The 53,629-nt window shown below is 68.5% G+C and carries 58 protein-coding genes and 1 tRNA gene (2 of these 59 only partly in view); 27 read left to right on the forward strand and 32 right to left on the reverse strand.

Features of this window, described 5'->3' with window-relative positions:
• From ubiB to FBZ90_RS13755, 3 genes are all read left to right on the forward strand, one after another.
• A protein-coding gene (ubiB, locus tag FBZ90_RS13745) for a 2-polyprenylphenol 6-hydroxylase (RefSeq protein ID WP_145732928.1) crosses the window boundary here: on the forward strand, window positions 1–768 show its 3' end. Its footprint begins 771 nt before the window's first position; the window shows 768 of its 1,539 coding nt (coding positions 772–1,539); its start codon lies off the left edge, out of view; it ends in the stop codon at window positions 766–768.
• Between the two features lie 272 nt (window positions 769–1,040).
• Complete coding sequence (locus FBZ90_RS13750) at window positions 1,041–2,045, forward strand: aspartate-semialdehyde dehydrogenase (RefSeq protein WP_145732930.1); 1,005 nt, start codon at window positions 1,041–1,043, stop codon at window positions 2,043–2,045.
• Between the two features lie 214 nt (window positions 2,046–2,259).
• Window positions 2,260–2,565, forward strand: coding sequence for a hypothetical protein (locus tag FBZ90_RS13755; RefSeq protein WP_145732932.1), 306 nt, complete (start codon window positions 2,260–2,262; stop codon window positions 2,563–2,565).
• 201 nt (window positions 2,566–2,766) lie between these two features.
• On the opposite strand, the gene FBZ90_RS13760 is transcribed toward FBZ90_RS13755, so the two are convergent.
• The 4 genes from FBZ90_RS13760 to FBZ90_RS27825 form a co-directional block, all read right to left on the reverse strand.
• Window positions 2,767–3,720, reverse strand: a complete 954-nt coding sequence (locus tag FBZ90_RS13760; protein ID WP_145732934.1) for an acetyl-CoA carboxylase carboxyltransferase subunit alpha — start codon at window positions 3,718–3,720, stop codon at window positions 2,767–2,769.
• Window positions 3,721–3,849: 129 nt separating this feature from the next.
• Window positions 3,850–4,893 carry a site-specific tyrosine recombinase XerD gene (locus FBZ90_RS13765; RefSeq protein WP_145732935.1) on the reverse strand — a complete coding sequence of 348 codons (1,044 nt, stop codon included), beginning with the start codon at window positions 4,891–4,893 and terminating at the stop codon, window positions 3,850–3,852.
• Between the two features lie 5 nt (window positions 4,894–4,898).
• Window positions 4,899–6,758, reverse strand: coding sequence for a hypothetical protein (locus FBZ90_RS13770; protein WP_145732937.1), 1,860 nt, complete (start codon window positions 6,756–6,758; stop codon window positions 4,899–4,901).
• A gap of 7 nt (window positions 6,759–6,765) precedes the next feature.
• Window positions 6,766–6,906, reverse strand: coding sequence for a hypothetical protein (locus tag FBZ90_RS27825; protein WP_186455801.1), 141 nt, complete (start codon window positions 6,904–6,906; stop codon window positions 6,766–6,768).
• Between the two features lie 453 nt (window positions 6,907–7,359).
• On the opposite strand from FBZ90_RS27825, the gene FBZ90_RS13775 reads away from it, so the two are divergent.
• From FBZ90_RS13775 to FBZ90_RS13785, 3 genes are read left to right on the forward strand one after another with little or no spacing between them, the layout of a single operon-like run.
• Window positions 7,360–7,956 (forward strand): shikimate kinase, encoded by a 597-nt coding sequence (locus tag FBZ90_RS13775; protein ID WP_145732939.1) that lies wholly within the window; start codon window positions 7,360–7,362, stop codon window positions 7,954–7,956.
• The gene (aroB, locus tag FBZ90_RS13780) at window positions 7,953–9,095 is read left to right on the forward strand and encodes a 3-dehydroquinate synthase (RefSeq protein WP_145732941.1); all 1,143 of its coding nucleotides are present in this window, start codon (window positions 7,953–7,955) and stop codon (window positions 9,093–9,095) included. The genes FBZ90_RS13775 and aroB overlap by 4 nt, the downstream gene beginning before the upstream one ends.
• A gap of 9 nt (window positions 9,096–9,104) precedes the next feature.
• A complete protein-coding gene (locus FBZ90_RS13785) occupies window positions 9,105–9,683 on the forward strand; it encodes a DUF2889 domain-containing protein (RefSeq protein WP_145732943.1) in 579 nt (192 codons plus the stop codon).
• Here FBZ90_RS13785 and FBZ90_RS13790 read toward each other — a convergent pair.
• Window positions 9,680–9,958, reverse strand: a complete 279-nt coding sequence (locus FBZ90_RS13790; protein WP_145733225.1) for a BolA family protein — start codon at window positions 9,956–9,958, stop codon at window positions 9,680–9,682. The genes FBZ90_RS13785 and FBZ90_RS13790 overlap by 4 nt on opposite strands.
• 181 nt (window positions 9,959–10,139) lie before the next feature.
• Between FBZ90_RS13790 and FBZ90_RS13795 the strand changes: the two genes are divergently transcribed.
• The 3 genes from FBZ90_RS13795 (at window position 10,140) to cobT (ending at window position 13,695) form a co-directional block, all read left to right on the forward strand.
• Complete coding sequence (locus FBZ90_RS13795; RefSeq protein ID WP_145732945.1) at window positions 10,140–10,715, forward strand: J domain-containing protein; 576 nt, start codon at window positions 10,140–10,142, stop codon at window positions 10,713–10,715.
• 69 nt (window positions 10,716–10,784) lie between these two features.
• A complete protein-coding gene (cobS, locus tag FBZ90_RS13800; protein WP_145732947.1) occupies window positions 10,785–11,777 on the forward strand; it encodes a cobaltochelatase subunit CobS in 993 nt (330 codons plus the stop codon).
• 31 nt (window positions 11,778–11,808) lie between these two features.
• On the forward strand, window positions 11,809–13,695 hold the full coding sequence (cobT, locus tag FBZ90_RS13805; RefSeq protein ID WP_145732950.1) for a cobaltochelatase subunit CobT: 1,887 nt from the start codon (window positions 11,809–11,811) through the stop codon (window positions 13,693–13,695).
• Window positions 13,696–13,758: 63 nt separating this feature from the next.
• Here the strand turns inward: cobT and FBZ90_RS13810 are convergent, their stop codons facing one another.
• Complete coding sequence (locus FBZ90_RS13810; protein ID WP_145732952.1) at window positions 13,759–14,322, reverse strand: hypothetical protein; 564 nt, start codon at window positions 14,320–14,322, stop codon at window positions 13,759–13,761.
• A 209-nt stretch (window positions 14,323–14,531) separates the two neighbouring features.
• Here FBZ90_RS13810 and murI point away from each other — a divergent pair, with 209 nt between their 5' ends.
• Complete coding sequence (murI, locus tag FBZ90_RS13815; RefSeq protein WP_145732954.1) at window positions 14,532–15,416, forward strand: glutamate racemase; 885 nt, start codon at window positions 14,532–14,534, stop codon at window positions 15,414–15,416.
• Between the two features lie 9 nt (window positions 15,417–15,425).
• Here the strand turns inward: murI and nadC are convergent, their stop codons facing one another.
• From nadC to FBZ90_RS13840, 5 genes are all read right to left on the reverse strand, one after another.
• Window positions 15,426–16,283, reverse strand: a complete 858-nt coding sequence (gene nadC, locus FBZ90_RS13820) for a carboxylating nicotinate-nucleotide diphosphorylase (RefSeq protein WP_145732955.1) — start codon at window positions 16,281–16,283, stop codon at window positions 15,426–15,428.
• Window positions 16,280–17,935 (reverse strand): L-aspartate oxidase, encoded by a 1,656-nt coding sequence (locus tag FBZ90_RS13825; protein WP_145732957.1) that lies wholly within the window; start codon window positions 17,933–17,935, stop codon window positions 16,280–16,282. Before FBZ90_RS13825 ends, nadC begins: the two co-directional genes overlap by 4 nt.
• Window positions 17,936–18,008: 73 nt before the next feature.
• Window positions 18,009–19,019, reverse strand: coding sequence for a quinolinate synthase NadA (nadA, locus tag FBZ90_RS13830; protein ID WP_145732959.1), 1,011 nt, complete (start codon window positions 19,017–19,019; stop codon window positions 18,009–18,011).
• 348 nt (window positions 19,020–19,367) lie between these two features.
• Window positions 19,368–20,558 carry a class I SAM-dependent rRNA methyltransferase gene (locus tag FBZ90_RS13835; RefSeq protein WP_145732961.1) on the reverse strand — a complete coding sequence of 397 codons (1,191 nt, stop codon included), beginning with the start codon at window positions 20,556–20,558 and terminating at the stop codon, window positions 19,368–19,370.
• A gap of 85 nt (window positions 20,559–20,643) precedes the next feature.
• Window positions 20,644–21,111 carry a hypothetical protein gene (locus tag FBZ90_RS13840; RefSeq protein ID WP_145732963.1) on the reverse strand — a complete coding sequence of 156 codons (468 nt, stop codon included), beginning with the start codon at window positions 21,109–21,111 and terminating at the stop codon, window positions 20,644–20,646.
• Window positions 21,112–21,360: 249 nt separating this feature from the next.
• On the opposite strand from FBZ90_RS13840, the gene FBZ90_RS13845 reads away from it, so the two are divergent.
• Window positions 21,361–22,122, forward strand: a complete 762-nt coding sequence (locus tag FBZ90_RS13845) for a Crp/Fnr family transcriptional regulator (protein ID WP_420872599.1) — start codon at window positions 21,361–21,363, stop codon at window positions 22,120–22,122.
• A 213-nt stretch (window positions 22,123–22,335) separates the two neighbouring features.
• A complete protein-coding gene (locus FBZ90_RS13850; protein WP_145732965.1) occupies window positions 22,336–24,384 on the forward strand; it encodes a methyl-accepting chemotaxis protein in 2,049 nt (682 codons plus the stop codon).
• 61 nt (window positions 24,385–24,445) lie between these two features.
• Here the strand turns inward: FBZ90_RS13850 and FBZ90_RS13855 are convergent, their stop codons facing one another.
• Window positions 24,446–25,252: an alpha/beta fold hydrolase gene (locus FBZ90_RS13855; RefSeq protein ID WP_246130401.1), complete on the reverse strand. Its 807-nt coding sequence runs from the start codon at window positions 25,250–25,252 to the stop codon at window positions 24,446–24,448.
• Between the two features lie 133 nt (window positions 25,253–25,385).
• On the opposite strand from FBZ90_RS13855, the gene rlmN reads away from it, so the two are divergent.
• The 3 genes from rlmN (at window position 25,386) to FBZ90_RS13870 (ending at window position 27,353) form a co-directional block, all read left to right on the forward strand.
• Complete coding sequence (gene rlmN, locus FBZ90_RS13860; RefSeq protein WP_145732969.1) at window positions 25,386–26,600, forward strand: dual-specificity RNA methyltransferase RlmN; 1,215 nt, start codon at window positions 25,386–25,388, stop codon at window positions 26,598–26,600.
• 249 nt (window positions 26,601–26,849) lie between these two features.
• Window positions 26,850–27,122: a hypothetical protein gene (locus tag FBZ90_RS13865; RefSeq protein WP_145732971.1), complete on the forward strand. Its 273-nt coding sequence runs from the start codon at window positions 26,850–26,852 to the stop codon at window positions 27,120–27,122.
• Window positions 27,123–27,128: 6 nt separating this feature from the next.
• Window positions 27,129–27,353: a hypothetical protein gene (locus tag FBZ90_RS13870; protein WP_145732973.1), complete on the forward strand. Its 225-nt coding sequence runs from the start codon at window positions 27,129–27,131 to the stop codon at window positions 27,351–27,353.
• A gap of 1 nt (window position 27,354) precedes the next feature.
• Here the strand turns inward: FBZ90_RS13870 and FBZ90_RS13875 are convergent, their stop codons facing one another.
• The gene (locus FBZ90_RS13875) at window positions 27,355–28,692 is read right to left on the reverse strand and encodes a HipA domain-containing protein (RefSeq protein WP_145732975.1); all 1,338 of its coding nucleotides are present in this window, start codon (window positions 28,690–28,692) and stop codon (window positions 27,355–27,357) included.
• Complete coding sequence (locus FBZ90_RS13880; protein WP_145732977.1) at window positions 28,689–28,991, reverse strand: helix-turn-helix domain-containing protein; 303 nt, start codon at window positions 28,989–28,991, stop codon at window positions 28,689–28,691. Before FBZ90_RS13880 ends, FBZ90_RS13875 begins: the two co-directional genes overlap by 4 nt.
• A 222-nt stretch (window positions 28,992–29,213) precedes the next feature.
• Here FBZ90_RS13880 and FBZ90_RS13885 point away from each other — a divergent pair, with 222 nt between their 5' ends.
• On the forward strand, window positions 29,214–30,425 hold the full coding sequence (locus tag FBZ90_RS13885) for an argininosuccinate synthase (RefSeq protein WP_145732979.1): 1,212 nt from the start codon (window positions 29,214–29,216) through the stop codon (window positions 30,423–30,425).
• A gap of 68 nt (window positions 30,426–30,493) precedes the next feature.
• On the opposite strand, the gene FBZ90_RS13890 is transcribed toward FBZ90_RS13885, so the two are convergent.
• From FBZ90_RS13890 to FBZ90_RS13900, 3 genes are all read right to left on the reverse strand, one after another.
• Window positions 30,494–30,709, reverse strand: a complete 216-nt coding sequence (locus FBZ90_RS13890; protein WP_145732980.1) for a hypothetical protein — start codon at window positions 30,707–30,709, stop codon at window positions 30,494–30,496.
• Between the two features lie 85 nt (window positions 30,710–30,794).
• Window positions 30,795–31,118 carry a DUF167 domain-containing protein gene (locus FBZ90_RS13895; RefSeq protein WP_246130403.1) on the reverse strand — a complete coding sequence of 108 codons (324 nt, stop codon included), beginning with the start codon at window positions 31,116–31,118 and terminating at the stop codon, window positions 30,795–30,797.
• Window positions 31,119–31,122: 4 nt separating this feature from the next.
• On the reverse strand, window positions 31,123–31,431 hold the full coding sequence (locus FBZ90_RS13900; RefSeq protein WP_211102020.1) for a YggT family protein: 309 nt from the start codon (window positions 31,429–31,431) through the stop codon (window positions 31,123–31,125).
• 275 nt (window positions 31,432–31,706) lie between these two features.
• Here FBZ90_RS13900 and FBZ90_RS13905 point away from each other — a divergent pair.
• Window positions 31,707–31,782: transfer RNA gene (locus FBZ90_RS13905), tRNA-Ala, on the forward strand.
• Window positions 31,783–31,934: 152 nt separating this feature from the next.
• Here FBZ90_RS13905 and FBZ90_RS13910 read toward each other — a convergent pair.
• The 5 genes from FBZ90_RS13910 to FBZ90_RS13930 all read right to left on the reverse strand — a co-directional run bounded on the left by FBZ90_RS13910 (window position 31,935) and on the right by FBZ90_RS13930 (window position 36,108).
• Window positions 31,935–32,564, reverse strand: a complete 630-nt coding sequence (locus FBZ90_RS13910) for an acyloxyacyl hydrolase (protein WP_145732982.1) — start codon at window positions 32,562–32,564, stop codon at window positions 31,935–31,937.
• Window positions 32,565–32,665: 101 nt separating this feature from the next.
• Window positions 32,666–33,355 (reverse strand): ABC transporter permease, encoded by a 690-nt coding sequence (locus tag FBZ90_RS13915; protein ID WP_145732984.1) that lies wholly within the window; start codon window positions 33,353–33,355, stop codon window positions 32,666–32,668.
• Entirely contained in the window at window positions 33,352–34,062 is a 711-nt protein-coding gene (locus FBZ90_RS13920) for an ABC transporter permease (protein ID WP_145732985.1), read from the reverse strand. Before FBZ90_RS13920 ends, FBZ90_RS13915 begins: the two co-directional genes overlap by 4 nt.
• A 271-nt stretch (window positions 34,063–34,333) precedes the next feature.
• Window positions 34,334–35,221, reverse strand: coding sequence for a transporter substrate-binding domain-containing protein (locus FBZ90_RS13925; protein WP_145732986.1), 888 nt, complete (start codon window positions 35,219–35,221; stop codon window positions 34,334–34,336).
• An 86-nt stretch (window positions 35,222–35,307) separates the two neighbouring features.
• Window positions 35,308–36,108: an ABC transporter ATP-binding protein gene (locus tag FBZ90_RS13930; RefSeq protein ID WP_145732987.1), complete on the reverse strand. Its 801-nt coding sequence runs from the start codon at window positions 36,106–36,108 to the stop codon at window positions 35,308–35,310.
• 306 nt (window positions 36,109–36,414) lie between these two features.
• Here FBZ90_RS13930 and FBZ90_RS13935 point away from each other — a divergent pair, with 306 nt between their 5' ends.
• Window positions 36,415–37,386 (forward strand): hypothetical protein, encoded by a 972-nt coding sequence (locus tag FBZ90_RS13935; RefSeq protein WP_145732989.1) that lies wholly within the window; start codon window positions 36,415–36,417, stop codon window positions 37,384–37,386.
• A gap of 271 nt (window positions 37,387–37,657) precedes the next feature.
• On the opposite strand, the gene FBZ90_RS27830 is transcribed toward FBZ90_RS13935, so the two are convergent.
• The 4 genes from FBZ90_RS27830 to mtgA form a co-directional block, all read right to left on the reverse strand.
• Window positions 37,658–37,810: a hypothetical protein gene (locus FBZ90_RS27830; RefSeq protein ID WP_186455802.1), complete on the reverse strand. Its 153-nt coding sequence runs from the start codon at window positions 37,808–37,810 to the stop codon at window positions 37,658–37,660.
• A 10-nt stretch (window positions 37,811–37,820) separates the two neighbouring features.
• On the reverse strand, window positions 37,821–39,728 hold the full coding sequence (feoB, locus tag FBZ90_RS13940; protein WP_145732990.1) for a ferrous iron transport protein B: 1,908 nt from the start codon (window positions 39,726–39,728) through the stop codon (window positions 37,821–37,823).
• Window positions 39,725–40,090 (reverse strand): FeoA family protein, encoded by a 366-nt coding sequence (locus FBZ90_RS13945; protein WP_145732992.1) that lies wholly within the window; start codon window positions 40,088–40,090, stop codon window positions 39,725–39,727. The genes feoB and FBZ90_RS13945 overlap by 4 nt, the downstream gene beginning before the upstream one ends.
• A gap of 168 nt (window positions 40,091–40,258) precedes the next feature.
• Window positions 40,259–40,981, reverse strand: coding sequence for a monofunctional biosynthetic peptidoglycan transglycosylase (mtgA, locus tag FBZ90_RS13950; protein ID WP_145732994.1), 723 nt, complete (start codon window positions 40,979–40,981; stop codon window positions 40,259–40,261).
• Between the two features lie 31 nt (window positions 40,982–41,012).
• Between mtgA and FBZ90_RS27835 the strand changes: the two genes are divergently transcribed.
• Window positions 41,013–41,162 carry a hypothetical protein gene (locus FBZ90_RS27835; RefSeq protein ID WP_186455803.1) on the forward strand — a complete coding sequence of 50 codons (150 nt, stop codon included), beginning with the start codon at window positions 41,013–41,015 and terminating at the stop codon, window positions 41,160–41,162.
• Window positions 41,163–41,341: 179 nt separating this feature from the next.
• Here FBZ90_RS27835 and FBZ90_RS13955 read toward each other — a convergent pair whose 3' ends face one another.
• From FBZ90_RS13955 to FBZ90_RS13970, 5 genes are all read right to left on the reverse strand, one after another.
• Window positions 41,342–41,572 (reverse strand): hypothetical protein, encoded by a 231-nt coding sequence (locus FBZ90_RS13955; protein WP_145732996.1) that lies wholly within the window; start codon window positions 41,570–41,572, stop codon window positions 41,342–41,344.
• A gap of 140 nt (window positions 41,573–41,712) precedes the next feature.
• Window positions 41,713–41,847: a hypothetical protein gene (locus FBZ90_RS28660; RefSeq protein WP_276509096.1), complete on the reverse strand. Its 135-nt coding sequence runs from the start codon at window positions 41,845–41,847 to the stop codon at window positions 41,713–41,715.
• Window positions 41,848–41,903: 56 nt separating this feature from the next.
• A complete protein-coding gene (locus tag FBZ90_RS13960) occupies window positions 41,904–42,296 on the reverse strand; it encodes a hypothetical protein (RefSeq protein ID WP_145732998.1) in 393 nt (130 codons plus the stop codon).
• 29 nt (window positions 42,297–42,325) lie between these two features.
• Window positions 42,326–43,573, reverse strand: coding sequence for a hypothetical protein (locus FBZ90_RS28115; protein ID WP_211102022.1), 1,248 nt, complete (start codon window positions 43,571–43,573; stop codon window positions 42,326–42,328).
• A 272-nt stretch (window positions 43,574–43,845) separates the two neighbouring features.
• Window positions 43,846–44,148 carry a hypothetical protein gene (locus FBZ90_RS13970; RefSeq protein ID WP_145733000.1) on the reverse strand — a complete coding sequence of 101 codons (303 nt, stop codon included), beginning with the start codon at window positions 44,146–44,148 and terminating at the stop codon, window positions 43,846–43,848.
• 222 nt (window positions 44,149–44,370) lie between these two features.
• Here FBZ90_RS13970 and FBZ90_RS13975 point away from each other — a divergent pair, with 222 nt between their 5' ends.
• Entirely contained in the window at window positions 44,371–47,385 is a 3,015-nt protein-coding gene (locus tag FBZ90_RS13975) for an ATP-dependent DNA helicase (RefSeq protein ID WP_246130404.1), read from the forward strand.
• Window positions 47,386–47,435: 50 nt separating this feature from the next.
• Here FBZ90_RS13975 and FBZ90_RS13980 read toward each other — a convergent pair whose 3' ends face one another.
• Window positions 47,436–47,642 carry a hypothetical protein gene (locus FBZ90_RS13980; protein ID WP_145733001.1) on the reverse strand — a complete coding sequence of 69 codons (207 nt, stop codon included), beginning with the start codon at window positions 47,640–47,642 and terminating at the stop codon, window positions 47,436–47,438.
• A gap of 340 nt (window positions 47,643–47,982) precedes the next feature.
• Here FBZ90_RS13980 and FBZ90_RS13985 point away from each other — a divergent pair, with 340 nt between their 5' ends.
• The 7 genes from FBZ90_RS13985 to FBZ90_RS14015 form a co-directional block, all read left to right on the forward strand.
• Window positions 47,983–48,354 carry a DUF952 domain-containing protein gene (locus tag FBZ90_RS13985; RefSeq protein ID WP_145733002.1) on the forward strand — a complete coding sequence of 124 codons (372 nt, stop codon included), beginning with the start codon at window positions 47,983–47,985 and terminating at the stop codon, window positions 48,352–48,354.
• Window positions 48,354–49,436 (forward strand): quinone-dependent dihydroorotate dehydrogenase, encoded by a 1,083-nt coding sequence (locus FBZ90_RS13990; protein ID WP_145733003.1) that lies wholly within the window; start codon window positions 48,354–48,356, stop codon window positions 49,434–49,436. Before FBZ90_RS13985 ends, FBZ90_RS13990 begins: the two co-directional genes overlap by 1 nt.
• Before the next feature lie 40 nt (window positions 49,437–49,476).
• Window positions 49,477–49,824, forward strand: a complete 348-nt coding sequence (locus FBZ90_RS13995; protein ID WP_145733004.1) for a hypothetical protein — start codon at window positions 49,477–49,479, stop codon at window positions 49,822–49,824.
• Window positions 49,821–51,068 (forward strand): EAL domain-containing protein, encoded by a 1,248-nt coding sequence (locus tag FBZ90_RS14000; RefSeq protein WP_145733006.1) that lies wholly within the window; start codon window positions 49,821–49,823, stop codon window positions 51,066–51,068. Before FBZ90_RS13995 ends, FBZ90_RS14000 begins: the two co-directional genes overlap by 4 nt.
• 14 nt (window positions 51,069–51,082) lie before the next feature.
• Window positions 51,083–51,967, forward strand: a complete 885-nt coding sequence (locus FBZ90_RS14005) for a TIGR01459 family HAD-type hydrolase (RefSeq protein WP_145733008.1) — start codon at window positions 51,083–51,085, stop codon at window positions 51,965–51,967.
• 169 nt (window positions 51,968–52,136) lie between these two features.
• Complete coding sequence (locus tag FBZ90_RS14010; RefSeq protein ID WP_145733009.1) at window positions 52,137–53,276, forward strand: hypothetical protein; 1,140 nt, start codon at window positions 52,137–52,139, stop codon at window positions 53,274–53,276.
• Between the two features lie 198 nt (window positions 53,277–53,474).
• On the forward strand, window positions 53,475–53,629 hold the 5' portion of the coding sequence (locus tag FBZ90_RS14015; RefSeq protein ID WP_145733010.1) for a sensor histidine kinase. Its footprint extends 1,606 nt past the window's final position; only the first 155 of its 1,761 coding nucleotides appear in the window; its start codon is at window positions 53,475–53,477; its stop codon lies off the right edge, out of view.

The raw sequence follows: 53,629 nt of genomic DNA on the forward strand, positions 1-53,629 counted from the left end.
GGCTTCGACCCCGACGACGTGCTGCGCCAGGCGGCCAATTCCTTCTTCAACCAGGTGTTCCGCGACGGCTTCTTCCACGCCGACCTGCACCCGGGGAACATGTTCGTGAACATGTCCGGCCATCTGGCGCCGGTGGATTTCGGCATCATGGGCCGGCTGGACCGGCAGACGCGGCTGTACCTGGCCGACATGCTGCTGGGCTTCCTGAACCGCGACTACCGCTTGGTGGCCGACGTGCATTTCGACGCCGGCTACGTCCCCGCGCACCAGTCGCGCGAGCTGTTCATGCAGGCCGCCCGTGCCATCGGCGAGCAGGTGCATAACAAGCCGCTGCATGACATCTCCGTCGGCCGGCTGCTGGCCCAGCTGTTCGCGGTGACCGAGCAGTTCGAGATGGAGACCCAGCCTCAGCTGCTGCTGCTGCAGAAAAGCATGCTGACGGCGGAAGGCGTAGGCCGCGCCCTGAACCCCAAGCTGAACATGTGGGAAGTGGCCCGCCCCCTGATCGAGCAGTGGATGCGGGAGAACCGGGGGCCGGAGGCGCGCCTGGCCGAGGCCGTGCGCAACCTGAACGCCACCGCCCACAAACTGCCGCTGCTGCTGCGCCACGCCGACCGCCTGGCGGAGCACCTGGACAGGGGCGGCCTGCCCATCGACCCGCGCAGCATCGACGACCTGGCCACCCGCCTTGGGCGGGGCCGGGGCGGCTGGCAATGGGTCGCCATCATCGCGCTGACCGTGGCCGTCACCGTCCTCGCGCTGCGTTAAGTGGTCCATCAAGCGCCGGGCGGCCACATCCGTGGCCTTGGCTTGTCCTCGCGTTTCAGTCCGCTTCGCTCCCCAAAACGCTGCGGCGACCGCAGTCGCGGTCTATTTCAGAATTGCCGCGCGCTTGAGCCCCCCTAACCAAAACTTGCGCGGCACGGCCATGGCCACAAGGCAGCCCTGCGAGTCGTCCGCTTGACGCGGGTACGAAACGAACAAGAGGATGGCGCCTCTCGTTCCATATGTTTCACCCTTCGTCTTTGAGGAATTAGGTCATGGCCTTGCCCGTCGTTGCCATCGTCGGTGCCACCGGTGCCGTTGGCGTCGAGCTGCTCGAGTGCCTGGAGCAGCGTGATTTCCCCCTGTCCGAGCTGCGCCTGCTGGCGTCGCCCCGGTCGGCCGGCAAGACCATGACCTTCAAGGGCAAAGAGATCACCGTCCAGGCCCTGGACGAGAACAGCTTCGACGGCGTCAACATCGCCCTGTTCTCCGCCGGCGGCTCCATCTCCAAGGTCTACGGCCCCATCGCGGTGAAGGCCGGCGCCGTGGTGGTGGACAATTCGAGCGCCTTCCGCCAGGACCCCAACGTCCCCCTGGTGGTGCCGGAGGTGAACCCGGAAGCCGTGAAGCAGCACCAGGGCATCATCGCCAACCCCAACTGCTCCACCATCATCGCGTTGGTGCCGCTGTGGCCGCTGCACGCCAAGAACCGCATCACGCGCTTCATCGCCGCCACCTACCAGGCGGCATCGGGCGCCGGTGCCGCCGCCATGGAAGAACTGCGCGAAGGCACGCGGGCCTATCTGGAGGGCAAGCCCTTCACCCCCACCGTGCTGCCCCACCCCTACGCCTTCAACCTCTTCAGCCACAACGCCAAGGTCGACCCGGCCAACGGCTATAACGAGGAAGAGATGAAGATGGTGAAGGAGACGTGGAAGATCTTCGGCGACGCCGATATCCGCATCTCCGCCACCTGCGTGCGCGTGCCCGTGCTGCGCGCCCATTCCGAGGCGCTGACCGTGGAGTTCGAGCGGCCCATCACCCCGGCGGAGGTGAAGGACATCCTGGCCACCGCCCCGGGCGTGCGCATCGTCGATGATTGGGAGAAGAACTACTTCCCCATGCCGGTGGACGCCTCCGGCCAGGGCGACATCCTGGTGGGCCGCATCCGCCAGGACATCAGCGATCCCAGCGGCCGGTCCATCCAGCTGTTCGTCGCCGGCGACCAGCTGCTGAAGGGCGCCGCCCTGAACGCCGTGCAGATCGCCGAGCTGCTGTAAGGACACGGGGCTCGTCCGTGACGGGGCCGCCGGTAGGAATGCCGGCGGCCTCATCCTTTTGGGGTAAGGAGGACCTGCTGAGGCCGCCGCCGCCCCACCCTCATGGGAAAATCGGCCGCAGGCCCAACTTTACGGTCGCGGAAAAGCCTCAATTGGTCGCAATATCCTGGTTGCCCGGGGTCGTTCCCGGGCGAACCCCAACCAGGGACCTCGCATGCATCCGCATGAGGCGACCGGAGCCCCCAATCCGGAACCCGGCATGGCCGCCGCCGTGATGGCCGCCACCCCCAGCGCCTTCGACATTCCGCCGCCCCAGTCCCGTTCCTCCGCCGCCCCCGCCCGCCAAATCCTGGACGCGGTCACGCGCTTCCGGAAGATGGGGTGCCGCAACGTCAGCCTGACCCTGACCCGCTCCACGGACACCATCCTGGACGTGCAGGCCACGCTGAGCCTGGCGGGCCTGGCCAGCGACGTGCAGCCGGCCGGCGGTGGCTGCTCCCGCCTGGTGCTGCGCAGCTAGCTGGGGCTTTCCCCCTAGCCCCCCCTTTCGATCCGCCGGCCTCTTCTACGGCCCGCGCCCATATCCCCAGCGACAGCACCGGGGATAAGCCTCGGCTATTGGCCGCAGATGGGCGGCGGACACCGCGCATAGAAAAAGGGCGCCTCCCCTTCGGGAAGCGCCCTTTTTGGTCGCGTCTCAGCCCAGGCCCTTCTGGGTGTCTTATCCCAGGCCCTTCTGGCCCATGGCCAAGTACTTCTCGCGGCGGCGGGCGATCAGGGTGCCGCCGTCCTGGCCGCGCATCGATTCCAGGCTGTCGTCGATGGCGTTGCCCAGGGCCAGGATGGTTTCCTCGCGCCGGCGGTGCGCGCCGCCGATGGGTTCCATGACGATGCGGTCGATGACGCCCAGTTCCTTCAGGTCCTGGGCGGTCAGGCGCAGGGCCGCGGCCGCGTCGGCGGCGTTGGTGTTGCTGCGCCACAGGATGCCCGAGCAGCCTTCCGGCGAGATGACGGAGTAGATCGAGTGTTCCAGCATCAGCACACGGTCGGCCGTGGCGATGGCGATGGCACCACCCGACCCGCCCTCGCCGATGACGGCGGAGACGATGGGAACGCGGGCGCGCAGGCAGGTCTCGATGGACTTGGCGATGGCTTCCGCCTGGCCGCGCTCTTCCGCACCCACGCCGGGATAGGCGCCGGCCGTATCCACCAGGGTGATGACCGGCAGGTTGAAGCGGCTGGCCAGGGCCAGCAGGCGCTGCGCCTTGCGGTAGCCTTCCGGCTTGGCCGAGCCGAAGTTGTGACGGATGCGGGTATCGGTGTCGTGGCCCTTTTCCTGGCCGATGACCACCACCGACCGGCCGCGGAACCGGCCCAGGCCGCCGACGATGGCGCGATCCTCACCGAACACGCGATCGCCCGCCAGCGGCGTGAAATCCGTGATCAGGGCATTGATGTAGTCCAGGCAATGCGGCCGGTTGGGATGGCGCGCCACCTGGACCTTCTGGGCCGGGGACAGCTTGGCATAGGTCGAGCGCAGCAGCTTGTCGACCTTGTCCTCAAGCTTGCGGACCTCGTCGGCGATGTTGATCCCGCCGCCATCGGACAGATGGCGGAGTTCATCGATCTTGCCTTCGAGTTCGGCGATCGGCTTTTCAAATTCAAGGAAATGCATGGGGCGGCTTACAACTGCTTGTAAGGAGGCGCGGCCGCCGGGACGGCGATCCGCACAAAGGTCGAAGCCGGCTGATTACCATGAGCGCGGGCCAGGGGCCAGTGCTATCGACTTTAGGGATGCGCGGCCCTACCCCTTGCGGGGGCGGCCACCCGCGTTGCCCTTGGCCAGGGGGTGGTGGTCCTCCACCGCGCGGCGAAGGCGCTCCCCCACGACATGGGTGTAAATCTGGGTGGTGCCGATGTCGGCATGGCCCAGCATCTTCTGGACGGAGCGCAGGTCGGCGCCATGGTCCAGCAGATGGGTGGCGAAGGCATGGCGCAGGACATGGGGGCTGACCTTGGCCGGGTCCAGGCCCGCCGCCAGCGCCAAATCCTTCAGCAACTGGCCAAAGCGCTGACGCGTGAGCATGCCGCCGGAACTGCGCGAGGGGAACAGGTGGCCGGCCTGCTTGGCCTCCCGGCCCGGGGAGAAGAAGGCGGCGCGGTGCGGCAGATAGGCCGCCAGCGCATCGCGGGCCGGCGGGGACAGAGGCACCATGCGCTCCTTCCCGCCCTTGCCCTTGACCACCAGCACCCGGCCGTCGCGACTGAAGGCCGAGAGCGGCAGGCCCACCAGTTCGGACACGCGCAAGCCCGTGGCGTAGAGCAGTTCCAGCAGCGCCGCCAACCGCAGCCCCTCCGCCCCGCCCTGGGCGGCGGCGGTGTCCAACATGCGGGCCACGTCATCCTCGGACAGGATCTTGGGTAGGGGGCGGCCCAGGCGCGGGCCGTCCAGCACGGCGGCCGGGTCGATCTCGCGCCGGCCTTCTGACACCAGGAACTTGTAATACTGGCGCAGGGCCGACAGGCGGCGGGCCACGGTACGGACGGCGGCGTTGGTGCCGTCGCGCCCCAGATGGTCCAGGTAGGCGCGCAGGTCGTCCGTGCCCGCCTGGTCCAGCGCCGGGCCCTTGTCCCCCTGCTGGGCGGCGATGAAACGGGCCGCGTCCACCAGGTCGCGGCGATAGGCGTCGCGGGTGTTGGCCGCCGCCCCCCGTTCCGCCACCAGCATGTCGAGGAAGGCGTCCACCCCGGGCGGCAGGGCCAGGGTGGCGCCGCGCGGCCGACCGGGGGACCGCTTCCTGGAAGCGGCCTCCCCGGCGGCGGGGGCCTTTGGGACGCGCGGCGCCATGGCCCTCAGGGCCCGGCCAGGGCGGCGACGGCCTCCAGCGCCAAACGCCGGGCGTCGTCCTTCAGGCCGATGGCGGCCAGGGCCGACAGGGCATGAACCGTCACCGTGGGCGCGGTGCTGGCCGGGCCGGCGTCCGCCAGTTCCGCCAGAGCCAGCAGCGCCACCTCGCCCCGCCGGGGCACCGTCACCGACTGGTCCAGGCGCAGCCAGGAGGCGGCGTCGGGGATCACCCCCGGCGCCTCCGCCACGGCGGCGGTGCGGGCCAGCAGCAGCGGGTCGATCTTCTCCCCCGCCGCCGTGAGCAATGCCAGGATGGACCCGGCGCGCAGGCGCGACGGCGCATCGGCGTCGGCCTTCACCGCGTCTAGCCATTGGGCCCAGTTGGCGCCGTCGCTGGGCAGCAGGCCGCCCAGCAACGCCAGGGGCACCAGGCGCAGGTAGGCCTGCAAGGGCTTGCCGTCGGCTTTCCCGCCGTTGGACGCCTCTTGCGCCGACTGGCGGGCCAGTTCGAACCACGGCTGGGCCAGGTCGCGCCGGTTCTGCAGCAGGGCTAGGCGGGTGGCGGCCGGGGCCAGGTCCTTCAGCGCCGGCCCGGGGGCCAGCCCTTCCAGTTCCTGAACCAGCAGGTCGCCCCAGGCCCCGGCCAACAAGCTGGGGTCGCTGACATCCACCGCCTTGGCCAGGATGGCGCCCTTCAGCGAGGGTATCGTTTCCCCGGTCAGGGCCTGGTACAGGATGGCGCGCTGGTCGGCGCCCTGGCGCTTCTCCGCCACGCCCACGGCGTTCTTCAGATCGCTGGGGCTGACCTTGGCCGCCTTGTAGACGGGGGCCAGGGCCGCCGCCGGCAGGGTGCCGTAGGCGGCGGCGCGGTCGCCCGCCACCAGCTTCAGCGCCGCCGGTGTGTCGGGCAGGTCGGCGACGGCGGCGGCCGCCGCCGGGTTGAGGGTCAGGATCTGGGCCGCCGGCACTTCCGCCGGCAGGCCACGGCCCATGGCGCGGGCCAGGGCCACCGCCTCGGCCGACAGGGTGGAGAAGCCCTTCAGCGCGCCCTTCTGCCCGCTGGCCGCCACCTCCGCCAGGCGGGAGAAGCCGTCATCCTTCACCCCCTGTTCCCGCATGATGTCCAGCGACAGCATGACATTGTCGGTGGACCCGCCGCGCACCTGGCAAACGACGCCCAGCATCTGGATTTCGCCGTCGTTGAAGCGCTTCTGCAGGTCCGCCATCTGGTTGCAGGCCGACCCGTCGCCGGTCAGCAGCGACAGGCGGGCCCAGGCCTCCGCCGCGCCGGCGTCGTCCAGGGCGGTGGGCAGCGCGGCCATGGCGTCGGCGTTCTTGCCGTCGCCCAGAAGGGCCAGACGTTCCAGGCGGGCGCCCAGGAAGTTACGCGTGTCCTTGTTCGCCTGGGGGGCCGTGCCGGAGGACATCAGCACACGCCCCAGCAAGGCGCGCACCGCCGGCGAGGGGCTGGAGGGCGGCAGGGACATCAGCGCCCGGTCGACCAGGCCGCGCGGACTGTCCGCCCACAGCGCCTGGCCCAGGCCCCCCTGCCCCGCGTCCAGCAGGCCGCCGCCATCCGGCGTCACCGCCGCCAGGGTCTTGACCTCGAAGGAGGATGAGCGGGGGGCGGGGGGCGTGTAGAGCGGGGCGCCCAGGGGGGTGGGACCTTGGGTCGCGCCGCCATCGGTGCCGGTTGGGGCGCCACCGGACGGCACGCCGGCGGCCGGCGTACTGGTGGACGGCGTCGCCGGCCCCTGCGGCCACAAGGGGGTGGGCGCACCCGAGGTCTGGGCCCCCGATTGCGCCAGCGCCACCGGGGCCGTCATCAGGCCGGCGGCCAGCGCCAGGCCCAGTCGGAGCGCCAAGCGGAGCTTACTGCGGGAAGCGGTCATTGGGGATCACCCGTTCGGTGGGCGCGGAGGGCGCCGGGGAGGTGGTGGCGGCCACGACCAGGGCGGCGCCGGCACCGCCAAGGACAACCAGGGCGATCAGGATCAGAAGAAGCTTTTTCATCGGGGGATCGGCATCAATCGCTGAAAGGGAAAGGACGGATTCGGAAAGAAAATTGCGAGACCATCGCGGCGCAAGCAAGGCGGCAGTGCGCAGCACCCCGGTGGAGTTGAGGGACAGGCGGGGTCGACTGTGTTATGCAGTCCCCCCTAACCGTTTCCATCCGGCGCCGTCCACCAGATCGTCCCACCAGATCATCGGGGGCAGGCTGTCACGGAAAAGCGGGGCCGGACAGATCGCCGAAGGCCGCAGGGCCAAAGGCGGACAACCGGTGTTAAGGGTTAAGAACAACCCCCGGAACGGGGCACGGCTTTAGGTCTCGGCTGTTATGGATGATACGGCAAACATGGTGTTAGCGCTTGGCACTGTAGCGTCCGGCCCCCGGGCGCGCAACGCCACCCCGATCCGCCGGGCACCGGCCGGCCAGGCCGCCATCCGTTTGGGGGGGGTGCGCTGATGCGCCCCACCCTGCGCCAACGCCCGCCGCGCACCCTGGTCCTGGTCGGCCTGATGGGTGCCGGCAAGACCAGCATCGGCCGCCGCTTGGCCGCGCGCCTGGGCCTGCCCTTCGTCGACGCCGACCATGAGATCGAGCGCGCCGCCGGCTGCAGCATACCCGAATTCTTCGACCGCTATGGCGAACCCGCCTTTCGCGAGGGGGAACGCCGGGTGATCGCTCGCCTGCTGGACCAGCCGCTGCAGGTGCTGTCCACCGGCGGCGGCGCCTTCATGGACGCCGAGACCCGCGCCCTGGTGCGCCAGCGCGCCCATTCCATCTGGCTGCGGGCGGAGTTGGACCTGCTGGTGCAGCGGACGGCGCGGCGGGGCAATCGGCCCCTGTTGAAGGATGCCGACCCGCACGAGACGCTGCGCAAGCTGATGGACCTGCGCCATCCCTATTACGCCCAGGCCGACATCACCGTGGACAGCGGCGACCGCCCGGCGGAGGACACGGTGGACCGGGTGGTGGAGGCGCTACAGGCCTATCTGGACACTGACGCCGATAGCCAACCCCCGGAGACGCGGCCTCAGCCGGCCGCGGTGGAATCATGAGCCAAACCGTTTCCGCCCACACCGGCCTCGCCCGTACCGTTCCCGTCCATTTGGGCGACCGTTCCTATGACGTGCGGGTGGGCACCGGCCTGATTGAGAACGCCGGCGCCCTGGTGGCCCCCATCGCCGGCCGCCGCCCCCTGGTCATCCTGAGCGACGAGACGGTGGCGCCCCTGTACCTGGGCCCCCTGACCCGCTCGCTGGAAGCGGCCGGCGCCCGCGTCCTGGACCCCATCGTCGTGCCGGCGGGCGAGGCGACCAAGAGCTTCCACCATCTGGAGGCGGTGCTGGAAATCCTGCTGTCGCGCGGGATCGAGCGCGGCGCCATGCTGGTGGCGCTGGGCGGCGGCGTCATCGGCGACCTGGGTGGCTTCGCCGCCGCCATCGCCCTGCGCGGCATCGACTTCATCCAGGTGCCCACGACGCTGCTGTCCCAGGTGGACAGCAGCGTGGGCGGCAAGACCGGCATCAACAGCCGCCAGGGCAAGAACCTGATCGGCGCCTTCCACCAGCCTCGCCTGGTGCTGGCCGACATCGGCGCGCTGGACAGCCTGCCCCGGCGCGAGGTGCTGGCGGGTTATGCCGAGGTGGTGAAGTACGGCCTGATCGACCGGCCCGACTTTTTCACCTGGCTGGAGGAAAACGGCCCCGCCCTGGTGGCCGGCGACACCGCCCTGCGCACGGACGCGGTGACCGAAAGCGTGGCCGCCAAGGCCGCCATTGTCGCCCAGGATGAACGCGAGGGCGGGGTGCGCGCCCTTTTGAACCTGGGGCACACCTTCGGCCACGCGCTGGAGGCGGAAGTGGGCTATGGCGGTGAACTGCTGCATGGCGAGGCCGTGGGCATCGGCATGGTCATGGCCTTCGACCTGTCGGTGCGCCTGGGCTTGTGCCCGCCCGCCGACCTGGACCGCATGCGCCGCCACCTGGCGACCGTGGGCCTGCCCACCGGCGCCGCCCACCTGGCCAAGGGCCGCTGGACGGTGGACGCCCTGATGGCCCACATGGCCAAAGACAAGAAGGTGAAGGATGGGGGCATCACCTTCATCCTGGCGCGCGGCATCGGCCAGGCCTTCACCGCCCGGGGCATCGATCCCGAGCCGGTGCGCGCCGTGGTGGCCGCGGCGCTGGAGGCGTGACCCGCCCCCATGCCCCTGCCCCCCGCCGCCCCGCGCAAGCCGCTACACACCCGCCGCGTCACCTGCCAGGGCTATGAACGCGCGGACGGCCTTTGGGATATCGAAGGCCACATCACGGATGAGAAGCATTACGCCTTCGACAATGAATGGCGCGGCACCATCCAGCCGGGGCAGTTCCTGCATGAGATGTGGGTGCGCCTGACGGTGGACGACACGCTGACGGTGCGCGCGGTGGAGGTCGCCACCGACAACGCCCCCTTCGCCCACTGCCCCGCCATCCTGCCCAACTTCCAACGCCTGGTGGGCCTGCGCATCGCCGCCGGCTGGACCAGCGCGGTCAAGCAGCGCCTGGGGCGCACGGAGGGCTGCACCCATCTGGTCGAGCTGTTGGGCCCTGTGGCCACCACCGCCTTCCAGACCCTGGCCCCGGTTCTGAGCGCCCGCCGCCGGGGCGGCGCCGGCGGCCCGCCCCCGGTGCTGAACACCTGCCACGTCATGGCCAGCGATGGACCCGTGGTGCAGCGCTGGTACCCGGAGCACTACACCGGGCCGAGTGAGGAAAAGCCGGAGGATGACGGGCTGGCTTAACCTTGGGCCACTTCTTCCGGCGTCAGCGTCTTGAGCGACAGGGCATGGACCCGCTCGGCCAGTTCGTCCTTCAGGATGTCGTAGACCAGGCGCTGGCGTGCCACCCGCGACTTGCCGGCGAAGGCGGTCGACACCACCGTCACCTCGAAATGGGTTTCGCCGCCGGGCGCGGCGCCGCCGTGGCCGGCGTGGGCCGCCGACTGGTCGTCGACGATCAGCGTGACGGGCGCCAGCGCCTGGGTCAGCTTGGTGTGGATTCGGTCGGCATAGCGCATGGAAGGGGCCCGCGGCGGAAGGTTCATCCTACCCCCTCAGGTGCGATGCCGGGGCGACGCTGTCAATGGCGGCAAGGCGATTCGCGGCGGTCGGGACAGCAGCCCAGCTTTGCCCCGGCAATGGTGCCGTGGGCGACCCGCCGCGCTTGTCACGGCCCGGACGTGCCCCCATACTTTCGCGATGCAGAAACAGCGCCCCGGATACTCCTTCTCGTTCGACGACCCGCCGCAGGTCCAGGTCAGGGCCTGCGACCACCCGGGCTGTGCCGAGGTGGGGGAGTATCGCGCGCCCAAGAACCGCAGCCAGCTGAACGACTATTTCTGGTTCTGCCTGGACCATGTCCGCGCCTACAACAAGGCCTGGGACTATTACCAGGGCATGAGCACGGAAGAGATCGAGCGCGCAATGCGCTACGACACCACCTGGCAACGGCCCACCTGGCCCATGGGGGATTGGCGCACCCGGGAACGGAACCTGCGCGACAAGATGAGCCGCGGCCACACCTTCGGCGCCGATTGGGAAGGGACGGCCAACCGCCCGCCGCCGCCCTCGCCCCGCACGCCGGAGGACGAGGCGCTGGACGTGCTGGGCCTGAAGGCGCCGGTGGAGTTCGGTGAGATCAAGCAGCGCTACCGCGAGCTGGCCAAGCAGAACCATCCCGACACGCATGGTGGCGACAAGGACGCGGAGGAGCGCCTGAAGCGCATCAACCAGGCCTACAACGTGCTGAAGGCCGCCTACGCCGACCAGGGCTGAGCCCCCGACACCGAACCAAAACCAAGAACCAACCGTTCTGTCCGATATCGCAGGAAAGCCGACCGTCTCATGTCCCAGGAAAAGACCCCGATGAACGCCGCCTCGCTGCCCGATACCACGATCTCCGTCCGCAAGGCCTTCGGGATCGACAGCGACATGCAGGTGCCGGCCTTCAGCGCGCCCACGGAACATGTGCCGGAGATCGACAGCACCTATCGTTTCGATCGCGAAACGACCATGGCCATCCTTGCCGGCTTCGCCTACAACCGCCGCGTCATGGTCCAGGGCTATCACGGCACGGGCAAGTCCACCCATATCGAGCAGGTGGCCGCGCGCCTGAACTGGCCCTGCCTGCGCATCAACCTGGACAGCCACATCAGCCGCATCGACCTGATCGGCAAGGACGCCATCGTCCTGCGCGAGGGCGTGCAGGTGACGGAGTACCGCGAGGGCATCCTGCCGTGGGCGCTGCAGCACCCCTGCGCCATCGTGTTCGACGAGTACGACGCCGGCCGCCCGGACGTGATGTTCGTCATCCAGCGCGTGCTGGAGGTCGAGGGCAAGCTGACCCTGCTGGACCAGAACAAGGTCATCCGCCCCCACCCGGCCTTCCGCCTGTTCGCCACGGCCAACACCATCGGCCTGGGCGACACCACCGGCCTGTATCACGGCACCCAGCAGATCAACCAGGGCCAGATGGACCGGTGGAACATCGTCACCACCCTGAACTACCTGCCCCATGACGCCGAGGTGAAGATCGTCCTGGCCAAGGTGCCGTCCTACGACACGGAGGAGCGCCGGGTGCTGGTCAACGCCATGGTGCGCCTGGCCGACCTGACGCGCGCCGGGTTCATCGCCGGCGACATCTCCACCGTCATGAGCCCGCGCACGGTCATCACCTGGGCCCAGAATGCCGACATCTTCGGCGACGTCGGCTTCGCCTTCCGCGTCACCTTCCTGAACAAGTGCGACGAGATCGAGCGCGCAGCGGTGGCCGAGTATTACCAGCGCTGCTTCGGCAGCGAACTGCCCGAGAGCGGCGTGCGCGCCACCCTCGCCTGAGGCGGGGCCGACGCCGAGAAGGAACGAGCCCATGTCTTCCGACCGCGAATCGCCGCTGGAGGCGTTCAAGCGGGCCACCGGCGCCGCCGTCCGCGCCATCGCGGAGCGCGGCGACCTGACGGTGGGGTTCTCCGCCGAGCCGCCGGGCTTCTCCGGCACGCGGGTTCGGGTGCCCCTGCCCACGCGTGACCTGAACGCCCGCGACGTGGCGCCGGTGCGGGGGGCGGCCGACGCCGCCGCCCTGCGCCTGCGCCATCACGACGCCGCCACGCATGCCCGCCTGCTGCCCACCGGCGACACCGCCCGCCTGGCCTTCGACGCGCTGGAGCAAGCGCGGTGTGAGGCGCTGGGCGCCACGGCCATGGCCGGCGTCGCCGACAACCTCACAGCGGCGCTGGAAGAGCGGTTTCGCCGCCAGGGCCTGGACAGGGCCACGGCGCGCGACCAGGTGCCCCTGGCCGACGCCCTGCGCCTGATCGCGCGTGAGGCCCTGACCGGCGCCCCCGTCGCCCCCGCCACCCAGGCGGCGCTGGACCTGTGGCGTCCCTTCATCGAGGACAAGGCCGGCGCGGACCTGGCGCAGCTGAAGGCCGCCATGGCCGACCAGCAGGCCTATGCCCGCGAAGCCCGCCGCATCCTGACCGACCTGGACCTGGAGGTGGGCGGCGAGCCGGACAAGTCGGAAGAGGAGGAGACGGCCGAATCGGGCGACGCCCAGAGCCCTGAGGGCGCCGACAATGACGACGCCGGCGGCGGCCAGTCCGACGATGCCGATCCCGAAGCGACGGGTGAGCAGCAGCAGTCCGGCGGCCAGACGGAGGAAACCGCCGGCGCCGCCGAGAGCAGCGAGGGCGAGGAACAAGAGATGGAGGGGGCTGGGGCCGAGCAGTCGGGCGAGCCCGGTGAGCCGTCCCGCCCCGATTTCGGCCGCAACAGCCCGGACGCGGGCGGTTATCGTGCCTTCACCACCGAGTTCGACGAGGTGGTGGGCGCCGCCGACCTGTGCGACCCGGATGAACTGGCCCGCCTGCGCATGATGCTGGACCAGCAGTTGCAGCACCTGCAGGGCGTCATTGCCAAGCTGGCCAACCGCCTGCAGCGCCGGCTGATGGCCAAGCAGACCCGCGCCTGGGTTTTCGACCTGGAGGAAGGCATCCTGGACGCGGCCCGCCTGGCCCGCGTGGTGGCCAACCCGGTGCTGCCGCTGTCGTTCAAGCAGGAGAACGACACCGATTTCCGCGACACCGTCGTCACCCTGCTGATCGACAATTCCGGGTCCATGCGCGGCCGGCCCATCACCATCGCCGCCATGAGCGCCGACATCCTGGCGCGCACGCTGGAACGCTGCGGCGTGAAGGTGGAAATCCTGGGCTTCACCACCCGGGCGTGGAAGGGTGGGCAAAGCCGCGAGCGCTGGCTGGCCAGTGGCAAGCCGCCGGCCCCCGGCCGCCTGAACGACCTGCGCCACATCGTCTATAAGGAGGCCGACGCCCCCTGGCGCCGGGCCCGGCGCAACCTGGGCCTGATGCTGCGCGAAGGCATCCTGAAGGAGAATATCGACGGCGAGGCCCTGCTGTGGGCCCACACCCGCCTGATCGCCCGGCCGGAACAGCGGCGCATCCTGATGGTGATCAGCGACGGCGCGCCGGTGGACGACAGCACCCTGTCTGTCAACAGCGGCAGTTATCTGGAAAAGCATCTGCGCAGCGCCATCGAGTATATCGAGACCCGCAGCCCGGTGGAGCTGATCGCCATCGGCATCGGCCACGACGTCACGCGCTATTACCGCCGCGCCGTCACCATCGTCGACGTGGAGCAGTTGGGCGGCACCGTCATGGAAAAGCTGGCCGAGCTGTTCGACGAGGATGACCGCCGTCCGGGACGGGCCCGGCGGCAGGCGCGCGGCGGACGCCGGTAGGGCGGGACGCTCACAAGAAAAGGGCCGCCGGGCGGGTGCCAGGCGGCCCAAATCTTTTCAGGCTTACTTGCCGGCGGGCTTGGTCGCCGGGGCCGGAGCGGCGGGCGCCGGTGCGCCGCCGGTGCGCGCCTTGTACACATGCAGTTGCTGGTTAAAGCGGGCCGCCAGGATTTCCATGTCGCTGACCACGGCGTCCTGCACCCTGGTCAGCTGCAGGAACTTCGCCACCGTCACCTTGTCCGGATGCTGGGCCACCAGCTGATCGACACAGGCGATGAAGCCCTGGCCGCTGTTCACGTAGGCCTGCATCTCCTCATGCGCCTTGCGCATGTCCGCCTCGGGCGCGGTCTTGCCGTCCGGGATCGTGGGCACCTTCTTGGGGAAGGGGCAGGTCCAGCCGTCATCCTCCTCACCGGCCTTGGTTCCGGCCGCCGGAGCGGCCGCGGCGGGGGCGGTCGGCTTGGTCGCCGACGGCAGGATGGGCGCGGAACCGGTCGACGGGGTCGTGGCCGCCGGCTTCGCCGCCTGGGCCCAGGCGGGCGCGGCGCCGACAAACGCGAGGGTTGTCGCCGAGGCGAGAACGGGCAGGGTCATCAAGGAGCGGCGGACGGCGACACGCAGGCTCACGGGCAAGGTTCCTCAAAGACGGAATGGCAAAGGGCGCCATCATAATGGACCGGCGCACTAAGGCATAGCCGACATGCAATGGCAAGCAGGGGGCAAGACGGGGCGGCAACCGGCCGCAAGGGCGTTGCCGCCGCCCCGGCGGATCGTGCTAAACCGATGGGGACGGGGCCCGGACGCGCCCCGGGCGGTGAACGGTGCGGTTGCGAGCGATGATCGGCGTTTTCGATTCAGGCCACGGCGGGTTGACGGTGTTGCGCGCCCTGGCCAACCAGATGCCGGACCGGCGGTTCGTCTATCTGGGCGACCATGCCAACGCCCCCTATGGCAACCGCACGCCGGAGGAAATCTACCGCTATACCGTGGCCGGGGTGGAACGGCTGTTCGGCTTGGGCTGCCCCCTGGTCATCCTGGCGTGCAACACCGCCTCGGCCCAGGCGCTACGCCGCCTGCAGCAGACCTGGCTGCCCACCGCCTATCCCGACCGGCGGGTGCTGGGCGTGCTGGTGCCCATGGTGGAGGCCATCACTGGCGTGCCGTGGATGGCCGACGTGGCCGCCGGATCGCGAGCCGGCGAGCCGCGCACCGTGGCCATCTTCGCCACCCAGCACACGGTCAGCAGCGGCGCCTACCCTACGGAGATCGCCAAGCGCGCCCCGGAGGTGCGGGTGGTGCAGCAGGCCTGCCCCGACTTGGTGCGCCTGATCGAGGCCGACGCCCCGGTCGACACCGTCCGTGCCGCCATCGAGGACTATGCCGGGCGGTTGATGACCCAATTGGACGGCGTGCCGCCGGACGCGGTGGTGTTGGGCTGCACCCACTATCCCCTGGTGGCCGACCTGTTCGCCCAGGCCCTGCCGGCCGGCGTGGAAATCCTGGACCAGCCCAACCTGACGGTCAGCAGCCTGCGCGCCTATCTGGAGCGCCACCCGGAATTCGAGCTGCCCAGCCGGGCGCGGGAGCAGGGCGGGGTCGAGGCCTTCCACACCACCGGCCCGGCCGAGCCCATCACCCGCCTGGCCAGCCGCTTCTTCGGTGGCGAGGCGCGCTTCCACAGCGTTGGACCTGACCCCGTCCCTGAGAGCTTGAAGGGCTGAAGGCCCCGCTCACAGGCTCTCGAAATCCAGCCCGATGTCGAAGTTGGTGACGGAGTGGGTCAGCCAGCCCAGGGAGATCAGGGTGACGCCGGTTTCCGCCACGGCGCGCACCGTCTGGGGCGTGATGCCGCCCGAGGCCTCGGTGATCAGACGGCCGGCCACCCTGTCCACGGCTTGGCGCAGGGTGGCCGGGTCCATGTTGTCCAGCAGCACGGCATCCACCGGCAGGGTCAGCAACTCCTCCAACTGGGCCAGGGTGTCGACCTCGACCTCGATCTTCACCATGTGACCGACATGGGCGCGGGCGCGTTCCACGGCGGCGCGCAGGCCACCGGCCGCCACCAAATGGTTGTCCTTGATCAGGACGGCGTCATCCAGGCCGAAGCGGTGGTTGCTGCCCCCGCCCACGCGCACGGCGTATTTCTCCAGCGCGCGCAGGCCGGGCGTGGTCTTGCGGGTGCAGACGATGTGGGCGCCGGTGCCCTCGATGGCCTGAACCAGCTCCGCCGTCTTGCTGGCGATGCCGCAGAGGCGGCCCAGCAGGTTCAGCGCCGTGCGCTCCCCCGACAAGATCGGGCGGGCCGCCCCCTCCACCACCGCCACCGCCTGACCCGGGGCCACGCGGGCGCCATCGGCCACCAGGGTCCGCACCGATAGGCTGGGATCGAGCAGGGAGAAGGCCGACAGCGCCGGGGCCAGACCGGCGATGACGCCGGCGTGGCGGGCCTGGAACAGCGCGCGGGCCTGGGTGTCCACCGGAATGCAGGCATCGGCGGTGACGTCGCCCGCCCGGCCCAGATCCTCCAGCAGCGCGGCGCGGACCAGGCCTTCATACATCACGGGGTAGAGGGGTGCAGGCGTGCTCATGGGCGGTTTTCCCGGGTAAGGGCAGGCTCGGCCTCGGCGCCGCGGCCCAGGTCGGAATAGGTCAGGATCTGGTGATGGCGCCAGGCGTCACGGGTTTCGGGATGGTCGGCACGGGTATGGGCGCCCCGGCTTTCCTCCCGCCGCTTGGCCGCCTCCACCACCAGTCGCGACAGGACCAGACGGTTGCGCAGTTCCAGGCCGGCACGGATGCCGGCGTAGTCGTCGGCTGGCGCCAGACGCTCGGCGGCGGCGCTGAGCGCCGACAGGCGCAGGGCGGCCTCGGCCAGACCCGCGCCGTCGCGCACCAGGCCCACCTTCTCCGCCATCAACGTCTGGGCCTGGGCCGCGAGGTTCGCGGCGGCGGGACCGCCGGGCACCGTCGGCGCCACGGGAACGGCCACCGGCTGGGACGCGGCCGACTCGGCGACCAGGGCCGCCGCCACCCGGCCGGCGAACACCACCGCCTCCAGCAGGGAGTTGCTGGCCAGGCGGTTGGCGCCATGGACATGGGTGCAGGCGACCTCACCCGCCGCCCACAGGCCAGGGATGGAGGTGCGGCCGTCGGCGTCCGTCAGCACACCGCCCATGTGATAATGCGCGGCGGGCGCCACCGGCACGGGGGCGGCCGCCGGGTCCAGCCCGACCTCGGCGCAGATACCGGCCACGGTGGGGAATTTCTTGGCGCCACCGGCCGCCCACAGCGGGCGCAGGTCCAGGAACACCGCCTCCCCACGGGCCACGCGGCGGCCGATGGCGCGGGCCACCACGTCGCGGGGCGCCAGTTCGGCGTCGGGATGCTCATCCGCCATGAAGGCGTGGCCGCTGGCGTCCAGCACCTTGGCCCCGGCACCGCGCAAAGCCTCCGTCAACAGCGGCCGGCGGCCGGGCGGACCGGCGACGGCCAGGGCGGTGGGATGGAACTGCACGAATTCCAGGTCGGCCAGGTGGGCGCCGGCGCGGGCGGCCAGTGCCATGCCGTCGCCGGTGGCCTCCGGCGGGTTGGTGGTCACGGCCCACAGCTGGCCGGTGCCGCCGGTGGCCAGCACGACATGCGGGGCGACGTGCAGCACCCAGCCGACACCGTCCTCATAGGCCAGGACGCCCTGGGCCCGGCGGCCACGCCCAAGGTCACGCACCACCAGGTCGGCGGCCATGGCGCGGGTGTGCACGGCGATGCCCGGGGTGGCGCGCACGCGGGCGGCCAGGAAGGTAACCAAGGTGCGGCCGGTGGCGTCGCCGCCGGCATGCAGGATGCGATGGCGGCCGTGCGCCGCCTCGCGCCCCAGCAGGGGCTTGCCGTCGGCCCCCCGATCGGCGGGCAGGCCGGCCTCCAGCAAGGCCGACATCTCAGCGATGCCGGCCTCAGCCAGCAGGCGCGCCATGCCGGGGTCGGTCAATCCCGCGCCGGCGGCCACCGTGTCGGCGGCATGGTCGGCGGCGCTGTCGCCGGCGCCCAGCGCCACGGCCACGCCGCCTTGGGCCCACAGGCTGGATCCGCCGGGCAGGTCATCGGTCTTGGTCAGCAGGGCAACCCGCCGCCCGGCACCGGTCAGGGCCAGCGCGGTGGCCATGCCGGCCGTGCCGGACCCGACCACCACCACATCGCTGTGGACGACTTTCACAGGCGACACCGGATAAGACGCACCATCCATGGCATCACGCTCCGTCACCAGGGGAACGGGGGGCCGGCCGCACATCCGGCCGGCCTTGGGGAAAGCGGTGGGATCAGCGGCCCACGGCCAGCATGCGCTCCACCGCCAGGCGGGCACGGTCGGCCACCGCGGGGTCGATCTCCACCTTCGGCTCCAGCGTCCGCAGCGACTCCAGGATGTTGGAGAGGCTGACCCGCTTCATGTGCGGGCACAGGTTGCAGGGGCGGATGAATTCCACGTCCGGATACTCGGTGGCAACGTTGTCGCTCATGGAGCATTCGGTGACCATCAGCACCCGGTTCGGCCGCGCCTCGCCCACATATTCCACCATGCGGGCGGTGCTGCCCACGAAGTCGGCCTCGGCCAGCACCTCGGGCGGGCACTCGGGATGGGCGATGATGGTCAGATCCTTAAAGCGGGTGCGGTAGTCGCGCAGTTCCGCCCCGGTGAAGCGCTCATGCACCTCACAATGGCCCTTCCACTTGATGATCTTCTTCTTGGTCTGGGTAGCGACCCAGCTGGCCAGATATTCGTCGGGCAGGAACAGCACGCTGTCGCTGTCCAGCGATTCCACGATCTCCACCGCGTTGCCGGAGGTGCAGCAGATGTCGCTTTCCGCCTTCACCTCGGCGGAGGTGTTGACGTAGGTGACCACCGGCACGCCGGGGTGCGCCTCACGCAACAGGCGGATATCGGCGGCGGTGATGCTGTCCGCCAGGGAGCAGCCGGCCCGCATGTCGGGCATCAGCACCGTCTTGGACGGGTTCAGGATCTTGGCCGTCTCGGCCATGAAATGCACGCCGGCCATGACGATGACGTCGGCATCGGTCTGCGCCGCCTTGCGCGCCAGCGCCAGGCTGTCGCCCACGATGTCGGACACGCAGTGGAAGATTTCCGGCGTCTGGTAGTTGTGCGCCAGGACGACGGCGTTGCGCTCTTTCTTCAGCGTGTTGATGGCATGCACCAGCGGCGCGTGAAAGGGCCACTCCACCTCGGGGATCACCTTGGCCACCCGTTCATACAGCGGGCGGGTCGCGGCGGCGACGGCGGGGGTGTATTCGAGATCGAGCTCGGCAACGGACATCGGGACACCTGGCAAACGAAAGCGCGCCACGAACGACATCGGCCCGCATGGCCGGCCCCCGCGGCGCGATTGGCGGAGGCGTCTTCCCTGTACCCTCACCCTTATGCTCCATTTGAGCATTAGGGTGAGTAATGCTCGCCCGGAGCATAAGGGGTGTCAAGCCCGCTTTCAGACCCCATTCATGTAACTGTCACAGGGGTGCCCCGGCCCCGCCGCATCGCTGCACGTGCGAAAAATGCACCCGAAGAACGAAAAAAGCGGCCGATATCAGCCGCTTATCCCTCTAGCCTCAGCGCCAGCATCTGCCACAGCGGCATGAGCCCAATCCTCATGCCGCTGGTCTCGGTCTCAGTCGAGGGCGAAGACCTCGGCCTTGAGATAGGCGCTTTCCGGCAGCAGGGGATGCACCGGGTGATCGGGGCCGGCGCCGGAGAAGCGCAGGATGCGCCCCTGGCGGCGGGCGTCACCCAAGCCCTTGGCCACCAGTTCGGCGAATGTGTCGGGCGGCATGTTATGGCTGCAGCTGGCCACCAGCAGGATGCCGCCGGGGGCGGTGATCTGGGCACCCAGCTTGGCCAGCTTGCGATAGGCACGACTGCCGTTGGCCAGATCCTTCTTGGACTTCACGAAGGCCGGCGGATCGCAGATCACCACCTCGAACGTCTCGCCCGCCTCCGCCAAGCGCTCCAGCTCGGCGAAGGCGTCGGCCTTGCGCAGTTCCACCTTGTCGGCGACGCCGTTGGCCGCCGCCGCCTTGCCGGCCAGTTCCAGGGCACCGGCGGAGCGGTCGACCAGCACGGTGCGCGCCGCCCCCCGGGTGGCGGCCAGCACGCCGAAGCCGCCGCAATAGCTGTAGAAGTCGATGACCGAGCGGCCCTGCGCCAGATTGGCGACGAAGGCGCGGTGGTCGCGCTGGTCATAGAACCAGCCCGTCTTCTGCCCGCCCGCCGGATCGGCGAAGAAGGTGGCGCCGTTTTCCTCGACCTTGATGGGGCCGTCGACCGTACCGACGGCCACCCGCACCTCCTCGCCCACGCCTTCCAGGCCACGGGCGGCGCTGTCGTTGCGCAGGATGACGGACGATGCGGGAAAGACCTCCGCGAGGCCTTCCAGGATCTGGGGCAGCAGGCGGTCCATGCCGGCGGAATTGGCCTGCACCACCAGCACGTCGCCATACCGGTCAACGATCAGCGCCGGCAGGCCGTCGGCCTCCGCATGCACCAGGCGGTAATAGGGCCGGCCGATCAGGCGATCGCGGAGCGCCGCCGCCGTGCGGAAGCGCTTGGCGAAAAAGCCGGCGTCCACCGTCTCCGAGAGGTCGCGGGTCAGGACGCGCGCCGCGATCAGGGTGTGCGGGTTGAAGGTGGCGATGCCCAGGACGCCGCCGCCGGCATCGGCCAGGCGCACCAGCCCGCCCTTGGGCAGGGCCTTGGCGGCCGCGTCCATCTGGATTTCGTTGGAATAGGCCCAGGGGTGGCCACCGGCCACGCGCTTGTGCCGGCCCGCCTGGAACAGCAGGGTGGGAAGCTTTTCAGTCATGGGCCGGAGCATAGCGCGCGGCGGCCGGGGCACAACGGCAAAGGGCGCAAGGGATCCCGTCGCCGGGGACGGGGCTGCCAAGCTATCAGGCCGGAACCGCCGCCTCCGCCGTCATGTGCTTGCACAGGCGCCGCCCCTCGGGCAGGTGCCCCAGGGCGCGGAAGCGGGCCAGCGACGGGTGCGCCTTGACCTGGCTATCCGGCAGGGTGATGTGGATGGCGTCGCAGCCGTAGCGCAAAGCGATCCTGTCCATTTCCGCCAGCAGCGCGTCCGCCGCCCCCTCCCGGTCGAACAGGTCCAGGGCCACAAACACGTCCACCTGCAGACCCAGCCGATGGTCCAAATCCGGCACCATCAGATAGGAGAACAGGCCATGCATGTAGCGATGGTCCAGTTGCACCGTGACGATGCCGCCCCGGCTGCCGGGGGCCAGCAGGGCCAGCGCATGGTCGCGCCACCGCTCCACCGTCAGGTCCGGATAGAACGGGCGCATCAACGCGTAGGCCTGGTCGATCTGACGAGGATCCAAGGGGCGGGTTACGAATGTAGGCATGGAAGCGCAGATCCGAGCCGGAGGGATCGCCACCCGTACATCGCGCCATGACGCCCAGCCATGATCTGGATCAAAGAATAAACGACGGGTTAGAGTAAGCCAGTCACGGCGATCTCTAGCCTTTTCCTAGGTGGTTCCCCGGCTATATGCTGACCTCGCGGCACTAATTGGGGAACGAAAGACCGGCCGCACCACCCACAATCGCGCCATGAGCGGGCGAAGGGTGGCGGCTGATAGCGGAGTGCGGCAATGACTCACATCGATTTCGCCTATGGCAGGGACGCGACCGTCCAGACGAACGCCAAGTCCGACGCCGCTGGGGAAATCCATCCCTGCAGCGCCTGCACCGTGCGTACCCTGACCGTCTGCGCCGCGCTGGAGGCGGAGGAGCTGCGCCGCCTGGCGGAGATCCTGCAGACCACCCGCTTCGACGCCGGCCACACCGTGTTCGGTGAGGGGGAGCCCGCGGAAACCCTGTACAATGTCACCTCCGGCACCGTGAAGGTCTACAAGCTGCTGCCCGATGGCCGGCGGCAGATCACCGGTTTCCTGCTGCCGGGCGACTTCTTCGGCCTGTCGGTCAACGACAGCTACGCCTACACCGCCGAGACGGTGACGCCGGTGTCGCTGTGCCGCTTCCCCCGCCGCCGCATGGAGGCGCTGCTGGACGAGTTCCCCAAGATGCAGCGCCGCCTGTTCTCCATGGCGTCGAACGAGCTGGCGGCGGCGCAGGACCAGATGCTGCTGCTGGGCCGCAAGACGGCGAAGGAGAAGATCTGCTCCTTCCTGCTGCTGCTGTCGCAGCGGGCCAGCCGGCGCGGTCACAAGACCAACCCGGTGCACGTGCCCATGAGCCGCGCCGACATCGCCGACTACCTGGGCCTGACCACCGAAACCGTCAGCCGCACCTTCACCCAGCTGAAGACCAGCCGGGTCATCAGCCTGTTGGAAGGCAACAAGGTTCAAATCCAGGACATGGACGACCTGTTGGAGTTGGCCGAGGGCGCCTGACCTCGGTTAAGGATCGCCGTCGGCATCACCGCCCTCAACGGGCCGTGACTTGTCCTTATGTGATTCTTTCATCGCGGACGAGTAGGGCGCAACAACCACACCCGGAAAATCATTTATTAAATCAAATTTATAATTAACCAAACTTTCGAATTTTCCTTTGGGATCGATTGCATTAGCGTGCTTTTTTTAGAAAAGCCGAAGACACCGATTCCCATGAACCGTTTCCGAATCCTGCACCGCGTGGTGCTGGCGCTGCTGGTGCCATCGCTGGGCCTGCTGCTGGCCGCCGTCGTCATCCTGGCGGAAAAGCAGGCCACCGTCTCCCAGATGCAAACCCTGTCGCGGCTGACGCAGCTCGCCACCACGGTCGGCGATCTGGTGCATGAGATGCAGCGCGAGCGGGGCGCCTCGGCCGTGTTCCTGGGCAGCAAGGGTACGCAGCTCCAGCGGGAACTGCCGGAGCAGCGGGCGCGCACCGACCAGCGGCGCCGGGCGCTGGAGGCGGCGCTGAAAGGCGACGCCGCCTCCTCGGTCGGCGGCGCGCTGGCCCAGATCCTGGCCGACGCCTCTCAGCGGCTGACGCAGTTGGATGAGGTGCGGCGCAAGATCGACGGCCTGCAAATTCCCGCCGCTGAGTCGAGCGCCTATTTCACGGCGACGATCCTGCGGCAGTTGGACGTCGATATCGAGATTTCGAAGTCGGTGACCAACCCGGACGTGGCGCGGGCGCTGTCGGCCTACGTCAACTTCACCCAGGCCAAGGAACGCGCGGGAGAGGAGCGGGCGAACGGCGCGCCGGCCTTCGCCGCCGGCAAGTTCGACATGGCCCAATACCGGCGCTTCCTGGGAACGGTCGCTGACGAGGCGACCTATTTCCGGCTGTTCGCCGCCAGCGCCTCCCCGGAGGACCAGGCGTTCCTGGCCCGCACGGTGACCGGGGAGCCGGTCAGCGAGGTTGAGCGCATGCGCAAGGTCGCCGTGGAAACCGCCCCCGGCGACGCGCTGGGCGGCATCGAAGGCCCCTACTGGTACAAGACGACCACCGCGCGCATCGACATGATGAAGACGGTCGAGGACTACCTGTCCCACAATCTGCTGGCGCAGGGGGACCGCGTTCAGGATGAGGCCAAGGGCGTGCTGTGGACGGCCCTGGCGGCGACGCTGGCGCTGTTCGGCGTCACCGGCGTGCTCAGCACCGTGATCGTGCGCGACATCACCCGGCCGGTGGCCGGCATGACCCAGGCCATGACCCGCCTGGCGGGCGGCGACCAGTCGGTCGAGGTGCCCGGCGTCGGCCGCAAGGATGAGATCGGCGACATGGCGGCATCAGTCGAGGTGTTCAAGCGCAAGATGATCGAAGCGGACCGCCTGCGCGCCGAGCAGGAGTCGATGAAGCGCCGGGCCGAAGAGGAGAAGCGCGCGACCATGACCAAGCTGGCCGACGAGTTCGAGGCCAGCGTGAAGGGCGTGGTCGGCACGGTGTCCTCCGCCTCGGCGCAGTTGCAGTCCACGGCGCAGTCCATGTCGTCCACCGCCGCGCAGACCAGCCTGCGGTCCACCGCCGTGGCGGCGGCGGCCGAACAGGCCTCCGCCAATGTGCAGACGGTCGCCTCGGCGGCGGAGGAGCTGTCCTCCTCCATCGGTGAGATCAGCCGTCATGTGGCGGAGTCGACCCGCATCGCCAGCCAGGCGGTGACCGATGCCGGCCGGACCAACACGCAGGTGCAGGCCCTGGCCTCCGCCGCGCAAAAGATCGACGACGTGGTGAAGCTGATCAACGGCATCGCCGGCCAGACCAACCTGCTGGCCCTGAACGCGACGATCGAGGCGGCGCGCGCCGGTGAGGCGGGCAAGGGCTTCGCCGTCGTCGCCTCCGAGGTCAAGCTGCTGGCCACCCAGACCGCCAAGGCGACCGAGGACATCTCGGCCCAGGTCAGGGCCATCCAGCAGGCCACCACCGATTCGGTCAGCGCCATCGAGGGCATCACCGGCACCATCACCCGCATCAACGAGATCGCGACCACCGTCGCCTCGGCGGTGGAGGAGCAGGGGGCCGCCACCCAGGAAATCGCCCGCAGCGTCCAGCAGGCCTCTTCCGGCACGGCTGAGGTGGCGACCAACATCACCGCCGTCACCCAGGCGGCCGGGGAGACGGGGGCGGCCTCCAGCCAAGTCCTGACGGCGGCGGAGGATCTGTCGCGGCAGTCCGACGCGCTGCGCACCCAGGTCGACGCCTTCATCTCCAAGGTGCGCGCGGCTTAATCCCCGGCGACTGAAGGCGGCATTTGCGCGGTCACGATCAAATGCCATTGGCCAAAGCGCGTCAGGTCCGGCGGGCGAACGCCGCCACGTCGGCGTCGAAGCGGTGGGGCGCCTCAAGGAACGGAGCGTGCCCGACGCCATCGTAGAGATGCACCTGCGCCTGCGGCAGGGTTTCCGCCAGCCAGTCGGCCATGGTGGGCAGGATCACGGGGTCCGACCGGCCATGGATCACCAGGGCGGGGCGGTCTAAGGCCGCCAGGGCGGCACCGTCCCTCTGGCGGCGCATCATGGCCCGCCGCGCCGCCAGGGGCACCGACAGGGTGTCGGCCGTCGCCGCCTCCACCTCCTCCCCCTCGCCCAGGGCTTGGGCCAGCGCCTGGGCGCCGCTTTCCTGGGCCGCCAGGTCATCGGACAGGATGCGCGGGAAATGGGCCTTGGCGGCGGGGCCCAGATAGGGGGCGGCGGCCTTGCCCAGCCGGGGGCAGGCCCCGACGAAAACCGCGCCAGCGATCCCCTCCGTCCCGAACCCGGCCACATGGTCGGCCAGCACGGCGCCGCCGTAGGACCACCCCACCAGGATCAGATCCGCCAAACCCAAGGCGCGGCGCACGGCCATGACGTCCTCGCCCCAGTGCGGGCCGTCGCCATAGGCGGCTGGATCCTCTGGCCGGCCGGATTGGCCATGTCCGCGCAGGTCCAGCGCCAGCAGGCGGAACTCCGCCGCCAGGAGGCCGGCGAACTGGGCGCGGAAGGCGCGATGGCTCTGGCCGAAGCCGTGCAGGAACAGGATGGGCCTGCCCTCGGGCACGCCGCCCTCCGCCACCGCCAGCAGGGTCCCGTCCGCCGCCGTCACCTGATGCAGGATCATGGCCCTTGCCTCCCAGCTCTTATGGTCCCCACCCGCGATAGCCGGCCCCGCCCCCGGACGCAACCCCGCCCCGCGCATTTTTCCCGAGTCCCCCCTTTGACTCGGGGCCGGATCTGGCCCATCTATCGCCGCCATGGGCGTGGAAAATCACATGAAGGAATTCGCCCCGCCGCCTCCTCGGGCGGACGGGCGGGTGAACCTGGTCGGCCTCTCGCGGGACGATCTGGAGGCTGAGGTCGCACGGGCCGGGCTGGAGCGCTTTCGCGCGCGCCAGCTGTGGCACTGGATCTATCATCGCGGCGCCACCGATTTCGCGGTGATGAGCACACTGGCCAAGCCGGTGCGCGAAAAGCTGGCCGACCTTTACGTCATCGACCGGCCCACCGCGGTGAAGGACCTGAAGAGCGAGGACGGCACGCGCAAGTGGCTGGCCCGCATGCCCGACGGCCAGGAGATCGAGACCGTCCACATCCCCGAGGAAGACCGCGGCACGCTCTGCGTCTCCTCCCAGGTGGGCTGCACCCTGACCTGCCGCTTCTGCCACACCGGCACCCAGCGCCTGGTACGCAACCTGGACGCCACCGAGATCGTGGGCCAGGTCATGCTGGCGCGCGACCACCTGGACGAATGGCCGGCCCCGCCCGATGGGCGCATGCTGAGCAATATCGTCATGATGGGCATGGGCGAGCCGCTGTTCAATTACGCCAACGTCGCCAAGGCGCTGAAGATCGTCATGGATGGCGAGGGCATCGCCATTTCCAAGCGGCGCATCACCCTGTCCACCTCCGGCGTCGTGCCCATGATGCGCCAGTGCGGCGATGAGCTGGGCGTGAACCTGGCCGTCAGCCTGCACGCGGTGAATGATGAGCTGCGCGACCGCATCGTGCCGCTGAACCGCAAGTACCCCATCAAGGAACTGATGCAGGCGTGCCGGGACTATCCCGGCCTGAGCAACGCGCGCCGCATCACCTTCGAATACGTCATGCTGAAGGGCGTGAACGACAGCCTGGCCGACGCGCGCGAGCTGGTGCGCCTGCTGCGCGGCATCCCGGCCAAGATCAACCTGATCCCCTTCAACTATTGGCCGGGCGCGCCCTTCGAGTGCTCGACCGATGAGCAGATCACGAAGTTCGCGGACTTCGTGAACAACGCCGGCTACGCCTCCCCCGTGCGCACCCCGCGGGGCCGCGACATCCTGGCCGCCTGCGGCCAGCTGAAGAGCGAGAGCACCAAGCCCACCGCCCAGGCCCGCATCGCGGCCCTGGAGGCGCACAAAGCCCTGCAGGCCGAGTACGCCGCCCAGGTGGCGGAAAAGGAAGCCGTGCTGGCGGCGACGGGGACTCTTTAAGTTAAGGTCCTCAAGCGCCGGCAGGGCCATCCGGCCCTTTGGCTTGTCCTCGATTCCCAGTCCACTGCGTTCCCCGGAAATCTCCGGCGGCCCCGGTCGGGGCCTATAGCGGCATGAGAAGTCATGCCGCTGCGGGCGCTTTCCCGTCCCGGCGCCTGAGCCACCTCAAGGCGGGGGTGACGCCGGCCCTGTAATCCCTGCGGCGCTTTGCTATCATCCGGCCCATAAGGACCGTGGGGGACGCGCGCTTTGGATCTCGGTACCGATCTCGTCAACAGCCTGATGATCCACCTCGGCGTCACGGCCCTGCTGCTGTGGCCGGCCTACCGGCTGGTCATCCGCGCCGGCCTGCCCCGCCGCTGGCCCCTGTGGCTGGCCCTGCCCCTGCTGGGGCCCGTCATCTTCCTGGTGCTGCTGGCCAAGACGCCCTGGCCCGTCCTGCCCGTCCGCCCCCCCAAGATGCACCCGCGCGAACGCCTGAAGCGCGAGCGGGCGGCCGCCCAGGCCGCCGCGTCGGAGTAAGCGCCCATGCTGCCCCTGGCCTACGCCCCCGCCCTCAGCCTGCTGCTGCCCACCTGGGCCGCCCTGCTGATCGTCGTCATCCTGGCCACCATCGCCGTCTGTGCCGCCGGCCTGGTGCTGGCCAAGGTGGGCCGCAACCCCTATTGGGCGCTGCTGCTGTACTTCCCCGTCCTGGGTGTGCCGGCCCTGTGGTACCTGGCCTATACGCGCTGGCCCCGGCAGAAGGCGTGACTCAACTGGGAATGGTCCACCCACCCGCGCGCGCCAGATAGGGCGGCGCCTCGGCCGCGATGGTCCAGTCGAAGGCGGCGGCCACGCTGCGCACCACCTCCGCCACGCAACGGCGAATATTCTCATAGGGCTGGATACCGGCGAATTGCGGCTTCTGCCGCAAGGCGTCCAGCTTTGACAGCGCGGTCTCCGCCTGGGCCTTCACCGCCGCCTCCAGCCCACTGAGGGCACCAGGGGTGGCGGCCGGCGCCAGTATGAGCCAATCAACCCTACGGATCGCGTCTGGCCGGATAGCGGCACCGACAGCCATGGCCAAATCTTCCGTAACCGGAAAGATGCGGGTGCACAGCATGTCATAGGCTGGGGCCAAGGATGGCGCACGGCCCGGCGCATCGTAGAGCAAGCTGAAATTCTTGGCGTGGGCATCGGCATTGGCCAACAGCACGGTAGCGATGATCCGCCGCATCAGCTCGGCCCGCCCCAGCAAGGGCGCCGCCGTCCGCTGCATCAGGGCGAGGCACTCAGCCAATCCAGGCCCCACCTTCCGAGGGATACCATCGGCGGAGGCGGAAAACTCATACTTACGTTCCGGCGGATAGCCTAGCGCCTGACAGAAATCCTCCTGATGGATTTCATGGACACGGCCGCCCTCGACACGTCGATCGTAGCGCTCCACCAACAGGCATTCACGCCCCGCGAACGTGCGTAGGGCCGTTCCCGCCACGTCCACACCTAGGCTGGCCGCCAGCGCCATTGAGAATGCCTCCGCCTTCGGCACCAGGGCGAAATCCGGCTTCCCAGCAGGGGCCACCTTGATGAGATGGGTGGAGGGGGAGCCGTTAAGCGGCCGATGGAAACGCCCATCCAGAAAAGCAACAGCCGTCTTGGGTTGAGCCCCGGCCACCGATAGGCGCACCCGCCGGTCAGCGGCGAAATTCGGCGACGTTGGAATCTCATCAATGATGCGCGCCAGCGCCGCCTCATCCAGTGGTTCATAATCCTGCGGCACATCCGGCCTGCCACCAGGTTGCAGCAAACGGACCGCACCAGCGCATTCGGCGCCATATTCACGCAGCAGCCCAAAGATTTCGTAAGGCTGCAAACGGCGCTGGGCGGCGGCGGCGGCTAGGGCATCCCCCTCCGGCAGCAGTCCAGCGAAGAAGGGCCGGCATTCCGTGTCGGTGTACGGCTCGGCCCGAGGTGGCAGGCTGATGGACAGCCGTGACAGGGGGCTACGGTCGGCATAGGTGAAGGTCAGGCGCCCCTGGCTGTCGGCCTCCAGGACGCCGACACCCCGTTCCCCCAGGAAAACCTCCAGCGCCTGGCCATCCCCGGTCACCGCAATCCCCCGAACAGGTCGATGCCCAAAGCCTGCATGTAGGCCATGACCTTGCCCAATTCGGCCGTGGGCTTGCCGTTTTCCACCGCCGACAGGAAGGACAGGCTGAGGCCTGTGCCGGCCGCCACGTCCCGCAAGGTCATGCCCAAGGCTTGGCGTCGCGCCCGGATCAAGGCGCCCAGGCGACCGGGGCCGTCCAACGGGACGGCGTCGGGCACGTCCTGCGCAATGGCGCCGAACTGAGCCAGCGCCGCCTCCCGCTCCCGCTTTCTGTTCGCCGCTCGGCTAACAACAGCCATAAAGGGCCCCCACCACGAGGTGCGTTCGTCGTACGGCTAACATAAACCGCCAGCGCTTCCGCGCCAATCGCTTATTCGTCGTACGACGAACACATCACCCTCTAAGCGAGACCCGCGCGGGCTGGGGATGCGGCCGGGACAGGCGCACTAATCTTGCCAGGCGGGCGCCCGGGGGATAACGTCCGGACGCATTCCACCCTGACCTTTAGCGGGCGTACAGTCATGAGCGTCAAGAAAGTTGTCCTCGCCTACTCCGGCGGTCTCGACACCTCCGTCATCCTGAAATACCTGCAGGAAACGTATAAGTGCGAGATCGTGACCTTCACCGCCGACCTGGGCCAGGGTGAAGAGCTGGAGCCCGCCCGCAAGAAGGCCGAACTGCTGGGCGTGAAGCCCGAGAACATCTACATCGACGACCTGCGTGACGAGTTCGTGCGCGACTTCGTCTTCCCCATGTTCCGGGCCAACACGCTGTATGAGGGCGTCTACCTGCTGGGCACCTCCATCGCCCGTCCGCTGATCGCCAAGCGCCAGATCGAGATCGCCAAGGCCGTCGGCGCCGACGCCGTGGCCCATGGCGCCACCGGCAAGGGCAACGACCAGGTGCGGTTCGAGCTGGGCTATTACGCCCTGAAGCCGGACATCAAGGTCATCGCCCCCTGGCGCGAATGGACCCTGAACAGCCGCACCGCCCTGCTGGAGTTCGCCGAGAAGCACCAGATTCCGATCGCCAAGGACAAGCGCGGTGAAGCGCCGTACAGCACGGACGCCAACCTGCTGCACATCTCCTACGAGGGCAAGGCGCTGGAGAACCCGTGGGAAGAGCCCGACGAGGACATGTACACCCGCACCGTCGCCCCGGAAAAGGCGCCGGACACCCCGACCTATGTTGAGATCGAGTTCGAGGGCGGCGACCCGGTGGCCGTCGATGGCCAGAAGCTGGGCCCGGCGGCCCTGCTGACCCGCCTGAACGAGCTGGCCGGCGCCAACGGCATCGGCCGCCTGGATCTGGTGGAGAACCGCTATGTCGGCATGAAGAGCCGCGGCGTGTACGAGACCCCCGGCGGCACCCTGCTGTCGGTGGCCCACCGCGCCATCGAGAGCCTGACGCTGGACCGTGGCGCCATGCACCTGAAGGACGAGATCATGCCGCGTTATGCCGAGCTGATCTACAACGGCTTCTGGTTCAGTCCGGAGCGTGAGGCCCTGCAGGCCCTGATCGACAACACCCAGAAGCGCGTCACCGGCGTCGTGCGCCTGAAGCTGTACAAGGGCTCCGTCCGCGTGGTCGGCCGCCAGAGCCCGAACTCGCTGTACCGCCTGGACTACGTCACCTTCGAGGCCGACAGCGTCTATAACCAGAAGGACGCCGAAGGCTTCATCAAGCTGAACGCCCTGCGCCTGCGCCTGGGCGCCATGGCCGGCAAGCAGTAAGCCTTACCGCTGCAAGGAAGCCCCGCCTGGGAAACCGGGCGGGGCTTTTTTGTTGGAGGCCTGCCGCCCTACTTCTTTTTGAACGCATTCCCGGCGAAGGGCGTCTCGCTCATCGGTGCCGCTCCGTCGTCCCCACCCTTGAGCGTCGCGGCGTATTTTGCCCGCCACTCCTTGTCCGTCTGGCCGGAGCGCTTGCGCGCCTTGGCCTTCTTGACGCAGTCGGCGATCATCTGGTCCATGGCGCTGAGCTTGGCCGGGGGAGCCGGCTTCTTCGGGGGGGACATGGGGCCTCGCTGCTGGGAAGCCTGATCCTACTCCAGCCAAGGGGGCGGCGATAGCGGGACGGTCGCGGCCACCAAGATGCCTCGATCAGCCTTGCCAGGAGGCGCGCACCACCGCCAGCAGCGTCTCCGCCTCCCCCGCCATCTCCACGACCTTGTTGCGGTCGGTCAGGCCGGCGACGATGGTGAGGCTGGATTTGGGGACGCGCCAGGTCTTGGACAGCAGCTTCAGCACGGCCTCGTTGGCCTTGCCGTCCTCGGGCACGGTGGTGACGGCCACCTTCAGCAGTTGGCGGCCCTCCGGCCCCTCCATGAGGCCCTGGATGGCGGTGCGGGAGGCGCGGGGGGTGACGCGCAGGTGCACGCGCACCCCGCCGGGGATCGCCTCGGCGGCTGGTTTGATCTCGGCCACCGCCTTAGCGGAACATCAAGGCGCTGAACATGTAGTTCTGGATCAGCCGTTCCAGCGCCCAGATGATCAGCATCAGCACGATGAAGGAAATGTCGACCCCGCCCAGGTTCGGCACGACATTGCGGATAGGGCGCAGCAGCGGTTCCGTCAGGCGGTAGGTGACGTCCATCAGGGTGGCGACGAAGCGGTTGCGGATGTTGATCACCCCGAACATCACCAGCCAGCTCAGGATGGCGCTGACCATCAGCACCCACCAAGCCAGGTTCAGCACCACGAGCAGCAATTCCAGGATGGTGCGGATCAAAGGATCCATGGCGGTTCCGTCCCCAATGGTTTCAATGGCATGGCCGCCACCCTACGGGCGGGCCGCCCCCTTGTCCAGCGTAGGCCCGCACTGGCCGCACCGCCGGGGAGCCAAGCGGACCCAGGGCGCGCATCTAGGCAGGGACCTGGAATGGGCAGTGCTTCACCGCAGGACGGATATTCCGCCCGGCCGGCAGAATGGCCGCTTGACAGGCGGGGTCGCCCTGAGCATTATCCCGCCCACTTCAGGCGCCCGGGACTATGCCCGCCGCCGGATTTGAGTGTGGGGCCGTAGCTCAGCTGGGAGAGCGACGCGTTCGCAATGCGTAGGTCGGGAGTTCGATCCTCCTCGGCTCCACCAAATCCCCTTACAAGACAGTCATGGCACGATGTGGGACGGACAGATTGGTGCCGGCCTTTTGGCATGTCCACGCCTCGGCGCCTGCCGCCCAAAAGAAACGGCGCGGAAGTGCCCCTTCCGCGCCGCTCTTTCATTCGCCTTCGGCTGAAGGATCAGAGGGCGAAGCTGTAATAGGCCACCAGGTTGTTGGCGCCGGGGTTGACCGTGCGGGTGCGCGGGGTGCCCGGGATGGTGACGGTCTTGCCCAGCTCGGCATTCGAGATGTGGCTGAGCGCGATGGAGAAGCGGTCGCCGTTGGTGAAGCGGTAGCCGGTCTCGATCTGGGTGCGGAACTCCAGGGGATAGCCCATGTCCTTGCCGTCGCCATGGGCGTAATAGCCGGCGGCGGCGCTGGGGGTGATGAAGAACGGCCCCCAGGTGAAGTCCGCCTGCAGGCCGCCATAGCCGTAGAAGCTGCCCTTGAAGGTTTCCATCACGCCCACCAGCGGCTTGATGGCGAACCAGTCGTCCACCTTCACCAGCGACCAGCCGAAACGGTATTCGGCGGTGACGAACTGGCTGCGGTCATGCGGGGTGTCGGCGTCCACCTGGAAGAAGGCGGGCGGGTCGATCCAGGACTGGTCATAAATGCCGATACCCAGGGCCAGCAGGTCGGGATCGCGATCAGCGGCCAGGGCCGGCGTCGCCATGCCGGCGGCGGCGGTCAACAGGGACGTGGCCAGCAGAGAGGTGGCGGCGCGCAAACCACGGCCGCGCGGAGCCTTGCGGGAGGTCTTCGTCATGATCCTGCTTGGGAAAGATGGAGGGATATTTCCGCCTTTATGCAGAGCAATCCGGCGCCAACTCAAGGGGAAACGGACAAAACGGTTCCCTGCGACCAAGCTCACCGCCGGGCTGGGCTGAGCCGCCGCTCCGCCAATTGCACGCCCCGGGTGATGAGGAAGCTCATACCCAGGTAGATCGCCCCGGCCAAGCAGAAGGCCTCGATGGGCTGATAGGTGCGCGAGGCGATGTCCTTGGCCACGCCCGTCAGGTCCATCAGGGTGATGGTGCTGGCCAGCGCGCTGCCCTGCAGCATCAGGATGATCTCATTGCCATAGGCGGGCAGCGCCAGACGGAAGGCTTGGGGCAGGACGATGCGCCGGAACAGCAGGCTGCCGTTCATGCCGCAGGCCTTGGCCGCCTCGATCTGGCCATGGGGCACGGCCTCGATACCGCCGCGCATGATCTCCGCCGTGTACGCGCCGGTGTTGAGGGTGAAGGCGATGATGGCGCACCAATAGGGCTCCCGCAGGAGGGGCCACAGCACGCTCTGGCGCACGGCGTCGAATTGGCCCAGACCGTAATAGATCAGGAAAATCTGAACCAGCAGCGGGGTGGAGCGGAAGACGTGGATGTAGCCGCGCGCCAGCCAGCGCAGGGGCGGCAGATGCGACAGCCGCATCACGGCGACAACGGTCGCCAGCACCAAGCCCACCAGCAACGACAGCGTCACCAGTTGAACGGTCAGGCTGGCCCCGGCCGCGAACCGCGGCAGGGCCGCCACCAGCGTGGACAACAGGGAGGCATTCATCGCGCGGCCCTCCGCACGCCCCGCCCGGCCCACAGCTCGGCCCGGGCGAACAGGCGGCCCGACAGGCCGGCCATGCCCAGGTACAGCACGCCGGCGGTGGTGAAGAACAGGAAGGGCTGGCGGGTGGCGCCCTGGGCCAGATAGGCCACGCGCATCAGCTCCACCAGGGCCACGACGGAAACCAGCGAGGTGTCCTTGAGCGTCAACTGCCAGACATTGCCCAGGCCCGGCAGGGCATAGCGCAGGACTTGGGGCAGCATCACCCGGCGAAAGGTCAGCCAGCGGTTCATGCCCAGGGCCTTCGCCGCCTCCACCTGGCCATGGGGCACGGCCAGGGCGCCGCCGCGCAGCACCTCAGCGGAATAGGCGCCGGACACCGTGCCCACCGCCAGGATGCCGACGGGCAGGGCCGACAGCTCCACCGGGCCATTGAAGCCCAGCAGGCTGACCACCCAGGTGGCGGCGCTGTTGCCGCCGAAGAACAGCAGATAGATGACCAGGAGGGAGGGCACGCCGCGCACGATGGTGGTGTAGACATCGGCCGCCACCCGTCCACCCCGGTGGCCGGACAGCTTCAACGCCGCCGCCGCCCCGCCCAGCAGCAGCCCCCATAGATAGGCCGACACCGCCACCAGCAGGGTCATCCCCATGCCCTGCAGCAGTTGCAAGCCCCAGCCCCGGCCACCAAAGCCCAGAAGGTCTATCATTACCGTGCCAATTCCTCAGACGCCGGCGGGCCATCCGGCCCTTGGCTTGTCCTCGATTTCCAGTCCACTACGTTCCCCGGAAATCTCCGGCGGCCCCGGTCGGGGCCTAGTCGCTACGCTTGTCTCTCATGCCTCAGACGCCGGGCGGGCCTGCTAGGGCCCTAGGCCGCGACCGCGGCCGCCGGAGCGAGCACCGCCCAGTCAACGTAAAGGGGGCGCAGCGAGGATAGCCAAGCGGCCGGATGGCCGCGCCCGGCGCTTGAGGGAAAACTCAATGCGCCGACGCGTCGAAGTGGAACCACTGCTCCGCCAGCTTCTTCATCGTGCCGTCTTCCTTGGCGGCGTTCATGGCGTTGTTCAGCGCGTCCAGCAAGCGGCCATCCCCCTTGCGCAGGGCGGCGGCGATGCCGGGGCCCAGCAGGCCGCCGGTGATTCCGGGGCCGAAGGTGGCGGCGTTCTGGCCATCCGCCCCCTCCAGGAAGGGCTGCCAGCCCGTCATGTCGGCCAGGCCGGCGTCGACGCGGCCGGTCGCCAGGTCCAGCGACAGGTTCTGCAGCGTGTCGTAACGACGGATGGTGATGGTGTCGCCCAGGTAGGTGTCCAGGAAGCTGGCATGGATGGTGGCGACCTGCACCCCCACCGTCTTGCCCTTCAACGCCGCCTTCAGCTTGTCGAGCGCCTGGGTCGAGGCCTCGTCCATGTTGGCCAGGTCCAGCCGTTGCAGGCCGAAGTCGATCTTGGTCAGCGGGCTGTCCTTGGGCGCCACGAAATAGGCGGGGGTCAGCACGTAGGGGACGGTGAAGTCCACGGCCTGGCGGCGCTCGTCCGTGGCCGACATGCCGGCCAGGATCACGTCATACTTGCCGGCCTGCAAGGCGGGGATGATTCCGTCCCAAGCCTGGGCGGAGATCTCGCACTTCACGCCCATGCGGCGGCACAGGTCGCGCGCCAGGTCGATGTCGAACCCCTTCAGGGTGCCGTCGGGCTCCGCCACGTTGAAGGGCGGGTAGGCGCCTTCCGTCGCCACACGCAGGGGATTGGGGACCCCCTGGTCGGTGATGGCGGGACCGCCCGCGTCGGACGGCGTGCGATGCGTCGCCAGGTAGGCGGCACCGGCGACCACCGCCACCGCGATCAGGCCCAAGACCAGCTTCTTCATGAAACCCCCTACGAAACCAAGGATGGGACGGTCCGCATCAACACCCCGTGTCCGATCGGCCGCCGCTCTTTGTTGTCCAGTATGCCTCAGGCGCCCCGGGCCAGGAATTGTCGGCAGCGTTCACTGCGGGGGTTGCCGAACACCTCATCGGGCGTCCCCTCCTCCTCCACCCGGCCCTGGTGCAGGAACAGCACGTGGGAGGAGACGTCACGGGCGAAGGCCATCTCATGGGTGACGATCAGCATGGTGGCGCCCTCATCCGCCAGTTGGCGGATGACGCGCAGCACCTCACCCACCAGCTCCGGGTCCAGCGCCGAGGTTGGTTCGTCGAACAGCATGACACGGGGCTGCATCGCCAGCATGCGCGCGATGGCGGCGCGCTGCTGCTGCCCGCCCGACAGCTGGCTGGGGTAATAGTCCTGGCGCTGGCCCAGGCCCACCTTGTCCAGCAGGGCCTTGGCGCGGTCCACCGCCTCACCCCTCGGCACGCCCAGGACATGCACCGGCGCCTCGATGACGTTTTCCAACACCGTCATATGGGTCCACAGGTTGAACCCCTGGAACACCATGCCCAGGCGCTGGCGGATGCGGTCCACCTGTTTGCGGTCGGCGGGAACGGCATGGCCCCGCCGGTCCCGGCCCATGCGGATCAGCTCGCCATTGACCCAGACCTGGCCCTCATCCGGCGTCTCCAGCAGGTTGATGCAACGCAGCAGCGTGCTCTTGCCCGAACCGGACGAGCCGATGAGGGAGATGACGTCGCCATCCCGCGCCGTCAGGGAAACGCCCTTCAGCACTTCCGTCTCGCCAAACCGCTTGTGCAGATCCCGCACCTGGATGGCAGTGTTGGCTTGGTCGGCCACGGCGACAGCCGGCGATTGCGTCATAGGACCCCGAAATTCGTCCGGACCCATCCGGACCTGAAAGCGCGACCGGCCGGCGCGGCGATGGGGGCCGCGCGCCAGCCGGTGACCGTGAATGACCGAGGGACGTTTCCGCAAGGAAACCCCGAAGCCGGCAAAACTACCGTGCGCCGCCCGGGACGGAAAGAGGTTTCCTGTCACAGCCGGGGGGCCGTCCATCCTACCCCCATGCCGATGCAGCCCCGGCCTGAAACGTGGTACTGTGACACCCCTTGTCACGCCCAGCCCCGGGGCGGGGCTCCGTTCGCCATCTGGAGTCGTCCAGCGCCCATGAGCACAGGCATTCAGCCCGCGGCCAACCGCAGCACGCACTTCCTGTTCGAGCACAAGCTTTTCACCGTCGATGGCTGCCGCTTCATCCTGTCCAAGACGAACGATGAGCCGGTGATGTGCATGAAGCTGGGCAAGCTGGACGTCGAGGTGCCCATCGAGAAGCTGTACAACGAGTTCGACATCCAGCCGAAGTCCTTCGACGGACAGTTGCTGACCATGGCGGCCAAGGGCCTGCGCTATGTGCGCGAAATCCGCCCCGGCGACACCATCCCGAATGAGTTGATCGACGGTTCTGCCAGCTGGCGGGTGGACGACCGCCATTACAACGTGGCGCGCGGCCGCCTGACGGTGCAGCTGGTGACCTGGCTGACGGGCGGCGAAACCGTCGTTTCCAGCCCGGAGCAACTGGAACAGGTGGTGGAGGATCCCAACACCAAGGCCCGCGTGCACGAAGCCTTCCGGATGATGGCCAACCGGCTGTCGCTGGCGGGCGATCCGGAGGAGGAGATCGGCCTGCACATCGACATGCTGGCCAAGGAACTATCCTACATCGAGGCGCTGCGCGAACGGGCCCAGGCCCTGCACCTCGTCCGCCAGGGGCTGGAAACCGCCCACCGCATCTACAAGGCGGAGCGGCTGGTGAAGGAGGAGATCGTGCGGATGCAGACCCTGTCGCTGCCGCCCATCACCGACCTGGAATCCCGATTCGCCCAGGTCGACGCCCAGACCGGCGAAATCCTGGCCATGCTGAGGAAGTTCGACCAGAACATCAGCTATATCCGGGAAATGCGCGACGACCTGCACCAGTCCCTGCTGCCCTGGGATGAGGTGCTGGACGGATGGCTGAACGTGACGGTGGAAAAAAGCCCCGCCCTGGAAGCCTTGCTGAAGCGCACCTACCACTTCCTGGCCAAGCGCTACAGCCAAGCCACGCAATGGCGCCTGGCGACGCGGCCCGCGCCGAAATGAATTTCGGTTCTGTTCGTTTGCCTCAAGCGCCGGCAGGCCCGTCCGGGCCTTTGGCTTGTCCTCGCGTTTCAGTCCGCTACGCTCCCCGAAACGCTCCGGCGGCCCCAGTCGGGGCCTAGAGTTGGCTGCGTAAAACCAGACGCAGCCAACTCTCGCTGAGTCTGTCCCGCGAGCAGATTCACGCCCAAAGGCGATTCCACCTTTGGGCGATCTTCTCTAGGCTGGCGTTGCCAGCCCGGTGCGCTCCTGGTTGGCCGGTTTAGGGTGCGCTTCAGCTGCCGCAGTTGCAGCTGTCGGAGCCGCAGGGGCCCGGCGCCTTGCCGGCCGCGACCTGGCGGCGGCGGAGGGCGCGCCGGAGGGTGGGACGCAGGACCCAAGCCAGCGCCGCCACCACGATTACCCCCACGATCGCTTGCTGAATCATGGTGTCCTCCTTACGCCCAGCCCAGGCTGGCGGCGACGTGGTAGGTGGCCAGCGACGCCAGGTAGGCCAGCGTCAGCATGTAGACGAACATGATGACCGGCCATTTCAGCGAGTTGGTTTCCCGCCGCACCACCGCCAGGGTGGAGGCGCACTGCGGCGCGAAGATGTACCAGGCCAGGAAGGACAGCGCCGTCGCCAGGGACCAGCTGTGGCCCAGCGTGTCCATCAGGGCGGTCACGTTCTCCTCCCCCCCGCCCACGGCGTAGACGGTGCCGAGGGCCGCCACCGCCACCTCGCGCGCGGCCATGCCGGGGATCAGCGCCACGGTCATCTGCCAGTTGAAGCCGATGGGGGCCACCAAGGGCTGCAGCCAATGGCCGATCATGCCGGCGATGCTGTAGTCGATGGCGGGTTCGGTCGCCCCCTCCGGCGCGCCGGGGAAGGAGCTGAGGAACCAGATCAGGATCATGATGCTGAGGATGGTGGTGCCGGCCCGCTGCAGGAAGGCCTTGGCCCGGGTCCACACGCTCATCACCACGTTCTTGGCGTCCGGCACCTTGTAGGCCGGCAACTCCATCAGGAAGGGCTCCACCGTGCCGCGCCACACCAGGCGCCGCATGACGAAGGCCACCAGCAAAGCGCTGAGGATGCCCGCGGCGTAGAGGCCGAACATCACCAGCCCCTGCAGCGCGAACACGCCCGCCACCGGCCGATCCGGCACGAAGGCGGAGATGATCAGGGTGTAGACGGGGATGCGGGCGGAACAGGTCATCAGCGGCGCCACCATGATGGTGGCCAGCCGGTCGCGCCGGTTATCGATGACGCGCGTGGCCATGATGCCGGGAATGGCGCAGGCGAAGCTGGACAGCAGGGGAATGAAGGCGCGGCCGTGCAGGCCCGCCCCGCCCATGATCTTGTCCATCAGGAAGGCCGCGCGCGGCATGTAGCCGAAGTCTTCCAGCAGGATGATGAAGGTGAACAGGATGACGATCTGCGGCAGGAAGACGACGATGCTGCCCACGCCGGCGATGATGCCGTCGGTGATCAGGCTGCGCAGGATGCCGTCCGGCATGGCGCCGTTGACCCAGGCGGCCAGGGCGTCGAAGCCGGCCTTGATGCCGTCCATGGCCGGCTGCGCCCAGGTGAACACCGCCTGGAACATGAAGAACAGCACGGTCAGCAGGATCAGCAGCCCCGCCACCGGGTTCAGCAGCACAGCGTCCAGCCGGGTGGTCCAGGTGTCGGGTTTGGTCGGCGGACGCACCGCCAGCTTGATGATGCGGTCGGCCTCGCGGTGGGTGGCGCGCACCTCCTCCGCCGAGGGCTCGTGCCAGGTGTTCGCCCCCTGACTCACCCCCTGGGCGGCGGCCAGGGCCAGGTCGACGACCTGGGCGTCGATATGCTTCAGCAGGTCGACCGTGCCGGCCTTGCGCACCGCCACGGTGGGCACCACCGGCACGCCCAGTTCGGCCGCCAGACGGTCCACGTCGATCTCGATGCCGCGATGCTTGGCGATGTCGAACATGTTGAGGGCCAGCAGCAGCGGCCGGCCCACCTGCTTCAGTTCCAACACCAGGCGCAAGACCAGGCGCAGGTTGGTGGCGTCGGCCACGCAGACCAGCAGGTCGGGCTCCGCCTCGCCCTTGAAGCGGCCCAGCACGACGTCGCGCGTCACCTCCTCATCCGGGCTGCGGGCGCGTAAGGAATAGGTGCCGGGCAGGTCCAGCACCTGGACGCGCCGCCCCTCCGGCGTGGTGAAGCTGCCTTCCTTGCGCTCCACCGTCACGCCGGCGTAGTTGGCGACCTTCTGCCGGCTGCCGGTCAGGGCGTTGAACAGCGCGGTCTTGCCGCAATTGGGGTTGCCGACCAGCGCCATGCGCGGCGCGCCGGTTTGGAGAACGGGGGTGACGGCGTTCATGACCGGCGGTCTTCGGCGACGGCGTGCAGGGAGGCCGGCTGCCAACGGGTGACCAGGATGGCCTCGGCCTCGCGGCGGCGCAGGGCCACGCGCATGTCATCCACCTTCACCGCGATGGGGTCGCGGCCGAACAGGCCTTCGTGCAGGATTTCCACCCGCGCGCCCTCGACAAAGCCGATTTCCAGCAACCGGCGCTCCAGCTCATCGGGGTCCAGGCTGTCGTGCAGGGCGCCGTTCAGGCCGACGCGGACCACCCGCCCCACCTCGCCCTTGGCGGCGCGGCTCAGGGGCCGGGCGTCGGCGGGAACGGTCTCATGGTCGGGCCCGGCGGGAAGGTCGGCGGGGCGGGGGGAAATGTGCATTCGTCCATGCCTCAGGCCCGGTGAGGGGCCCTTGAAAGGGGCCGCCCCAGAATCGACCAAAGGATCGACCGGAGGATCGGCCGGGGCGTCCTGGAAATTAATAGTTATTCTCACGGCGGAGCACAAGGGACGTGGACGCGCGTCGGGGCGTCGCACAGGGCATGGTCATCACCGCCTGAGACAGGCGTCCAGGCCGTCGCGGGCGACCAGGGCGGCGCGCTGTTCCAGGATGCCGATGCGGCGGGCGACGTAGGGGCCGGGGTGGCGCGCGTTCCATTTGCGCGGGCTGGGCAGCACGGCGGCCAGCGCCGCCGCCTGGGACGGCGACAGGGCGGCGGCCGGCACGCCGAAATAAGCGCGGGACGCGGCCTCCGCCCCATAGAGGCCGTCGCCCCATTCCACGATGTTCAGATACATCTCCAGGATGCGGCGCTTGCCCCACACCAGCTCGATCAGCTCGGTAAAGCCGAACTCCACCCCCTTGCGCAGCCAGGTGCGGCCGGGCCAGAGGAAGGCGTTCTTGGCCGTCTGCTGGCTGATGGTGCTGGCGCCGCGCAGCTTATGGCCTTCCTCATCCTCGTCCATGGCGGCGTCCACCGCCTCCCAGTCCACGCCATGGTGGCTGCAGAAGCGGCTGTCCTCCGCCCCGATGACGGCGCGCTGCAGGGCCGGGGCGATGCGATCCAGGGGCACGGGCGTCCATCCCTGGGTAGGCACGCCCTGCATCCGGCGGATGAGCATCAGCGGCGTGCCCGGCGGATCGACCACGGCATAAAGGCAAACCCATCCCAGGCTGAGCACCACCGCCGCGAGCAGTCCCGCCTGCGCCCAGCGGAGGGCGCGGCGCAGCGAAGGGCGCCGGTCCCGCTGATGGCCGACGCCAGCCGTCATAACGCCCGCTTTCTCGTGGGAGGGTCCATCCATGGACTACACGCTGTTCTATTTTCCGGGAAATGCCAACCTGGCACCGGGGGGAATCCCCCCCTTGCTGCATGGCGGGGAAACGGCGTTCAAGACCGCCGCCATCCTGCCGCAGATGCTGGGGCGATGGTTTCGCACAGCCTGTCCGTGATCTGCCCGCATCGAGGCGCCCGTAGGGTTGTTGTTTCAGGCGATCTACGATATCGCGGTGATGTTGGGCCGTGAGCGCGCTAGCCGGGAAGCCAGCCCGTTGTCAAGAGACCCTTACCATTTCAAATATGCAGAAAATTCCCACCAGAAAAACCAAAATTACTGCATTAATATCTGGATTTACACATTTGATACATAAGGATCAACCCCAGAAAGCTGTAAACGTCTTTGCACAGCGAACAACACACGTGTCGCCTCGACGGTTCCAGCCATTGCCAGATTGGCTTCATCTTCAGATATCCCATCCTCCCTAATCTTTATTTGATGCGCACCCGCATCATACCTAATATAGAACTTTCCATCACTATTAATAATAGCGATCCCGCCATCGTCGTAAATTACTTTACGCATTATTTTCTCCTCAAAACAGCGGTTTCACGTTGTAGTTTCCGGGCGTCACGGGATCTATAACCGCTTCAGGCAGGTATTTTCCCGGAGTGCCTTTATCGAAAAAATAGTCCCCAGATATATGATCGAGTAGCGCCTGAATCCTATTTCGCCTTCACGTCGACGATCACGGCCGCGATCGCATCGGCAAACCGTTTCGCTTCCGCGTCGATCGTCGCGTGGCGGCGCGACATCTCCTCCAATTGGAGGGCAGATTGCTTGAGGCGCTCCTGATCCATGCCATCCTGCCCACTTCCTTTACAATTATTGAGCTAACCGGCTTTGGCTTTCCCTATCAGATAAAGGGGGCGATCTCGCTCGCTGGCGGCAGAGCTGGCCAGGAGTACGCCTTAATCCATTCCGTGGATCCGCTCAAAATGTCCTGCGCCGCTTTTCGCAGATGGTTCGCCAGGCTCCGGGTCTGAAGTTCAATAAACTCCGCATAGCTGTGTGTCGGTGGTTGATTTTTCGCCAAATCGAGTTTATTTCGGCGTTTATCCACCAGGAATCGAAATATATTGTATCCTTTGATATATTTTTCTCTCTTGTCAAAATATACAAGACTAACACCGTCTCTATCCGCGATCACGTCTATTGCATATTCGCGCGACTTCAGCAAAACCTCTCTGTCACTGATGGCATAAATTGTTAATTTGTAAGCGGAAATTATATCACCCATCTCCAGCATCACAATATCCTCTAGTCTAAAATTCGAATTCATTTCACCATCATCCCATCTTGATAAACATAGCCGGCACGGCGCATCGTTAAATACTCACGACCAAACCCACTGAGCTCCATTTGCCCGGTGATGGGATTGGGGCGGGCCAGAACGCTAGCCCCGGTCCTTATATCCGTCACATCAAACGCCGGCTTCGTGACCATGAGGAAATTGTCGCCACGATCAATGGCGTTTTTGAGCCATGGTTCATTGTATTCGCTCCAGAACTGCTGGGGAGATTTATACAGCTCATCCGGAACGTTTAAGACGTTAAAATCATCCTTACGCGGACCAAGATCCGTGCTCTTCACGTTCCCAAGCTCGTCGACGATCGACTTCATATCGTTGGTGTAGGAGCCCAGAATCGTGGTCGTCTGCCCTGGCTTCGTCTGCAGCAACACGCCGGAGGTCGGCTTATAGGCGAGTGCCTTGACATCGGGCGGCTTCGGCAGCGGCTTTAGCGGCGGGGGCAGCACTTCCGTTTTAACCGGCTCCGCCACCTTCCTCGGCGGCAGCGGCGGGTCGGCCGGTGGGGGTGGCGGTTCCTCGACCACCGGGCGCTTGCCGCCCGACGCCGGCTTGACCTTGGCAATCAAGGCGATGAGGGCGTTGATGGTCAGGATGGTGAGGCCGGCGGCGGTGCGCTTGGCGGCTTCGTCCAAATCGTGCGGGGTCTTGGCGGTGGTGGCCAGGACGACGCCGTGGCCAAGATCGTTCAAACCCTCGAACACCGACCAGCCCACCATGGCGTAGCCCACGAGCAGCAGGACACCGTCGATGGCCTCGCCATAGCCCGCCAGGTGTCCGCCAGCCCAAACCACCAGGAAGCCGGCCAGCCAGTACAGCGTCTCACGCGTGAACAGGCTTTTGGCCGCCTGCTGCATCTCGCGCGGCAGCAGGGGCACGCAGCGGCGCAGCGTGGCGACGACGCGGTCGGTCACCGACCATTGCGCGGGCTGGCCCGGCGGGTCCTCGTCCCCCGGGTCGTGCCGGGGCGGGTCCACGGGCGGCGGCAAAAGCGGGGCCGCCGCATGGGGGATGAGGAAGGCGCTGAGCGTGCCCGCCGCCAAGTCATGCAAGGTGCGATCGACGAGCGCGGCGTCGCTGACGCGAAAGTCCACGCCCTCCACCAACCGGCGCAGGCGCAGGCGGCCGACCTCATCCAGGCTTCGCAGATAGCGGATCAGCCGCAGGTCCTGCCACACCGGGCCCAGCGTGGTGCTGACAAGGGAATAGCGCCGCATAAGGGCGGCACGCCGCGGGTGGGGCCGATCAGCAAGCGTCCATCGGGTATGTCGGCGTCGATCCAGTCCGCCATGGACCGGTCGCCCGCACCGAAGAAACGACTGTCCGGCACCATCCCCCTCCGCCGCCTCGCGCACCCGTCTGGTGCCCAGCGTTGAATTAGGGGGAACACCTGCGCGGCAAAGGGGCATATCCCAACAGGCCGGCCCCTGGCCGCCAAGCCAGGGGGCCGCTATCGCTTTCGTGCGGGACGACGCCTCAGGCCTCGGATTCAGGCGTAGTGGGGTATGCGATCCTTGGCCCGGCTGAACGCCGGATTGTCAGCGTCGGTCACCTGCCGCTTGAACCGGGCATAGGCTTCGGCCAGGGGGCGGTTTCGGCGCAACCCGCCCTCCATGAAGAACCAGTCGCCCGGTATGTCCGCCATGGGGGCCAACACGCGGCCCGCCTTGGCGTCGTCCAGGATGGGCCGCAGGTCCCGCAGCAGCGCCGCCGCCTCAGGGCTGGTGGCCACGCAGCGCCGCAACATTCCTTCCAGATCCCCAGCCAGGGCCTTAACCACACCTTGGTCCATGATTTCCTCCGATCCGGCCTCTGCAACGGGCCTTGATGTCAATCGCTCCGGGGTTGCCGCTCCGGGGTTGCCGCTCCGGGGCCGCTCAGGATGAGCAACCTGGTTTGGGCCTGGGATGGGGAACGGCGGCCGGTGGGATTGGTTCCGCCGAAAGACGGGCTACTCCGGTCGCGCCTGATGCCGGCAATCGCCGGGGCGGGGTGTACCGCTTTTGTTCATGAAATGCCGCGAATCGCCGTCTATACTCCGCTCGCCATGACCGAGCCTTCCCCTCCCTCGCCTGGCGGCAAGCCGCCGCCGCCCAGCCTGGTGTCCGCCCCGACCGGGCCCCGCCGCCTGCTGGTGCCCGACGCCCCGGCCCTGGTGCCGGGCGCCCGCCAGGCCGTTTGGCTGAGCCCTGACGGCGAGGTGGAGGTGATCGACAAGGGGGAGGCGGTGCGCCGCGCCCTGGCCAAGCCGCACCTGCTGTGCCATGCCCGCGCCACCGCCCGGCGCCTGGGCACCGACAAGTTGATCCAGGGCTATGATCTGTTGGAGCTGTACGCCTTCGTGCGGCCGGCCACCTTCTGCCTACCCACGCCGCGCGGTTTGGCCCAGGCCCTGGGCCTGCCCCAACCGGCGGACGCGGAGGGCGAGGCCCTGACCCTGGCGCGCGCCGCGGAGGCGCTGCTGCGCGAGCTGATGGGTCCGGTCGACGACCAGCGCTCCGACCCCATCGGGCTGGCCTGGGCCATGGGCGGGGAGGGCCAAGAGGGCGGTGGCCAAGTGGGCACCTGGCTGTGGTCGCCCCTGGTGCTGGCGGCCCTGGGGGCGCCGGCGGGCCCGGAAAAGTCACGCTGGCGGGGCGGCGCCATCCGCGCCTATCAGGTGTGGGCGGGCATGAAGGAATGGCAGGCGGAGGCGCCGGAGCCGCCGCCCGGCCATCTGCCGGTGGAGCCGGCCGAGGCCCGCCGCCGCCTGGCCGACCTGGTGATGAACGGTCAGCAGGCGGAGCCCCGGCCACAGCAGTCGGACTATGCCAGCGCCGTCTCCACCGCCTTCACCCCCCGCGATATGGAGGGGGAGCCCAATATGGTGCTGGCGGAGGCGGGCACGGGCGTGGGCAAGACCCTGGGCTACCTGGCGCCGGCCACGGTGTGGGCGGAGAAGAACAAGGGCCCCGTCTGGATTTCCACCTATACCCGCCAGTTGCAGCACCAGATCGACAAGGAGATGGACCGCCTGCACCGCGACCCGGCCACCAAGGCGCGCAAGGTCGTGATCCGCAAGGGGCGGGAGAATTACCTGTGCCTGCTGAACCTGGAGGAAGCGGCCGGCGTCGCCACCGCCAATCCGCAGTACGCGGTGGCCATCGGCCTGATGGCGCGCTGGGCCGCCGCCACCCGCGACGGCGACATGCAGGGCGGCGACTTCCCCGGCTGGCTGGTGGATCTGCTGGGCAAGGGCCGCACCCTGGCGCTGGCCGACCGGCGGGGCGAATGCGTCTACAGCGCCTGCAGCCACTACACCAAATGCTTCATCGAGAAGAGCGTGCGCCGGGCGCGGCGGGCCGACATCGTCATCGCCAACCACGCCCTGGTCATGATCCAGGCGGCGCTGGGCGGCGGGGACGACGCCTACATCCCCACCCGCTATGTCTTCGATGAGGGCCACCACGTCTTCGACGCCGCCGACAACGCCTTCGCCGGCCACCTGACGGGGTTCGAGACGGCGGAGCTGCGCCGCTGGCTGCTGGGCGCCGAAAGCGGCGGGCGCAGCCGGGCGCGAGGCCTGCGCCGCCGGGTGGAGGATCTGATCGGCGGCGACGACCACGCCAACCGCCTGCTGGATGAGATCGCCCGCGCCGCCCGCACCCTGCCGGGCGAAGCCTGGCCGCAGCGCGTGGGCGGAGGGGAGCCCGTGGGCCCGACGGAGGCCTTCCTGGCCCAGGTGCGCGCCCAGGTCTATGCCCGCGCCCACGGCCCGGACAACCCCTACAGCCTGGAGGTGGAGGTCCAGCCCCTGGTGGACGGCGTGCTGGAGGCGGCACAGGCGCTGTCCGCCGCCTTGGGCGAGCTGTCCGCCCCGCTGGAAGCGCTGGCCGACCGGCTGCGTGAGCGGCTGGACGACGAGTCGGATGAGCTGGAGAGCGACACCCGCCGCCGCATCGACGCCATCGCCCGCAGCCTGAAGCGCAGGTCGGCCAACGAGATCGGCGGCTGGCGCCAGATGCTCGCCGCCCTGGCCGAGGAGACACCCAACCGCTACGTCGACTGGTTCGGGGTGGAGCGGCAGGACGGACGCGACCTGGACGTGGGCATGTACCGCCACTGGGTGGACCCCACCTGGCCCCTGGCCCAGATCCTGGGCGCGCAGGCCCACGGCCTGGTCATGACCTCCGCCACCCTGACGGACGGCACGGGCGATGTGGAGGCGGACTGGCAGGCGGCCCAAGTGCGCACCGGCGCCGTCCACCTGCCCCGTCCCGCCCTGCGCGCCCAGGTGCCCTCGCCCTTCGACTACGCCAACCAGACGCGGGTGCTGATCGTCAACGACGTGCGCAAGGACGATCTGGCCCAGGTGGCCGCCGCCTATCGCGAGCTGTTCCTGGCGTCCGGCGGGGGCGCCATCGGCCTGTTCACGGCGGTGCAGCGTCTGCGCGCCGTGCATGAGCGCATCGGCGCGCCGCTGGAAGCCGCCGGCCTGCCGCTGCTGTCCCAGCATCTGGACGGGCTGGACGTGGCCACGCTGGTGGACATCTTTCGGGGTGAGGACAACGCCTGCCTGCTGGGCACCGACGCGGTGCGCGACGGCGTGGACGTGCCCGGCCGGTCCCTGCGCCTGATCGTCTTCGACCGCGTGCCGTGGCCCCGGCCCGACATCCTGCACAAGGCACGGCGCGATTATTTCGACCGCACCGCCCGCCGGCGGCATTACGACGACATGATCACCCGGCTGCGGCTGCGCCAGGCCTTCGGCCGGCTGGTGCGGCGGGCCGACGATACGGGCGTGTTCGTCCTGCTGGACCCGATGATGCCCAGCCGCCTGAAAGGCGCCTTCCCCGGCGGGGTGGAACCGCAGCGCGTGGGCCTGGCGGAGGCGGTGCGCATCACGCGCGACTTCTTGCATGTGCCGGGGCAGGTGCCCGAGATCGCCCTGCCGCCGCTATCGCTGCCGACCGCGCCCAAACCGGCGTCGCCGCACGACGACCCGTGGGGCGACGAGCCTTTCCACCTGCACGGCTTCGACTTGGACTGAATCCAGGCTGATCGCTTGGCGTCAGGCCGACTTGAGCATCCCGGTCGGCGTCAGGCCGACTTGAGCATGGACGTGTAGATGGCCCAGGCGGTGGCGACGCTGACGCCGCCAGCGCGGGCGCCGGCCGCGAGCATTTCGGTGGTGGGCTTCAGGGGGGCTTGGGTGTGGGTGGTGGGGGCGCCCGCCAAAGAGGCGCCCAGCGTCAGAAAGCCGGCGCTCAGGGTTTCATCACGATGCGGCGCGTCCAGCAGGCTCATGGTTCCGTTCCCCTCTATTGCGTGTGTCCCCACTACACGCAAGAGCGGTGCCACGACGATCCAAGGTTGAGCGCGACAGTGGTGGCGGCGCTTTCCATAGGCATCCGGCGGCTTTCCGTTTGCGTCGCGCCGGCCGTCACAAAATTTCCCCCTCGCGGCATTATCATTTTGCGACGATGCCTGCGCCGTTCTTCTCAATTTGCGACTCACGCATTTTCCCAACCTGCTACCGGCCGTATGGCGATCAAGCCCGGTCCGTCGGCGAGCAGATTAAGGCCCAAAGGTGATTCCACATTGGGGCGATCTGCTCTAGGGTCGGCGCCAAGATGGGGACGACAGCATGAATGATGTGATTTTCCATATGTGCCGCGCGGACGAATGGCTGGCGGCCCTGGCCATTGGTGTCTATGCCGGGTCCTCGCAGGATCAGGCCGATGGTTTCATCCATTTCTCCACCGCCGCCCAGATCGTGGAGAGCGCCGCCAAGCATCGCGCCGGCCAGACCGGCCTGCTGATCCTGACGGTGGACCCGGCCCCCCTGGGTGACGCGTTGAAGTATGAGCCCTCACGCGGGGGGCAGCTGTTCCCCCACCTGTATGGCGGCCTGCCGGTGAGCGCGGTGCTGCGGGCCGACCCCCTGCCCCTGGGCGAGGATGGGCGCCATGTCTTCCCGGATCATGTCCTGATCGGTGAGACGGGGGGGAGGCCCTGATGAGCCTGGCCTACCGCCTTGCCCGCCCGCTGCTGTTCGCCCTGGATGCCGAGCGGGCGCATGACCTGACCATCAACCTGCTGAAGGTCGGCGCCGTACCGCCCGGGCTGGTCGGCGCCGGCGGCGCGGACGACCCGGCCCTGGCGCAGACGGTCTTTGGCCTGAACTTTCCCAATCCCGTGGGCCTGGGCGCCGGTTTCGACAAGAACGCGCGGGTGCCGGACGCCATGCTGGCCCTGGGCTTCGGCCTGGTGGAGGCCGGCACCGTGACGCCCCGGCCACAGCCGGGCAACCCCAAGCCCCGCCTGTTCCGCGCCGTGGAGGTCGAGGGAGTCATCAACCGCTTCGGCTTCAACAATGAGGGGCTGGAAACTTTCGCCCGGCGGCTGGAGGACAGGCGCGGCCTGGGCCGCACCGGCATCCTGGGGGCCAATGTCGGCAAGAACAAGGACACGGCGGATTCGGCCAGCGACTATGCCATCGGCATCCGCCGCCTGGCGCCGCTGGCCGATTACCTGGTGGTCAACGTCTCCTCCCCCAACACGCCCGGATTGCGCTCGCTGCAGGGGCGGCAGGCGCTGACCGACCTGCTGGCCGCCTGTCTGGAGGCGCGAGGGGCCCACCGCACGCCCCTGCTGCTGAAGGTGGCGCCGGACCTGACGGCGGATGACAAGCTGGACGTGGCCGAGGTGGCGCTGGCCAGCGGCATCGACGGCCTGATCGTGTCCAACACCACGCTGGATCGGCCGGACAGCCTGAGCCCGGCGCACCGGGCGGAGGCGGGGGGCCTGAGCGGCCAGCCCCTGTTCGACAAGTCGACGGCCGTGTTGCGCGACTTCTACCGCCTGACGGGAGGCAAGCTGCCCCTGGTGGGCGTGGGCGGCGTGGGCTCCGGCGCGCAGGCCTATGCCAAGATCCGCGCCGGCGCCAGCCTGGTGCAGGTCTATTCCGCCCTGATCTACCAGGGTCCGGGCCTGGTGACCGCCATCAAGCGCGACCTGGCCGCCCTGCTACGCCGCGACGGCTTCACCAGCATCAACCAAGCCGTGGGGGCGGATCACACACCGGCACCGGCGGCCTGACGGCAAGGACCGGAAGCGCCGGGCGGATTAGGGAGGGGACATGTCGGTCATCAGCACGGAATTCGAATTCACCCTGCCCATCGGCTATCGCGACGGCGACGGCACGCTGCACCGGAACGGCGTCATGCGCCTAGCCACCGCCGGGGACGAGATCCTGCCGCTGAAGGACCACCGGGTGCAGGCCAATCCCAGCTATCTCACCATCATCGTCCTGTCACGGGTGGTGGTGCGCCTGGGCACGCTGGACATGATCAACACCAGGGTGATCGAAGACCTGTTCGCCGCGGACTTCGCATATCTGCAGAAGGTCTACAACGAAATCAACCAAGTGGGGGGCGGCGACGGGCCGGACAGCCGGCTTCCGGGTAAACCGGGGACGGCGCGATGACGGTGCTGCGCCATATCATCTTCGCCGCCTGCTATGTCGCCGTCGCGGTGGCCGTCGCCCTGGCCCTGCCCCTGGCCGGCGTGGGGGTGGACCGGTCCTACGGCCTGCTGCTGGGCCTGGTGGTTTTCGTCTTCGGCGGCCTGCTGCATGAGTTCTACGCCCGCATGGAGCAGGCCGAGCGGTTGGAGGACCGGCTGGACCGCCTGCTGGACCGGCAGCGCGACGTGCTGGCGGCCCTGGACCGGCTGGTGCGTCCCAGCGCCGAGGCCGGCGGCGCCGTGGCCGCCGTGGTCAGCGACGCCCGCATGCTGCGCACCCTGGCCGACCAGATGCCGGCGGGCGGAACCGTCCCGCCGCAGGCGCCGGTGCCCGCCAATCCGGCAATAAGCCCGGCCCCTGCCCCGGCGGCCCCGCGCGGGGCTTCCACGCCCACTCTGGCCCCGCCCACCCTGGGCTCAGCCTACGGTCCCCTGCCGGGACAGGAACCGGCGGAGGACGACAGCGCCGTGATGAACGGCATCCGCGAGGCGTTGCGGTCGGACCGCGTGGACATCTTCCTGCAGCCCATCGTCAGCCTGCCGCAGCGCAAGCACCGCTTTTACGAGGTCTTCTCCCGCATCCGGCTGGAGGACGGCAGTTACCTGACGCCGGACCGTTACCTGGGTGTGGCCGCGCGTCACAAGCTGATGGCGCCCATCGACAACCTGCTGCTGTTCCGTTGCGTCCAGTTGCTGCGCGAGACGGAGAAGCGCCACCAGAACGTGGGCTTCTTCTGTAACATCTCCGCCGCCACGCTGAACGACGGCACCTTCATGCAGGAGTTCGTGCAGTTCATGGGGCAGCACCCCAACCTGGTGCAGAAGATCATCTTCGAACTCAGCCAGGCCGACCTGATGCAGGGCAACGTCTTCGCCACCGGCTTCCTGGACGGGCTGCGCAGCCTGGGATTCCGCTTTTCCATGGACCAGGTCGACCGCTTCGACGTCGATTGGGACCAGCTGGCGGCGCACGAGATCCGCTTCGTCAAGCTGGATGCCGCCCGCCTGCTGGACCCGGACGGCCGCTTCGCCAACCCCGACAAGGTGACCCTGCTGAAACGCCAGCTGGACCGGAACAACATCGACCTGATCGTGGAAAAGATCGAAACCGACCAGCAGTTGCTGGACCTTTTGGATCTGTTCATCGATTTCGGCCAGGGCTACCTGTTCGGCGAGCCGCGCATGGCCCGCCGCCTGCCATCCTGAGATTATAGAGTCCTATGACCGCCATTCCCCTGCACACCGGCCTGTCACACCTGGCGGACCGTTACGACGGTTTCATCCTGGATTTGTGGGGGGTGGTGCATGACGGCATCGCGCCCTATCCGGGGGTGCCGGAGTGCCTGAAGACCCTGCGCGCCCGGGGCAAGCGCGTCTGCCTGCTGTCCAACGCGCCCCGCCGGGTGGACGCCGCCGCCGATCGGCTGACCGAGATGGGCCTGACGCCGGACCATTACGATGCGCTGCTGACCTCGGGCGAGGCCACGCACGACGCCTTGCGCGACCCGCCGGACGCCTGGCACGCCGCCCTGGGGCCGACGCTGCTGCACATCGGCCCCGACCGGGACGCCGGCGTCTATCTGGACCTGCCCGGCCGTATCAAGGTCGACCGGCCGGAGGACGCGGATTTCGTCCTGAACACCGGCATCGTCGATTTCAGCGAGTCGCTGACGGATTACGAGCCCATCCTGGCGGCCTGCGCCGCCCTGAAGCTGCCCATGGTCTGCGCCAACCCGGACCTGGTGGTGCATGTCGGGCCACAACTGGTGATCTGCGCCGGGGAGCTGGCGCGGCGGTATGAGGAACTGGGCGGCGACGTGCGCCAGCACGGCAAGCCCTATCCCGGGGTCTACGCCCGCTGCTTCGACCTGTTGGGTGATATTCCACGCCAGCGCATCCTGGCGGTGGGGGACAGCCTGCGCACCGACATGGCCGGCGCCAACGCCGCCGGTATCGACGGCCTGCTGATCACCGGCGGCATCCACCGCGAGGAACTGGGCGTCGCCGACCCGCTGGCCGACCTGCCCGACCTGGACCGGCTGGCGGAGATCGCCGCCCGGGCGGGCCTCACCATCAGCGGCGCCATGAACCGTCTGGGCTGGTGACCGCCCCCGCTGGCATGCTCCTCCCGGCGTGTCCCCCTTGGTTCACCACCTCTGGCGGGCGTGTAACAGCCGGGTTAAAAGTGTAACGCTTAGGCAAACGTTGCGGACAGGGTGGGACCAAGTGGCCAATAGTCGGGGGAGTTCTACGATGTCGCGCAGGGTGCGTCCCATGGAAACCAGTGCCCTCCCCTCCCGTCCGCGCCTGACGCCGGGCATTCCTGCCGGTGGCGTCATCGCCGCCCTGGTGGCCGTCGGCTCGCTGGGCTTCATGCTGTTCGGCAGCCACAGCCCGTCCCACTCGGTCAAGATCGTGAAGATGGATGGCGGCATTCCGCCCATTCCGCCAATCCCACCCATCCCGCCCATATCCCCCGCGTCCCCGGCACCGGCGGCCGCCCCCATCAGCCGGGCCGACGCCGACCAGATCCGCCGCGACGTGGAAGAGGCGATGAAGGGCCTGGACGTCGAGTCCATCAAGCAGCAGGCCAAGGCCGCGGCGATGGCCGCGCGGGCCGCCGCCCGGGATGCCCGCGCCTTGAGCGAAAGCAGCCAGGAGTTTCCGGCGCAGCAGGTGGTGAACCTGTCCAACTTGGCCGGCAACACCATCATCCACCCGTCCAGCAGCGCCACCACCATCGCCATTTCGGCCAGCGGCGGGGCCGTGCGCGCTGCAGCGGAGGATGGCGCCCTGCAGGTGTCGGGCAGCGGCCGGTCGACGGAGCTGACCATCACCGTTCCCGCCAAGACCAAGCTGGTGGCCGCCGGATTGTCCGGGGAGCTGTCCGTGGACGGCGACCTGGACGGTGACGTCGTGCTGGATGTGCGCAAGGCCCAGGTGACGCTGAAGAAGGTCAAGTCGCTGCAGGCCAACATCGTCGAAAGCGCCGACCTCAGCGTCGACGATGTGGCGGAATCGCTGAAATTCATTATCGCGGGCCGTGGTGACCTGCATGTGGGCCACGCCGCCGACGCGGAGATCCGGGTGATGGGCCAGGCCGACGTGTCGCTGGGCACGGTCGACAAGACCTTGCGCCTGGCCATCTACGGCAATGGCGATGTCTCCGCCGATCGCGTGGACGGCGTGATCGAGACGGTCATCAACGGCAAGGGCGATGTGCACATCAACGATGGCAACGCCAGCGCCCTGAAGGTCGCCGTCCTGGGCCAGGGCGATTTCACCTTCGACGGCACCGCCAAGGACCCCAACCTGTTCATGGGCGGCGGCGGCACCATCACGGTGGCCAAGCACACCGGCACGCCCCGTATCGGCAAGTCCGGCAATGGCGAGGTGGTGCTGGGCGGGGAGTGAGCCTGCCGGCGCCCTGCTCAGCCATTCCGACTATCCTGCCGCCCGCTTTTCCGCAGCCCGCTTTTTCCGCAGATTGCACGGGATCGTTGCCCGTGCCTACAGTATGCCCATTGGTAGAAGCCAGCCGACCTGACCCCTGATCTTTCGAGGGGGTGCGGCCGAGAGGGCGGGCGGCCAGGCGAAAAGGACGGACACGGGGTGCGGTTGGGGGCGGCGACACGGATTTGCCTGGGCTACGCCGTGTTCGGCGGGGTGTGGGTCTTAGGGTCCGACATTTTCCTGGAGACGGTGCTGGGCCGCGTCCACGCCGCCTGGCTGGCGCCGGTCAAAGGTGTGGGCTTCGTCCTGGTGAC

It is taken from the genome of Nitrospirillum pindoramense, assembly GCF_007827955.1.
Lineage (GTDB): Bacteria > Pseudomonadota > Alphaproteobacteria > Azospirillales > Azospirillaceae > Nitrospirillum > Nitrospirillum amazonense_B.

Excerpts from the sequence above, each read along its gene's own strand:
- FBZ90_RS13750 (WP_145732930.1), top strand. The coding sequence starts at position 1,041 with ATGGCCTTGCCCGTCGTTGCCATCGTCGGTGCCACCGGTGCCGTTGGC.
- FBZ90_RS13755 (WP_145732932.1), top strand. The coding sequence starts at position 2,260 with ATGCATCCGCATGAGGCGACCGGAGCCCCCAATCCGGAACCCGGCATG.
- FBZ90_RS13760 (WP_145732934.1), bottom strand. The coding sequence starts at position 3,720 with ATGCATTTCCTTGAATTTGAAAAGCCGATCGCCGAACTCGAAGGCAAG.
- FBZ90_RS13765 (WP_145732935.1), bottom strand. The coding sequence starts at position 4,893 with ATGGCGCCGCGCGTCCCAAAGGCCCCCGCCGCCGGGGAGGCCGCTTCC.
- FBZ90_RS27825 (WP_186455801.1), bottom strand. The coding sequence starts at position 6,906 with ATGAAAAAGCTTCTTCTGATCCTGATCGCCCTGGTTGTCCTTGGCGGT.
- FBZ90_RS13775 (WP_145732939.1), top strand. The coding sequence starts at position 7,360 with ATGCGCCCCACCCTGCGCCAACGCCCGCCGCGCACCCTGGTCCTGGTC.
- aroB (WP_145732941.1), top strand. The coding sequence starts at position 7,953 with ATGAGCCAAACCGTTTCCGCCCACACCGGCCTCGCCCGTACCGTTCCC.
- FBZ90_RS13785 (WP_145732943.1), top strand. The coding sequence starts at position 9,105 with ATGCCCCTGCCCCCCGCCGCCCCGCGCAAGCCGCTACACACCCGCCGC.
- FBZ90_RS13790 (WP_145733225.1), bottom strand. The coding sequence starts at position 9,958 with ATGCGCTATGCCGACCGAATCCACACCAAGCTGACCCAGGCGCTGGCG.
- FBZ90_RS13795 (WP_145732945.1), top strand. The coding sequence starts at position 10,140 with ATGCAGAAACAGCGCCCCGGATACTCCTTCTCGTTCGACGACCCGCCG.
- cobS (WP_145732947.1), top strand. The coding sequence starts at position 10,785 with ATGTCCCAGGAAAAGACCCCGATGAACGCCGCCTCGCTGCCCGATACC.
- cobT (WP_145732950.1), top strand. The coding sequence starts at position 11,809 with ATGTCTTCCGACCGCGAATCGCCGCTGGAGGCGTTCAAGCGGGCCACC.
- murI (WP_145732954.1), top strand. The coding sequence starts at position 14,532 with ATGATCGGCGTTTTCGATTCAGGCCACGGCGGGTTGACGGTGTTGCGC.
- nadC (WP_145732955.1), bottom strand. The coding sequence starts at position 16,283 with ATGAGCACGCCTGCACCCCTCTACCCCGTGATGTATGAAGGCCTGGTC.
- FBZ90_RS13825 (WP_145732957.1), bottom strand. The coding sequence starts at position 17,935 with ATGGATGGTGCGTCTTATCCGGTGTCGCCTGTGAAAGTCGTCCACAGC.
- nadA (WP_145732959.1), bottom strand. The coding sequence starts at position 19,019 with ATGTCCGTTGCCGAGCTCGATCTCGAATACACCCCCGCCGTCGCCGCC.
- FBZ90_RS13835 (WP_145732961.1), bottom strand. The coding sequence starts at position 20,558 with ATGACTGAAAAGCTTCCCACCCTGCTGTTCCAGGCGGGCCGGCACAAG.
- FBZ90_RS13840 (WP_145732963.1), bottom strand. The coding sequence starts at position 21,111 with ATGCCTACATTCGTAACCCGCCCCTTGGATCCTCGTCAGATCGACCAG.
- FBZ90_RS13845 (WP_420872599.1), top strand. The coding sequence starts at position 21,361 with ATGACTCACATCGATTTCGCCTATGGCAGGGACGCGACCGTCCAGACG.
- FBZ90_RS13850 (WP_145732965.1), top strand. The coding sequence starts at position 22,336 with ATGAACCGTTTCCGAATCCTGCACCGCGTGGTGCTGGCGCTGCTGGTG.
- FBZ90_RS13855 (WP_246130401.1), bottom strand. The coding sequence starts at position 25,252 with ATGATCCTGCATCAGGTGACGGCGGCGGACGGGACCCTGCTGGCGGTG.
- rlmN (WP_145732969.1), top strand. The coding sequence starts at position 25,386 with ATGGGCGTGGAAAATCACATGAAGGAATTCGCCCCGCCGCCTCCTCGG.
- FBZ90_RS13870 (WP_145732973.1), top strand. The coding sequence starts at position 27,129 with ATGCTGCCCCTGGCCTACGCCCCCGCCCTCAGCCTGCTGCTGCCCACC.
- FBZ90_RS13880 (WP_145732977.1), bottom strand. The coding sequence starts at position 28,991 with ATGGCTGTTGTTAGCCGAGCGGCGAACAGAAAGCGGGAGCGGGAGGCG.
- FBZ90_RS13885 (WP_145732979.1), top strand. The coding sequence starts at position 29,214 with ATGAGCGTCAAGAAAGTTGTCCTCGCCTACTCCGGCGGTCTCGACACC.
- FBZ90_RS13890 (WP_145732980.1), bottom strand. The coding sequence starts at position 30,709 with ATGTCCCCCCCGAAGAAGCCGGCTCCCCCGGCCAAGCTCAGCGCCATG.
- FBZ90_RS13900 (WP_211102020.1), bottom strand. The coding sequence starts at position 31,431 with ATGGATCCTTTGATCCGCACCATCCTGGAATTGCTGCTCGTGGTGCTG.
- FBZ90_RS13910 (WP_145732982.1), bottom strand. The coding sequence starts at position 32,564 with ATGACGAAGACCTCCCGCAAGGCTCCGCGCGGCCGTGGTTTGCGCGCC.
- FBZ90_RS13915 (WP_145732984.1), bottom strand. The coding sequence starts at position 33,355 with ATGAATGCCTCCCTGTTGTCCACGCTGGTGGCGGCCCTGCCGCGGTTC.
- FBZ90_RS13920 (WP_145732985.1), bottom strand. The coding sequence starts at position 34,062 with ATGATAGACCTTCTGGGCTTTGGTGGCCGGGGCTGGGGCTTGCAACTG.
- FBZ90_RS13925 (WP_145732986.1), bottom strand. The coding sequence starts at position 35,221 with ATGAAGAAGCTGGTCTTGGGCCTGATCGCGGTGGCGGTGGTCGCCGGT.
- FBZ90_RS13930 (WP_145732987.1), bottom strand. The coding sequence starts at position 36,108 with ATGACGCAATCGCCGGCTGTCGCCGTGGCCGACCAAGCCAACACTGCC.
- FBZ90_RS13935 (WP_145732989.1), top strand. The coding sequence starts at position 36,415 with ATGAGCACAGGCATTCAGCCCGCGGCCAACCGCAGCACGCACTTCCTG.
- FBZ90_RS27830 (WP_186455802.1), bottom strand. The coding sequence starts at position 37,810 with ATGATTCAGCAAGCGATCGTGGGGGTAATCGTGGTGGCGGCGCTGGCT.
- feoB (WP_145732990.1), bottom strand. The coding sequence starts at position 39,728 with ATGAACGCCGTCACCCCCGTTCTCCAAACCGGCGCGCCGCGCATGGCG.
- FBZ90_RS13945 (WP_145732992.1), bottom strand. The coding sequence starts at position 40,090 with ATGCACATTTCCCCCCGCCCCGCCGACCTTCCCGCCGGGCCCGACCAT.
- mtgA (WP_145732994.1), bottom strand. The coding sequence starts at position 40,981 with ATGACGGCTGGCGTCGGCCATCAGCGGGACCGGCGCCCTTCGCTGCGC.
- FBZ90_RS27835 (WP_186455803.1), top strand. The coding sequence starts at position 41,013 with ATGGACTACACGCTGTTCTATTTTCCGGGAAATGCCAACCTGGCACCG.
- FBZ90_RS13955 (WP_145732996.1), bottom strand. The coding sequence starts at position 41,572 with ATGCGTAAAGTAATTTACGACGATGGCGGGATCGCTATTATTAATAGT.
- FBZ90_RS28660 (WP_276509096.1), bottom strand. The coding sequence starts at position 41,847 with ATGGATCAGGAGCGCCTCAAGCAATCTGCCCTCCAATTGGAGGAGATG.
- FBZ90_RS13960 (WP_145732998.1), bottom strand. The coding sequence starts at position 42,296 with ATGCTGGAGATGGGTGATATAATTTCCGCTTACAAATTAACAATTTAT.
- FBZ90_RS28115 (WP_211102022.1), bottom strand. The coding sequence starts at position 43,573 with ATGCGGCGCTATTCCCTTGTCAGCACCACGCTGGGCCCGGTGTGGCAG.
- FBZ90_RS13970 (WP_145733000.1), bottom strand. The coding sequence starts at position 44,148 with ATGGACCAAGGTGTGGTTAAGGCCCTGGCTGGGGATCTGGAAGGAATG.
- FBZ90_RS13975 (WP_246130404.1), top strand. The coding sequence starts at position 44,371 with ATGCCGCGAATCGCCGTCTATACTCCGCTCGCCATGACCGAGCCTTCC.
- FBZ90_RS13980 (WP_145733001.1), bottom strand. The coding sequence starts at position 47,642 with ATGAGCCTGCTGGACGCGCCGCATCGTGATGAAACCCTGAGCGCCGGC.
- FBZ90_RS13985 (WP_145733002.1), top strand. The coding sequence starts at position 47,983 with ATGAATGATGTGATTTTCCATATGTGCCGCGCGGACGAATGGCTGGCG.
- FBZ90_RS13990 (WP_145733003.1), top strand. The coding sequence starts at position 48,354 with ATGAGCCTGGCCTACCGCCTTGCCCGCCCGCTGCTGTTCGCCCTGGAT.
- FBZ90_RS13995 (WP_145733004.1), top strand. The coding sequence starts at position 49,477 with ATGTCGGTCATCAGCACGGAATTCGAATTCACCCTGCCCATCGGCTAT.
- FBZ90_RS14000 (WP_145733006.1), top strand. The coding sequence starts at position 49,821 with ATGACGGTGCTGCGCCATATCATCTTCGCCGCCTGCTATGTCGCCGTC.
- FBZ90_RS14005 (WP_145733008.1), top strand. The coding sequence starts at position 51,083 with ATGACCGCCATTCCCCTGCACACCGGCCTGTCACACCTGGCGGACCGT.
- FBZ90_RS14010 (WP_145733009.1), top strand. The coding sequence starts at position 52,137 with ATGGAAACCAGTGCCCTCCCCTCCCGTCCGCGCCTGACGCCGGGCATT.